51 protein-coding genes, 2 tRNA genes and 3 pseudogenes (1 of these 56 running past the window's edge) are annotated in these 56,475 nt (G+C 72.3%); 29 read left to right on the forward strand and 27 right to left on the reverse strand.

The annotated features are described in order from the left end of the window. Positions 1-31 precede the first annotated feature (31 nt). The gene (locus E6W39_RS21565) at positions 32-691 is read right to left on the reverse strand and encodes a response regulator (protein WP_141634918.1); all 660 of its coding nucleotides are present in this window, start codon (positions 689-691) and stop codon (positions 32-34) included. A 359-nt stretch (positions 692-1,050) separates the two neighbouring features. On the opposite strand from E6W39_RS21565, the gene pdhA reads away from it, so the two are divergent. Genes pdhA through E6W39_RS21580 form a run of 3 tightly spaced genes read left to right on the forward strand, consistent with a single transcriptional unit; the run spans position 1,051 to position 4,616 of the window. After that, positions 1,051-2,196 (forward strand): pyruvate dehydrogenase (acetyl-transferring) E1 component subunit alpha, encoded by a 1,146-nt coding sequence (gene pdhA / locus E6W39_RS21570; RefSeq protein WP_181799381.1) that lies wholly within the window; start codon positions 1,051-1,053, stop codon positions 2,194-2,196. An 8-nt stretch (positions 2,197-2,204) separates the two neighbouring features. After that, entirely contained in the window at positions 2,205-3,176 is a 972-nt protein-coding gene (locus E6W39_RS21575; RefSeq protein ID WP_141634920.1) for an alpha-ketoacid dehydrogenase subunit beta, read from the forward strand. A gap of 15 nt (positions 3,177-3,191) precedes the next feature. Further along, entirely contained in the window at positions 3,192-4,616 is a 1,425-nt protein-coding gene (locus tag E6W39_RS21580) for a dihydrolipoamide acetyltransferase family protein (RefSeq protein ID WP_141634921.1), read from the forward strand. A 135-nt stretch (positions 4,617-4,751) separates the two neighbouring features. Here the strand turns inward: E6W39_RS21580 and E6W39_RS21585 are convergent, their stop codons facing one another. After that, positions 4,752-5,693, reverse strand: coding sequence for a hypothetical protein (locus E6W39_RS21585; RefSeq protein ID WP_141634922.1), 942 nt, complete (start codon positions 5,691-5,693; stop codon positions 4,752-4,754). Between the two features lie 284 nt (positions 5,694-5,977). Here E6W39_RS21585 and E6W39_RS21590 point away from each other — a divergent pair, with 284 nt between their 5' ends. Together E6W39_RS21590 and E6W39_RS21595 are read left to right on the forward strand one after the other, a co-directional pair. Continuing rightward, positions 5,978-7,210, forward strand: a complete 1,233-nt coding sequence (locus E6W39_RS21590) for a M64 family metallopeptidase (protein ID WP_141634923.1) — start codon at positions 5,978-5,980, stop codon at positions 7,208-7,210. 65 nt (positions 7,211-7,275) lie between these two features. Further along, on the forward strand, positions 7,276-8,601 hold the full coding sequence (locus E6W39_RS21595) for an MFS transporter (RefSeq protein WP_141634924.1): 1,326 nt from the start codon (positions 7,276-7,278) through the stop codon (positions 8,599-8,601). Between the two features lie 16 nt (positions 8,602-8,617). Here E6W39_RS21595 and E6W39_RS21600 read toward each other — a convergent pair whose 3' ends face one another. Then, positions 8,618-9,454 carry a maleylpyruvate isomerase family mycothiol-dependent enzyme gene (locus E6W39_RS21600; RefSeq protein WP_141634925.1) on the reverse strand — a complete coding sequence of 279 codons (837 nt, stop codon included), beginning with the start codon at positions 9,452-9,454 and terminating at the stop codon, positions 8,618-8,620. A gap of 182 nt (positions 9,455-9,636) precedes the next feature. On the opposite strand from E6W39_RS21600, the gene E6W39_RS21605 reads away from it, so the two are divergent. The 3 genes from E6W39_RS21605 (at position 9,637) to E6W39_RS21615 (ending at position 12,020) form a co-directional block, all read left to right on the forward strand. After that, entirely contained in the window at positions 9,637-10,440 is an 804-nt protein-coding gene (locus E6W39_RS21605; RefSeq protein ID WP_101380740.1) for a carbon-nitrogen family hydrolase, read from the forward strand. A gap of 82 nt (positions 10,441-10,522) precedes the next feature. After that, positions 10,523-11,302 (forward strand): GntR family transcriptional regulator, encoded by a 780-nt coding sequence (locus tag E6W39_RS21610; RefSeq protein WP_228718273.1) that lies wholly within the window; start codon positions 10,523-10,525, stop codon positions 11,300-11,302. Between the two features lie 70 nt (positions 11,303-11,372). Then, entirely contained in the window at positions 11,373-12,020 is a 648-nt protein-coding gene (locus E6W39_RS21615) for a hypothetical protein (protein ID WP_141634926.1), read from the forward strand. A gap of 116 nt (positions 12,021-12,136) precedes the next feature. Here the strand turns inward: E6W39_RS21615 and E6W39_RS21620 are convergent, their stop codons facing one another. Then, the gene (locus tag E6W39_RS21620; protein ID WP_407658428.1) at positions 12,137-12,931 is read right to left on the reverse strand and encodes an SLATT domain-containing protein; all 795 of its coding nucleotides are present in this window, start codon (positions 12,929-12,931) and stop codon (positions 12,137-12,139) included. Between the two features lie 317 nt (positions 12,932-13,248). Between E6W39_RS21620 and purD the strand changes: the two genes are divergently transcribed. The 4 genes and pseudogenes from purD to E6W39_RS21640 all read left to right on the forward strand — a co-directional run bounded on the left by purD (position 13,249) and on the right by E6W39_RS21640 (position 19,053). After that, positions 13,249-14,499: a phosphoribosylamine--glycine ligase gene (purD, locus tag E6W39_RS21625; RefSeq protein WP_141634927.1), complete on the forward strand. Its 1,251-nt coding sequence runs from the start codon at positions 13,249-13,251 to the stop codon at positions 14,497-14,499. A gap of 429 nt (positions 14,500-14,928) precedes the next feature. Next, positions 14,929-16,407 carry a M48 family metalloprotease gene (locus E6W39_RS21630; protein WP_141634928.1) on the forward strand — a complete coding sequence of 493 codons (1,479 nt, stop codon included), beginning with the start codon at positions 14,929-14,931 and terminating at the stop codon, positions 16,405-16,407. Between the two features lie 148 nt (positions 16,408-16,555). Next, a complete protein-coding gene (locus tag E6W39_RS21635) occupies positions 16,556-18,094 on the forward strand; it encodes a N,N-dimethylformamidase beta subunit family domain-containing protein (protein WP_141637877.1) in 1,539 nt (512 codons plus the stop codon). A 60-nt stretch (positions 18,095-18,154) separates the two neighbouring features. Further along, positions 18,155-19,053: pseudogene (locus E6W39_RS21640) on the forward strand (phosphoribosylaminoimidazolesuccinocarboxamide synthase). 7 nt (positions 19,054-19,060) lie between these two features. On the opposite strand, the gene E6W39_RS21645 reads toward E6W39_RS21640, so the two are convergent. From E6W39_RS21645 to E6W39_RS21675, 7 genes are all read right to left on the reverse strand, one after another. Continuing rightward, complete coding sequence (locus tag E6W39_RS21645) at positions 19,061-19,675, reverse strand: response regulator transcription factor (protein WP_141634929.1); 615 nt, start codon at positions 19,673-19,675, stop codon at positions 19,061-19,063. Further along, complete coding sequence (locus E6W39_RS21650; protein ID WP_141637878.1) at positions 19,675-20,904, reverse strand: sensor histidine kinase; 1,230 nt, start codon at positions 20,902-20,904, stop codon at positions 19,675-19,677. Before E6W39_RS21650 ends, E6W39_RS21645 begins: the two co-directional genes overlap by 1 nt. A gap of 53 nt (positions 20,905-20,957) precedes the next feature. After that, complete coding sequence (locus E6W39_RS21655) at positions 20,958-21,773, reverse strand: ABC transporter permease (protein WP_141634930.1); 816 nt, start codon at positions 21,771-21,773, stop codon at positions 20,958-20,960. Then, positions 21,770-22,741: an ABC transporter ATP-binding protein gene (locus E6W39_RS21660; protein WP_141634931.1), complete on the reverse strand. Its 972-nt coding sequence runs from the start codon at positions 22,739-22,741 to the stop codon at positions 21,770-21,772. The genes E6W39_RS21655 and E6W39_RS21660 overlap by 4 nt, the downstream gene beginning before the upstream one ends. A 188-nt stretch (positions 22,742-22,929) precedes the next feature. Continuing rightward, positions 22,930-23,005 (reverse strand) — tRNA-Gly (locus E6W39_RS21665). Positions 23,006-23,051: 46 nt separating this feature from the next. Continuing rightward, positions 23,052-23,124: transfer RNA gene (locus E6W39_RS21670), tRNA-Gly, on the reverse strand. A gap of 134 nt (positions 23,125-23,258) precedes the next feature. Continuing rightward, complete coding sequence (locus tag E6W39_RS21675) at positions 23,259-23,576, reverse strand: histone-like nucleoid-structuring protein Lsr2 (RefSeq protein WP_101380749.1); 318 nt, start codon at positions 23,574-23,576, stop codon at positions 23,259-23,261. A gap of 476 nt (positions 23,577-24,052) precedes the next feature. Here E6W39_RS21675 and purS point away from each other — a divergent pair, with 476 nt between their 5' ends. From purS to E6W39_RS21695, 4 genes are all read left to right on the forward strand, one after another. Beyond that, a complete protein-coding gene (gene purS, locus E6W39_RS21680) occupies positions 24,053-24,304 on the forward strand; it encodes a phosphoribosylformylglycinamidine synthase subunit PurS (protein WP_101380750.1) in 252 nt (83 codons plus the stop codon). Beyond that, positions 24,301-24,999, forward strand: a complete 699-nt coding sequence (gene purQ / locus E6W39_RS21685) for a phosphoribosylformylglycinamidine synthase subunit PurQ (RefSeq protein ID WP_141634932.1) — start codon at positions 24,301-24,303, stop codon at positions 24,997-24,999. Before purS ends, purQ begins: the two co-directional genes overlap by 4 nt. Next, on the forward strand, positions 24,999-27,254 hold the full coding sequence (gene purL / locus E6W39_RS21690; RefSeq protein WP_141634933.1) for a phosphoribosylformylglycinamidine synthase subunit PurL: 2,256 nt from the start codon (positions 24,999-25,001) through the stop codon (positions 27,252-27,254). Before purQ ends, purL begins: the two co-directional genes overlap by 1 nt. A 160-nt stretch (positions 27,255-27,414) precedes the next feature. Then, on the forward strand, positions 27,415-28,254 hold the full coding sequence (locus E6W39_RS21695; protein WP_141634934.1) for a sterol carrier family protein: 840 nt from the start codon (positions 27,415-27,417) through the stop codon (positions 28,252-28,254). A gap of 21 nt (positions 28,255-28,275) precedes the next feature. Here the strand turns inward: E6W39_RS21695 and E6W39_RS21700 are convergent, their stop codons facing one another. The 4 genes from E6W39_RS21700 to fbaA all read right to left on the reverse strand — a co-directional run bounded on the left by E6W39_RS21700 (position 28,276) and on the right by fbaA (position 32,940). Beyond that, a complete protein-coding gene (locus tag E6W39_RS21700) occupies positions 28,276-28,707 on the reverse strand; it encodes a DUF4267 domain-containing protein (RefSeq protein WP_141634935.1) in 432 nt (143 codons plus the stop codon). Between the two features lie 207 nt (positions 28,708-28,914). Next, positions 28,915-29,334: a DUF3151 domain-containing protein gene (locus E6W39_RS21705; RefSeq protein WP_141634936.1), complete on the reverse strand. Its 420-nt coding sequence runs from the start codon at positions 29,332-29,334 to the stop codon at positions 28,915-28,917. A 50-nt stretch (positions 29,335-29,384) separates the two neighbouring features. Further along, a complete protein-coding gene (locus E6W39_RS21710) occupies positions 29,385-31,667 on the reverse strand; it encodes an ArnT family glycosyltransferase (RefSeq protein ID WP_141634937.1) in 2,283 nt (760 codons plus the stop codon). Between the two features lie 250 nt (positions 31,668-31,917). Further along, positions 31,918-32,940: a class II fructose-bisphosphate aldolase gene (gene fbaA / locus E6W39_RS21715; RefSeq protein WP_141634938.1), complete on the reverse strand. Its 1,023-nt coding sequence runs from the start codon at positions 32,938-32,940 to the stop codon at positions 31,918-31,920. Positions 32,941-33,174: 234 nt separating this feature from the next. On the opposite strand from fbaA, the gene E6W39_RS21720 reads away from it, so the two are divergent. Then, complete coding sequence (locus E6W39_RS21720; RefSeq protein ID WP_141634939.1) at positions 33,175-33,909, forward strand: DedA family protein; 735 nt, start codon at positions 33,175-33,177, stop codon at positions 33,907-33,909. A gap of 107 nt (positions 33,910-34,016) precedes the next feature. Here the strand turns inward: E6W39_RS21720 and pyrE are convergent, their stop codons facing one another. The 11 genes and pseudogenes from pyrE to E6W39_RS21775 all read right to left on the reverse strand — a co-directional run bounded on the left by pyrE (position 34,017) and on the right by E6W39_RS21775 (position 44,127). Then, positions 34,017-34,565 (reverse strand): orotate phosphoribosyltransferase, encoded by a 549-nt coding sequence (pyrE, locus tag E6W39_RS21725; protein WP_141634940.1) that lies wholly within the window; start codon positions 34,563-34,565, stop codon positions 34,017-34,019. Positions 34,566-34,620: 55 nt separating this feature from the next. Continuing rightward, on the reverse strand, positions 34,621-35,604 hold the full coding sequence (locus E6W39_RS21730) for an SRPBCC family protein (protein WP_141634941.1): 984 nt from the start codon (positions 35,602-35,604) through the stop codon (positions 34,621-34,623). A gap of 182 nt (positions 35,605-35,786) precedes the next feature. Then, positions 35,787-37,324, reverse strand: a pseudogene (locus E6W39_RS21735) (spermine/spermidine synthase domain-containing protein); the annotation flags it as partial. Between the two features lie 384 nt (positions 37,325-37,708). Beyond that, a complete protein-coding gene (locus tag E6W39_RS21740; protein ID WP_228718274.1) occupies positions 37,709-38,386 on the reverse strand; it encodes a DUF2617 family protein in 678 nt (225 codons plus the stop codon). 682 nt (positions 38,387-39,068) lie between these two features. After that, positions 39,069-40,010: a helix-turn-helix transcriptional regulator gene (locus E6W39_RS41840; protein ID WP_228718275.1), complete on the reverse strand. Its 942-nt coding sequence runs from the start codon at positions 40,008-40,010 to the stop codon at positions 39,069-39,071. Further along, positions 39,935-41,542, reverse strand: a complete 1,608-nt coding sequence (locus tag E6W39_RS41845) for an ATP-binding protein (protein ID WP_228718276.1) — start codon at positions 41,540-41,542, stop codon at positions 39,935-39,937. The genes E6W39_RS41840 and E6W39_RS41845 overlap by 76 nt, the downstream gene beginning before the upstream one ends. After that, positions 41,539-41,934, reverse strand: a complete 396-nt coding sequence (locus E6W39_RS41850; RefSeq protein WP_228718277.1) for an AAA family ATPase — start codon at positions 41,932-41,934, stop codon at positions 41,539-41,541. Before E6W39_RS41850 ends, E6W39_RS41845 begins: the two co-directional genes overlap by 4 nt. A 178-nt stretch (positions 41,935-42,112) precedes the next feature. Beyond that, the gene (locus E6W39_RS21760; protein WP_141634942.1) at positions 42,113-42,730 is read right to left on the reverse strand and encodes a TIGR03086 family metal-binding protein; all 618 of its coding nucleotides are present in this window, start codon (positions 42,728-42,730) and stop codon (positions 42,113-42,115) included. Positions 42,731-42,863: 133 nt separating this feature from the next. After that, complete coding sequence (locus tag E6W39_RS21765; RefSeq protein ID WP_141634943.1) at positions 42,864-43,067, reverse strand: DUF397 domain-containing protein; 204 nt, start codon at positions 43,065-43,067, stop codon at positions 42,864-42,866. 27 nt (positions 43,068-43,094) lie between these two features. After that, entirely contained in the window at positions 43,095-43,298 is a 204-nt protein-coding gene (locus E6W39_RS21770) for a DUF397 domain-containing protein (protein ID WP_141634944.1), read from the reverse strand. Further along, positions 43,291-44,127: a helix-turn-helix domain-containing protein gene (locus E6W39_RS21775; RefSeq protein ID WP_141634945.1), complete on the reverse strand. Its 837-nt coding sequence runs from the start codon at positions 44,125-44,127 to the stop codon at positions 43,291-43,293. Before E6W39_RS21775 ends, E6W39_RS21770 begins: the two co-directional genes overlap by 8 nt. Positions 44,128-44,453: 326 nt before the next feature. Between E6W39_RS21775 and E6W39_RS21780 the strand changes: the two genes are divergently transcribed. From E6W39_RS21780 to E6W39_RS21805, 6 genes are all read left to right on the forward strand, one after another. After that, the gene (locus E6W39_RS21780) at positions 44,454-44,660 is read left to right on the forward strand and encodes a hypothetical protein (RefSeq protein ID WP_141634946.1); all 207 of its coding nucleotides are present in this window, start codon (positions 44,454-44,456) and stop codon (positions 44,658-44,660) included. 285 nt (positions 44,661-44,945) lie between these two features. Beyond that, on the forward strand, positions 44,946-45,371 hold the full coding sequence (locus tag E6W39_RS39560) for an ATP-binding protein (protein WP_181799382.1): 426 nt from the start codon (positions 44,946-44,948) through the stop codon (positions 45,369-45,371). Positions 45,372-45,425: 54 nt separating this feature from the next. Then, a complete protein-coding gene (gene tgmA / locus E6W39_RS21790) occupies positions 45,426-45,701 on the forward strand; it encodes a putative ATP-grasp-modified RiPP (RefSeq protein WP_141634947.1) in 276 nt (91 codons plus the stop codon). Between the two features lie 4 nt (positions 45,702-45,705). Continuing rightward, positions 45,706-46,674 carry an ATP-grasp ribosomal peptide maturase gene (gene tgmB, locus E6W39_RS21795; protein ID WP_141634948.1) on the forward strand — a complete coding sequence of 323 codons (969 nt, stop codon included), beginning with the start codon at positions 45,706-45,708 and terminating at the stop codon, positions 46,672-46,674. Then, positions 46,671-47,813, forward strand: a complete 1,143-nt coding sequence (gene tgmC, locus E6W39_RS21800; RefSeq protein ID WP_141634949.1) for an ATP-grasp peptide maturase system methyltransferase — start codon at positions 46,671-46,673, stop codon at positions 47,811-47,813. Before tgmB ends, tgmC begins: the two co-directional genes overlap by 4 nt. A gap of 190 nt (positions 47,814-48,003) precedes the next feature. Beyond that, entirely contained in the window at positions 48,004-48,324 is a 321-nt protein-coding gene (locus E6W39_RS21805) for a hypothetical protein (RefSeq protein ID WP_141634950.1), read from the forward strand. A 137-nt stretch (positions 48,325-48,461) separates the two neighbouring features. Here the strand turns inward: E6W39_RS21805 and E6W39_RS21815 are convergent. Then, positions 48,462-48,893, reverse strand: a pseudogene (locus E6W39_RS21815) (aminotransferase class I/II-fold pyridoxal phosphate-dependent enzyme); the annotation flags it as partial. 23 nt (positions 48,894-48,916) lie between these two features. Between E6W39_RS21815 and E6W39_RS21820 the strand changes: the two are divergent. The 6 genes from E6W39_RS21820 to E6W39_RS21845 all read left to right on the forward strand — a co-directional run. Further along, the gene (locus E6W39_RS21820; protein WP_141634951.1) at positions 48,917-50,356 is read left to right on the forward strand and encodes a recombinase family protein; all 1,440 of its coding nucleotides are present in this window, start codon (positions 48,917-48,919) and stop codon (positions 50,354-50,356) included. Positions 50,357-50,915: 559 nt separating this feature from the next. Then, positions 50,916-51,269 carry a hypothetical protein gene (locus E6W39_RS21825; RefSeq protein ID WP_141634952.1) on the forward strand — a complete coding sequence of 118 codons (354 nt, stop codon included), beginning with the start codon at positions 50,916-50,918 and terminating at the stop codon, positions 51,267-51,269. Between the two features lie 454 nt (positions 51,270-51,723). Beyond that, positions 51,724-52,722 carry a helix-turn-helix domain-containing protein gene (locus tag E6W39_RS21830; RefSeq protein ID WP_141634953.1) on the forward strand — a complete coding sequence of 333 codons (999 nt, stop codon included), beginning with the start codon at positions 51,724-51,726 and terminating at the stop codon, positions 52,720-52,722. A gap of 92 nt (positions 52,723-52,814) precedes the next feature. Then, positions 52,815-53,771 (forward strand): DUF2637 domain-containing protein, encoded by a 957-nt coding sequence (locus E6W39_RS21835; protein WP_181799383.1) that lies wholly within the window; start codon positions 52,815-52,817, stop codon positions 53,769-53,771. Between the two features lie 386 nt (positions 53,772-54,157). Further along, entirely contained in the window at positions 54,158-54,754 is a 597-nt protein-coding gene (locus E6W39_RS21840; protein WP_141634954.1) for a plasmid mobilization protein, read from the forward strand. Continuing rightward, on the forward strand, positions 54,751-56,475 hold the 5' portion of the coding sequence (locus E6W39_RS21845; protein WP_141634955.1) for a relaxase/mobilization nuclease domain-containing protein. It continues 27 nt past the right edge of the window; the window shows 1,725 of its 1,752 coding nt (coding positions 1-1,725); its start codon is at positions 54,751-54,753; its stop codon lies beyond the right edge, outside the window. The genes E6W39_RS21840 and E6W39_RS21845 overlap by 4 nt, the downstream gene beginning before the upstream one ends.

Consider the following 56,475-nt stretch of genomic DNA (forward strand, 5'->3'; position numbering starts at 1 on the left):
GGATGTGCCCAAGCGGTGATCGAAAGCTGCCTCAGTGCTGCTGGTCCGTGCCCAGTCGTGCGACATAGGCGGCCGCCTGGGTGCGCCGCTCCATGCCGAGCTTGGACAGCAGGCTGGAGACGTAGTTCTTCACCGTCTTCTCGGCGAGGTGCAGTTCGTTGCCGATCTGGCGGTTCGTCATGCCTTCGCCGATCAGATCCAGGATCCGCCGCTCCTGCTTGGTGAGTTGGGCCAGCTTCTCGTCCTCCGGCTCGCCGCCGGTGCGCAGCCGCTCCAGCACCCGCGAGGTGGCCGCCGGGTCGAGCAGCGACTTGCCGGCCGCCACGTCGCGCACCGCGGAGAGCAGGTCGGTGCCGCGGATCGCCTTGAGCACGTAACCGGAGGCGCCGGCCATGATCGAGTCGAAGAGCGCCTCGTCGTCGGAGAACGAGGTGAGCATCAGGCAGCGGACGTCGGGGTGGCGCGAGCGGATCTCGCGGCAGACCTCAACTCCGTTACCGTCCGGTAGCCTCACATCCAGTACCGCGACGTCCGGCAGCACCGCGGGAATCCGGCTGAGCGCCTCGGCGGCGGTGCCGGCCTCCCCGACCACCTCGATGTCCGCTTCTCCGGACAGGAGCTCACGCACTCCGCGCCGGACGACCTCATGATCATCCAGTAGGAAAACCCTGATTTGCCCGTTTTCGCCCATTGGCAAATGCTCCCATACCCCCACAGGGATGATCTATCGCCCGCACCGCCCGTCCGCACAATCTGTCCGATCAACCCCCTTACGCGAAACGCCGCGCCCGGATAGCGTGCGCAGGTGTCCTGACGTGCACCCCCGGGAGGCTGCCCGCTACCCGGTTCCAGCCCCACCTGGTCGGAAAAAGTAGGACGTCCTAGCGCAGGAGCGCCCAACGCGCTCGCTGGGTAACGTTCTCGTGGGAAAGCCGTCGGCAAAGGATCACCGCCTGCCACGTCATCGGCCGCTCACCCAGTGCGCCGAGCGCGGAGGTGACCGGACCGGCACCGGCGACCCCGGGCGGCCGGACAGACCGAGGAGTGAACGTGACCGTCAAAAGCACGTCGAGGGCGCGCAAGAAGGCCGCCCCCGGCGTCCCCGACAGTGCCCGTACCGGGCAGGACGCCCCCGCTGAGCTCATCCAGCTGCTGACGCCCGAGGGCGACCGGGTGGAGAACCCCGAGTTCCCGCTCACCGTCAGCCCGGAGGAGTTGCGCGCCCTCTACCGGGACCTGGTCCTGGTGCGCCGGTTCGACGGCGAGGCCACCGCGCTGCAGCGCCAGGGCGAACTGGGCCTGTGGGCCTCGCTGCTCGGCCAGGAGGCGGCCCAGGTCGGCAGCGGCCGCGCGATGCGCGAGGGCGACTACGCCTTCCCCACCTACCGTGAGCACGGCGTCGCCTGGTGCCGCGGGGTGGACCCGCTCAACCTGCTCGGGATGTTCCGCGGCGTGAACCACGGCGGTTGGGACCCGAACGAGAAGAACTTCCACCTCTACACCATCGTGATCGGCTCCCAGACGCTGCACGCGACGGGCTACGCGATGGGCATCACCAAGGACGGCGCTGAGGACGCGGTGATCGCCTACTTCGGCGACGGCGCCTCCAGCCAGGGCGACGTCAACGAGGCCTTCACCTTCGCCTCGGTGTACAACGCGCCGGTGGTGTTCTTCTGCCAGAACAACCAGTGGGCGATCTCCGAGCCGACCATCAACCAGACCAAGATCCCGCTGTACCGCCGGGCCTCCGGCTTCGGCTTCCCGGGCGTGCGGGTGGACGGCAACGACGTGCTGGCCTGCCTCGCGGTCACCCGCTGGGCGCTGGACCGGGCCCGCAACGGCGGCGGCCCGGTGCTGATCGAGGCGTTCACCTACCGGATGGGCGCGCACACCACCTCGGACGACCCGACCCGCTACCGCTCCAGCGAGGAGACCGAGGCCTGGAAGGCCAAGGACCCGATCGCGCGCCTGCGCGCCCACCTGGAGAAGGAGGGCCTGGCGGACGAGGAGTTCTTCGCGGCGGTCGACGCCGAGAGCGAGGCGCTGGGCCTGCGGGTCCGCGAGGGCGTCCGCTCGATGCCGGACCCGGACCCGACCCTGATCTTCGACCACGTGTACGCCGAGCCGCACGCCCTGGTCGCCGAGGAACGGGCCGAATACGTGGCCTACGCGCAGTCGTTCGAGGGTGGGGAGTAAGTCCGAACATGTCCAAGCTCACCATGTCGAAGGCCATCAACGAGGGCCTGCGCAAATGCCTGGAGACCGACCCCAAGACCGTGATCATGGGTGAGGACGTCGGCAAGCTGGGCGGTGTCTTCCGAGTCACCGACGGCCTGCAGAAGGACTTCGGCGAGGACCGGGTGATCGACACCCCGCTCGCCGAGTCCGGGATCATGGGCACCGCGATCGGTCTGGCCCTGCGCGGCTACCGGCCGATCGTGGAGATCCAGTTCGACGGCTTCGTCTACCCGGCCTTCGACCAGATCGTCACCCAGCTGGCCAAGATGCACGCCCGCGCGCTCGGGCACGTCAAGATGCCGGTCACCGTCCGGATCCCGTACGCGGGCGGCATCGGTGCCGTCGAGCACCACAGCGAGTCGCACGAGGCCTACTTCGCGCACACCGCCGGTCTGCGGGTGGTCACCCCGTCCAACCCGGACGACGCGTACTGGATGCTGCGGCAGTCGGTGGAGTCCGACGACCCGGTCATCTTCCTGGAGCCCAAGGCCCGCTACTGGGACAAGGCGGAGATCAGCGCGGCCCCCGCGCTCGACCTGCACACCGCCAAGGTGGTCCGCCCCGGCACCGACCTGACCCTGCTGGCCTACGGGCCGATGGTGAAGACCTGCCTGGAGGTCGCCGCGGTCGCCGAGCAGGACGGGCACCGCATCGAGGTGGTCGACCTGCGCTCGCTCTCCCCGGTGGACTTCGCCACCCTGGCGGAGTCGGTCAAGCGCACCGGCCGGGCCGTGGTGGTCCACGAGGCACCGGTCTTCATGGGCATGGGCGCCGAGCTGGCCGCCCGGCTCACCGAGCAGTGCTTCTACCACCTGGAGGCGCCGATCCTGCGGGTCGGCGGCTACTTCGCGCCGTACCCGCCGTCCCGCGTCGAGGAGCAGTTCCTGCCCGACCTGGACCGGGTGCTGGACGCCGTCGACCGCGCGCTGGCGTTCTGAGAAGGGAGTGGGTTCATGACCACCGAAGTTCGCTCACTCCGTGAGTTCAAGATGCCCGACGTCGGCGAGGGGCTGACCGAGGCCGAGATCCTCAAGTGGTACGTCCAGCCGGGTGACACCGTGACGGACGGGCAGATCGTCTGCGAGGTGGAGACCGCCAAGGCCGCCGTCGAGCTGCCCATCCCGTTCAACGGGACGGTCGAGGCCCTGCACTTCCCCGAGGGCACCACGGTCGACGTGGGCACCGCGATCATCGCGGTCGCGGTGGCCGGCGGCGCGCCCGACCAGGCTCCGGTCGCTGCGGCTCCGGCCGCTGCGCCGGCCGAGGCCGAGGAGGCCGAGCCGGAGCGCCGCGAGGTGCTGGTCGGCTACGGCCCGCGCACCGGTGCGGTGCAGCGCCGGGCCCGGCGCACCGCGGCGGCGCCCGCCGCTGCCGCTCCGGTCGCCGCCGCCCCGGCTCCCGTTGCCGCGCCGGCCCCGGCCGCCGCACCCGCTCCGGTCGCCGCGGCCCAGGTCACCGAGCGCCCGCTGGCCAAGCCACCGGTGCGCAAGCTGGCCAAGGACCTCGGCGTCGACCTGCACACCGTGGTGCCGACCGGCAAGGACGGCATCATCACCCGCGAGGACGTGCACGCGGCCGCCGCCCCGGCACCGCAGCCGGCCGCGCCGGTGGTCGAGGCGCCCGTCGCCGAGGCCGCACCGGTGGTCGAGGCGCCGGCCGCTCCGCTGGCCACCGGCCTGGACGTGCGCGTCCCGATCAAGGGCGTGCGCAAGGCCACCGCGCAGGCGATGGTCTCCTCCGCCTTCACCGCACCGCACGTGACCGAGTTCGTGCAGGTCGACGTGACCCGCACGATGAAGCTGGTGCGCGAGCTCAAGGAGAGCGGCGAGCTGGGCGCCGGCGTGCGGGTCTCCCCGCTGCTGCTGGTCGCCCGGGCGCTGATCACCGCGGTCAAGCGCTATCCGGAGATCAACGCCGCCTGGGACGAGGCCAACCAGGAGATCGTGGTCAAGGGCCAGGTGAACCTGGGCATCGCGGCGGCCACCCCGCGCGGCCTGATCGTGCCGAACATCAAGAACGCCGGTGCGCTCACGCTGCCCGCCTTGGGCGCCGAGCTGGGCGCGCTCATCGAGACCGCCCGGCAGGGCAAGACCTCGCCGGCCGCGATGACCGGCGGCACCATCACCATCACCAACGTCGGCGTCTTCGGCGTCGACACCGGCACCCCGATCCTCAACCCGGGCGAGGCGGCCATCCTCGCCTTCGGCGCGGTGCGGGAGCTGCCCTGGGTGCACAAGGGCCGGGTGGTGCCCCGCCAGGTGACCACGCTGGCGCTCTCCTTCGACCACCGCCTGGTCGACGGCGAGTTGGGCTCCAAGGTGCTGGCCGACGTGGCCGCCATCCTGGAGAAGCCCAAGCGGCTGATCACCTGGAGCTGACGGACCGTCAGAACCACTCGAGGGCCCCGCATCCGGTGAGACGAACCGGATGCGGGGCCCTCGGGCGTTCGGCGGCCGACCGAGGCCGACCGGGCGCTGGCGTTCTCTGCGCCGGCCGACCGAGCGGCGGCCGGGTCAGCGGCGGGCGGCGCGGCGGCGGGCGAAGGCCAGCGCGGCGGCGCCGGAGGCCAGCAGGGCGCTGCCGGCGGCGACCAGGGTCCAGGAGGTGTCCCCGCCGCCGGTGTAGGCCAGCCGCTCGGTGCCGGGGGTGGTGGCGGTGCCGCTCGGCTCGGCGGTGGGCGCGGAGCTCGGGGCCGCCGAGGTGGCGGCCACGGGTGCCGCCGTCGGGGTGGCGGACTCGGTGGGCTTGGCGGTCGGCTTGCCGCTGGGCTTGGTGGTCGGCTTGCCGGTTCCGGTGCCGCTGCCGGGCGCCGGGCTCGGGTCGGTCGCGTCCGGGTGCTCGACCTGGAGGGTGGCCAGGTCGCTGCTGCCCCCGGTGGTCGTGTGGTCGGCCAACCCGTCGGTCACCACCACCAGCTGGGACAGCGACGCGGAGCTGTTCGGCGAGAGCTTGACCAGGAACCGGTACAGCGCGGCCCCGTTGTTGTCGATGTGCTGCCCCAGGGACGAGGTGTCGATCTCCACCTCCCCCAGCGAGGCGCAGCCGGGGAGCAGCGGCAGGCTTCGCCGGCTGTCGTCCCCCTGCCACGCCTGCACCTGGATGTCCTTGCCGCGCAGCAAGTCGTGCTTCGGGTCGGCGAAGCCGAGGGTCGGGCGGGCGTTGTCATAGCCGTGGCCGGTCTGGTTGCGCAGCTCGATGGCGATCTCGTGCCACTTGCCGTCGGCGCTGATGCTGCTCGGCATGTTGCGCAGGAACTTGCTGGCGGGGTTGACGCCGGGGGTGCTCCACGGCACGTCCTTGGCGCCGTCCAGACGTGGGTCCCCGCACGCCCACGCCGGCGTGCCGCCGCTGAGCACGGGCAGCGCAACGCCCAGGACGACCGTTGCGGCGGCGGTGGCCAGCGTGCGGCGGGCGGGGATGTTCTTCGCAAAACCGGAGATTACGGGCATGCGCATGGCGCGCTCCTTCAAGGGCCTGGTGCCGGTGGTGAGTTGGGTGAAGACGCCCGGCGCTGGTCCCCCCGGTCTCGCCGGTCCCGCTCTCCGTGCCTTCACTCTCATGGACGCGCATCACCGGCGGAGGTTGCAGGTGGCTCGAAAAAGCTTTTCGAGCACTTCGGCCGTGGGCCAGGTGGGTGAGATATGTACCGAAAAATCTGATTATCAGTACTGGCCGGGTACTCCTGAGCAATCCCCCACCCGAGCGCCCGCCGGGTGACCGGAGCACCGAGGACGATCCGATGACGTCTGGGAGTCCTGGCCGCCTCGTCCGGAGCCTGGCCGCGCTGGTCCTGCTCGCCACCGCCGTGGCGCCCGCCCTGGCCGGGCTCGCCGATCCGGCGTCACTCGACTCCCTCGGCCTGCTCCCCGGCCGCGCCGTCCCGCCGCCCGGTAGCGCCGCGCAGTCGGCCCGGCTGCACGGACTGGGCGCGGCCCCGACGGTGGACATCCGGCGCACCGGCGACCCGGCCAACCGGATCACCCTGGTGCTGCTCGGCGACGGCTACACCGAGGCCCAGCAGGGGCTGTTCCAGCAGCAGGCGGACCAGACCTGGCGCGCCGTGATGGCGATCGAGCCGTTCCACAGCTACCAGGGCTTCTTCAACATACGGCGGGTCGACCTGGTCTCCGACACCTCCGGGATCGCCGAGTCGGACACCCGCGGACAACGCCCGGGCACCCCGCTGGGGATGCACTTCTGGTGTGACGGCACCGCCCGGCTGCTGTGCGCCGACGAGTCCGCCACCGCCCGCTACGCCGGCACCGGCGGCGGCCCGCAGTACCTGATCGCGCTGGCCAACTCCACCGAGTACGGCGGGGCCGGCGGCACCGGGGTGACCACGCTGGCCGGCGGCAGCCTCGACGCGGGCCGGATCATCCAGCACGAGATCGGCCACACCGTCGGCGAACTCGGCGACGAGTACGACAGCGCGCCGGGCGACACCGACTACCCCAACCTCTCCGACCGCGGCGCCGACGCGATGCGCCACGACCACACCAAGTGGTGGCGCTGGCTGGGCGCCGAATCCCCGGACGGCGGTGGCGTGGTGGACGCCTACCGCAGCGTCAACGGCACCTACCGGCCGACTTCCGACTCGGTGATGCGCACCCTGGGCGGCAGCTACAACCTGCCCTCCCGGGAGGCGATCATCGAGCAGATCTACCGCCGGGTCTCCCCGCTGGACGGCGCCGATCCGGTGCCGGGGCAGCTCAGCGGGCACCCGCGGTTGACGGTCCATCCGCTCGAACTGACCGGCGGCCGCCACCTGGAGGTGGAGTGGCGGGTGGACGGGCACACCGTCTCCTCCCCGGCGCCGGACCACACCTGGTTCGAGCCCGCCGTGCTGGGCCTGCAGCCCGGCCAGCGGTCCACCGTGACCGCGACCGTGCGGGACACCACGGACTGGGTGCGCGACGAGGCGTTCCGCGCCCGGCACATGACCCGGACGGCGACCTGGGTGCTGACCGGCTGAGCCGGTGGGAATGGCGTGTACCCGACCTAAGCATCGAATGATGGGATGACTAGTCTGGGCGCACTATGCCCGTGGACCCCGTCGCCCGCCCCGCCGCTCGCACCGTCCCCGTCCCCTCCGCCGAACTGCCCGCGCCCGACGGTCCACCGGGCGGCCGAGCCGCCTGGCTCGCCTGGTCCGTCGCCGTCAGCGTCTACGTCCTGGCGGTGATCCACCGCACCAGCCTGGGCGTCGCCGGGCTGGACGCGGCCCACCGGTTCGGCATCGGCGCCTCGGCGCTCTCCGCCTTCTCCATCCTCCAGGTGCTGGTCTACGCGGCGATGCAGATCCCGGTCGGGCTGCTGGTCGACCGGTTCGGGCCGCGCCGGGTGCTGCTCGCCGGGGTGGTGCTGCTCAGCGCCGGGCAGCTGGCCTTCGCGCTCAGCAGCGCCTTCGGGCCCGCGCTGGCCTCCCGCGCGGTGATCGGCTGCGGCGACGCGATGACCTTCATCAGCGTGCTGCGGGTCGCCGCGCGCTGGTTCCCGGCGGCGCAGAACCCGCTGGTCGCCCAGCTGACCGGGCTGGCCGGGATGGGCGGCAACCTGGTCTCCACGGCGGTGCTGGCGCAGGCCCTGCACAGCCAGGGCTGGACCGCCACCTTCAGCGCCGTCGCGGTGCTCGGCGCCGGTGTGTTCGCCCTGGTCGTGCTGCTGCTCCGGGAGGCGCCAGTGGGCTCGGCAGCCCCCGGCGCCGTGCCCGCGCCCGCCGTCGACCGGCCCCCGCTGCTGACCCAGATCCGGCACTGCTGGCGGGAGCCGGGCACCCGGCTGGGCCTGTGGGTGCACTTCACCACCCAGTTCCCGGGCAACGCCTTCTCGCTGCTCTGGGGCCTGCCCTACCTGGTGGAGGGGCAGGGCATGAGCCGCGGCTCGGCGGCCGGGCTGCTCACCGTGCTGGTGGCCAGCACCATGGCCTTCGGCCTGCTCTTCGGCCGGCTGCTCTCCAGGTCGGCGGCGGCCCGGATGCCGATCACGCTCACCGTGATCGCCGCCACCGGGGTGTGCTGGGGCGCGGCGCTGGCCTGGCCGGGCGGGCACCCGCCGCTCTGGCTGATCGTGCTGCTCATCCTGGTGATGGGCAGCAACGGCCCGGCCTCGCTGGTCGGCCTCGACTACGCCCGCGCCTACAACCCGGGGCACCGGCTGGGCACCGCCTCCGGGATCGCCAACATGGGCGGGTTCCTGGCCACCATGGTGACCCTGCTCGGCGTCGGGGTGCTGCTCGACGCGGCGTCCGGGGGCGCCGGGACCTACTCGGCGGGCGCGTTCCGGCTGGCCTTCTGCTGGCTCTACGCGCCGCTGCTGCTGGGCACGGTGATGATCCTGCGGCTGCGCCGGGCGGTCGCCTCCTGACCACCCGGCGCACCGGTCACGGGGTCAGCGAGAAGCTCGCCAGGATCCGGTCGGCCAGCTCCCGGTCGCCGTCCACCGTGAGCGCGCCGGCCGGCAGGCCGTCGGCCCGCACCCGGCCGGTGGCCAGCCGCAGGTAGTCCTCCCAGCCGACCGTGAGCTGCACGTCGGGGCCCAGGCTGACCTGGGAGTCGATCGAGCCGCGCCCGGTGGCGTCGACCCGGACGGTGCGCAGGAACTCCAGCGGGCCGGTGACGTCGACCACCACGGTGCTGCCGGCCGGCGCGCCCGCCGCCTTGGCGACCACCTTGGGCAGCCCCGCCAGCAGCAGGTCCCGGGCGACCTGGGCGGCCGGGGAGTCCAGGTTGCCGGGCAGCTGCAGGGCGCGGCGCAGGTCCTGCTCGTGCACCCAGACGTCCAGCACCCGGCGGCGCAGCAGCTCCTGGTAGGGCAGGTCGTAGCTGAACGGCCCGGCCGGGAAGCCGACGGTGTCGTCCGGCCCGGTGGTGGCGTTGCGCAGCGCCCGGGACCGGCGGATGATCACGTACTCCAGCTCAGCCGTCATCTCCGGTGCGGTGTGGCAGCGGCGCTTGTCGACCGGGAGCTCCAGGTAGCGCTGCACGTCGTTCTTGACGTGGAACAGGTCGCGGGGGAGGGAGTGGATCGGCCGGGGATCGCCGAGCAGCTCGGACTCGACGGCGATCACGTGCGAGACGACGTCGCGCACCGACCAGCCGGGGCACTCGGTGGGCCGGTTCCAGGAGTCGGCGGGCAGCAGGGCCAGTAGTTCCGATATGGATTCGATGGAATGCGTCCAGGCATCCGTGTAGGTCTGGACGACCTGATTGTCGGTCACAGTGTCCTTGTCTCTCCGGCTCCGGCCATCCCTCGACTGCACCGCCCGCGCGTCCGGCCCCCGCGCCGGGCGGGTTTCGAAGCTTCCGGGCGCACGCGCTAACCGCACGTTACGCTGCCTGAGAGAGCAGGGCAGCGCTTTCGGGTGACGATCGTAGGTCTCATGACGTGGACGGTGGTAGTGTGCGCGCCTCATTGATCCAACTCGCGGTAGCCGACGACGAGCCGGCGGCCGAGCGGCGGGCCCGCGCGGCCGCCCTGGTGCGCGCCCAGCAGGGCGCCGATCTGGTGGTGCTGCCCGAGCTCTGGGCGCTCGGCGGGTTCGCCACTGACACCTGGTCAGCCGGTGCCGAGCCGCTCGACGGGCCGACCTCTGACGCGATGTCGGCGGCGGCCGCGGCGGCGGGCGTCTGGCTGCACGCCGGATCGATCGTGGAGCGCGATCCGGACGGCCCGATCTACAACACCTCGCTGGTCTTCTCGCCCAGCGGCGAGCTGGTGCACACCTACCGCAAGATCCACCGCTTCGGCTTCGACAGCGGCGAGGCGGTGGCGATGGGCGCCGGGCAGGAGATCGTCACCGCCGCCACCGACTTCGGCACCCTGGGGCTCGCCACCTGCTACGACCTGCGGTTCCCCGAGCTGTTCCGGGCGCTGCTGGACGCCGGGGCCGAGCTGCTGGTGGTCCCCGCCGCCTGGCCGGCCCGGCGCCGCGACCACTGGAGCCTGCTGGCCAGGGCACGCGCGGTGGAGGAGCAGGCGTACGTGCTGGCCTGCAACACCGCGGGCACCCACGCCGGCGTCGAGCAGGCCGGCTACAGCGTGGTGGTGGACCCGTGGGGCCGGGTGCTGGCCGAGGCGGGGGCCGGCGAGGAGGTGCTGACCGTCGAGTTCGATCCGGCGGAGGTGGCCAGGACGCGCCAGGAGTTCCCGGTCCACCGCGACCGGCTGCTCGGCATCCCCGCGCCGGTGCAGCGGACCCCCTGACGGTCGGGGCGGACCCCCTGACGGTCGGGTTTGAGAGGATGGCTCCTCGATCCTGGCCCTGGAACGTCGGAGGAGGTGTGCTGTGGTCGTCATCCGGGCGGGCCGTCTGCCGATCCAGCGCAACAGCCTGCGCGAGCAGATCGCCGGGGCGCTCCGCGAGGAGCTGATGGCCGGTCGGCTGGCGGCGGGCAGCAACTTCACCGTCAAGGAGATCGCCGAGCTCTACGGGGTCTCCGCCACCCCGGCCCGGGAGGCCCTGGTCGACCTGGCCGCCCAGGGCCTGCTGCGGGCCGAGCACCACCGCGGCTTCACCGTGCCGGAGTTCGGCTGGGCCGATTTCCTGGAGATCTTCGAGGCCCGCGCCATGCTCACCGACAGCGCCTTCCGGCAGCTGGCGCTGCGGCCGCCCGGCTACGACTGGTCGCGGCTCGGCTCGCTGCGCCGCCGCGCCGAGGCGGCCACCCGGGCCGCCCGGGCCGGGCAGCTGGACGTGATGGTCGGCTGCGACCGCCGGTTCTGGCAGGAGATGACGGTCTTCCTGGAGAACCGCCGGATCGCCGACTACCTGGACTGGCTGCGGGTGCAGTCCTGGATGTTCGCCGCCCCCTACCTGCGGGCCCAGGGCGAGCTGGCCGGGGTCTGCTGGACCAGGCACACCGAGCTGGTCGAGCGGATCGCGGACCAGGACCTCTCCGGCGTCCACCGGATGATGAACGACTACAACCTGTTCACCGTGCGGCTGCTGGCCGAGTTGGCCGGGGAGTCACTGGACTCGGTCGCCGTGCTGGGGCTGCTCACCGCCGAGCCGACCGGTGCTCTGCCCGGTCCGCTGCCCACTCCGGATCCGACGTCGGGCCGGTAGGGTGGTCCGAGCGTCGAGCAGCCGGCCGGCGTTGCCCGCTGCTAGTTGACCGGAGAGGATGAAGCGGCCCGTGGCCTGCGACCTCTGGCTCGTACCGCTGGTGGACGTACTGAGCCACAGCCCCGAGAACCCGTTCCGCGAGGAGCTGGCGGTCTACAACGCGGCGCTCGCCGCGCGCGGCCTGCCGCCGGTGCCGGTGTACGAGTTCGCGCCGGGGGTCACCGGCGAGGTGGAGCCGATCGCCGCCTTCGACTACGACTCGCTGCACTTCCTGCGCCGTGCCTACCTGCTGCAGCTGACCGGCTTCCAGCTGACCCCGGTGGACGCGCTGGGCGGCGACTACGAGCAGCTGCTGGAGATGTTCGAGTCCAGCGCCGAGCAGTCGCACCTGGTCTGGCACTTCGACCACGCCGGGGCCTATGTGCCGATCGACTTCGCGGTGCCGCTGGTGGACCAGACGCTGCTGGCCTCCGGTGGGCCGCTGGGCTCCTCCTACGGGCTGCTGCGCGAGCTGCAGGCGATCGCCCCGGCGCTGGGCATCGACCCGCTGAACCCGCCGGGGCCGACCCGACCGCTCGGCCCGACCGTTCTCGAGCAGCCGTTCGCCCCGCCGCTGGACGACCTGCACCCCTACGCGCGGGAGCGGCACGCCTGGGCGGGGCTGTACGCGGCGGCGACCCGCAGCCTGACCCAGGGGTCGATGGTGGTGTTCGCCTGAGCCGGCCGCTCAGGCGATCGAGCAGGCATCCGCTCGGGCATCCGCTCGGGCATCCGCTCGGGCATCCGCTCGGGCATCCGCTCAGGCAACCGCTCGGGCAACCGAGCAGCGCCCGCTCAGCGCAGTCCGCCCTCCGGCGGCCGCTGCCGCGGCATGGTCGGCCTGGTCCCGGGCGGCGGCAGCACCCGCACCTGGGCCGGCACCCCGCCCTCGGGGCGGCTCCCCCAGCTGCCGGGCGCCTGGGTGGGCAGCTGGGTCATCCGGGCCCGGAACTCCAGCATCCACTCCGAGGTCTCGCCGCGGACCAGCTCCGAGACGTCCTCGCAGAACCGCCGCAGCACCCCGAGGCAGCGCTCGGCCGCCTCGCCCGCGGTGCCCTCGGTCGGCCCGAGCACCTCCCGCACGCACTCCGAGGCCCAGTCGAACTGGAAGGCCTCCAGGCGCCGTTGCAGCGCCTGCGCGGTGCTGACGTCCCGCATCCAGCCGGAGCTGCACCCGAACACCCGGTCGGCGGCCAGGCAGCCGACCGCCAGCGCCAGCGCCACGTAGCCCCAGGCGGCCGCGTGCCCGAACCGCCCGGTGAGCTGGACCAGCGGCAGCGTCACCCCGGCCACCCCGAACACGGCCGTGCCGAACCGCAGCACCCGAGCCCAGCGGCGCTTCCAGACCCGGTCGCGGCGGTACCACTCGATCGCCTCGACGGCCCGCTCCTCGGACCAGCGGTACAGCTCCTCCAGGCGCTCGGCGGGCTCCCCCCAGTCCCCCAGCGGGAACTGGCGGGCGCTCAGATCCGCACGACGACGGGTGGCCGCCCGGTCCCGGCCGCTGCCGGTGGTCGTGGTGGGCTGGTCCTCCTCGCCGATGTCCTTGCCCCAGGGACTTTCCTCGGGCTGCATTTCGGGCTGGCTCACCTGTGGGGCTCCCTTGACGGGCCTGGTTGTCGGGCTCTGCTGGGTATCCAACAGCACTTCTTACCGCCAAATGGCTGACCGCGTCGGACTTCCAGACTGATCGTTACCCGAAAAGGCGTCAGAACACGGTGGTGGACCGGTTCCGGAAGTCGAGCCGGTTTCACTCATCCGAGCGAGGGCCCGAGCCGCCGCGAACCTGACCCGATTTACCGACTGGTCGAACACACAGCCGCACACTGGACCGCACGCATGATCGCTGGAGCTTCGCACAGCCCGGTCGACCAGCGGGATCGGGCCACCGGCTACCCTTGCCAAGCGTGAAGGTCCTCGTCATCGGCGGCGGCGCCCGCGAACACGCCCTGTGCCGCTCCCTGTCCCAAGATCCCGCTGTCACCGAGCTGCACTGCGCCCCGGGCAACGCCGGGATCGCCCGGCTGGCCACGGTCCACCCGGTCGACCAGCTGGACGGCACCGCCGTGACCGCGCTGGCCGAGCGGCTGGCCGCCGACCTGGTGGTGGTCGGCCCCGAGGCGCCGCTGGTCGCCGGCGTCGCCGATCCGCTGCGGGCGGCCGGCATCCCGGTCTTCGGCCCGTCCTCCGAGGCCGCCCAGCTGGAGGGCTCCAAGGCGTTCGCCAAGGACGTGATGGCCGGCGCCGGCGTGCCCACCGCCCGCTCCTACGTCTGCACCACCCCGGAGGAGGCCGCCGAGGCGCTGGACGCCTTCGGCGCGCCCTACGTGGTCAAGGACGACGGCCTGGCGGCCGGCAAGGGCGTGGTGGTCACCGCCGACCGCACCGCCGCGCTGGCCCACGCCGCCGCCTGCGACCGGGTGGTGATCGAGGAGTACCTGGACGGCCCCGAGGTCTCGCTGTTCGCCATCACCGACGGCACCACCGTGCTCCCGCTCCAGCCGGCCCAGGACTTCAAGCGGGCGCTGGACGGCGACGCCGGCCCGAACACCGGCGGCATGGGCGCCTACTCGCCGCTGCCGTGGGCCCCGGCCGGCCTGGTCCAGGAGGTGCTGGACACCGTCCTGCAGCCCACCGTGGACGAGCTGCGCCGCCGCGGCACCCCGTTCTCCGGCCTGCTCTACGCGGGCCTGGCACTCACCTCGCGCGGCACCCGGGTGATCGAGTTCAACGCCCGGTTCGGCGACCCGGAGACCCAGGTGGTGCTGGCCCGGCTGCGCACCCCGCTGGCGGGCGTGCTGCTGGCCGCCGCCAACGCCACGCTGGCCGACCTGGAGCCGCTGCGCTGGTCAGAGGAGGCCGCCGTCACCGTGGTGGTGGCGTCCGAGGGCTACCCGGCCGCGCCGCGCACCGGTGACGTGATCGAGGGCCTGGCCGAGGCGGAGGCCGCCGACGGCACCGCCTGGGTGCTGCACGCGGGCACCAAGGCGGACGAGCAGGGCCGGGTGGTCAGCGCCGGCGGCCGGGTGCTCTCGGTCACCGCGATCGGCAAGGACCTGGCCCAGGCCCGGGAGCGGGCCTACCAGGGGGTCGCCGAGATCCGCCTGGCGGGCTCCCAGCACCGCACCGACATCGCGCTGAAGGCCGCCGCCCAGTAGCGGCCGCGCCGAGGGGCGCTGCGTTCCGGGGACACCCCCATGGACGCAGCGCCCCTCGGCATTTCCCGGGCCGGTCCGGCCGCCGGAGATCCGCTTGCGAACGGACGGCCGATTCCAGCCCTTCGAGTGAATGCCGGAACAACCGGCTGACGCGACTGGCCAGGCGGCCGTAGGGTGCGCTGAACCGCGGGGCCGCTTCGGCTGGTTGTCGTGGTCGCCGCCGGGTGCGTCCGCCCTCGGAGGGGGAAGCTTCAGTGGGGCGGGCCGGACCGGACCGTGTCACCAGGACGGGTGGATTCCCGGCCGAGTCGGAACACCGGCTGGTCCGTGTGCGTCACACCTGTGCAGTGCGTCCGCGGTCGGATGGAGAGGCCATTCGATCGTCGGTCGGCACGGTCATGTCCGACTCCGAAGGGGGTGCAGCACCGGATGGCCGCTCTCGACGCTGCCCGTGCCCAAGCCCGGGCGCTGCTGCGGATCCGCGCCCTGGCCCGGGCGGCCGCGGTGCTGCCCGCCGCCGTCGCGGTGGTGCTGCTGGCCGGCCGGTTCACCGGCCGGATCGGCGCGCCCGGTTCGCCGGACGCGTCCGGCTGGGACGTGGTCCGGTGGGTGGTCGGCGCCTTCGCGGTGCTGGTCGGCCTGGTCGCGCTGGCCGCGATCCGCCGGCACGCCCGCGCGGTGCCGCCCAGCACCCCGGCGATAGCGGTCGAGCCGGGGCAGGCCCCCGAGCTGCACCGGATGATCGAGGAGCTGGCGCACCGGCTCGGGGTGCCCGCGCCCGGCGCCATCGCGCTCACCCCGGACTGCGACAGCTGGCTGGAGGAGCCGCCCGGGGCCCATGGCCGGGCGCCGGTGCTGGTGATCGGTTCGCCGTTCCTGTGGTGGATGCGGGCCGGCGAGCTGCGGGCGCTGCTGGCCCCCGTGGTGGCCGGCACCGCGGCGGCGGCCGATCCGGAGATCGCCGCCGCCCGCCGGTTCGTCCGCGGGCTGGACGCGGCGCTTGGCAGCGGCCGGCGCACCCCGCCGGCCCGGCTGCTGGACCGGATCACCCGGGCGCTGCTGCGGGCCTGCCGGGACTACGCGGCCGAGCTGGAGCGGGCCGCCGCCGCGGCCGCCGCCGAGCAGGCCCGGGCGGTGGACTACGGGCTGCGGATCGCCGCCCAGGGCCAGGTGGGCCTGGCCTACGCGGGCTGGGACCGGCTGCTCACCCGGGTCGCGCTGCCCGCCTGGCGGCTGGGCCGCCGGCCGGCCCAGCTGAACGCGGGGGTGGCGGCCGCGCTCACCGAGCTGTCCCGCCGGGACCGGCTGGCCGAGGGCTACGAGAGCCGGCTCGGCGACCGTCCGGCCTGCGATCTGCTGGAGGAGCCGGGCGCGATGGACGCGGCGGTCTCGCAGCTGGCCGCCGAGCTGTTCCACGGCCCGGCCCGGCCCGAGGGCGCCGAGCTGCTCTGGGACGACTACCCGGAGCAGGTGGTGGACCGCGGCTGGCGGCTCCAGGCGATGGCGCTGCAGGAGGCGCTGGACACCGTGGCCCCGGCCCCGGCGGGCCGCCCGGCGCCGACCCTGGCCCGGTTGCTGGCCCGGCTGGAGGCCGGCGGCGCGCCCGCGCTGGCCCGGGTGCTGGCGGCCGGCGAGCCGCCCGCGGTCCCCGGCGCGCAGGAGCGCGGGGGGCGCGAACTGCTGGCGGACTGCGTGACGGCGATGGTCTGCTGCGCCGCGGTGGACGGCGCGGGCGGCAAGCCGGGGCTGGACTGGCTGGACGGCCCGGTGCTGCTGCTCGGCGGGGTGCGCCGGGGCGATCTGGCCGATCCGGTGGTGGAGGCCGTGGAGCAGGGCGCGGTGGCGGAGCTGCGCAGCTGGCTGGGGGCGGCCGGGATCCGGCTGGAGAAGCCGGTCCGGCTGGGCTGACGGCCGGCGGGCAACGCATCGGGACGTCCGACACCGTCAACCCGTGCTCACATCGGGTCACATGCTGTCGGCACTGTGTGGTCTGCTGGACCACACGCATTTTTCCGTGGCACATGCCACGGACGGGTGGGACCGCGGGAGGGACGGCGTGGACCGGGAGTCGTCAGGTCGTAGATGGGAGTCCGGCACGCTCGCGCACGGCGTCTCGGATCCGTTCGGGCAGGGCCCGCTGCCCTGGTTGCGCAGCCCCGATCACTACTTCGAGGGCACCGAGGACGCCATCCCCTGGTACGTCAGCACCGACGCCCCCGGGCAGCGCCCGCTGCCCGCCCCGCCGCCCCCGCTGGTCGGCACCCCGCGCAACTCCGACGACGTGGTGCAGCAGATCAAGGGCTTCGCCGCGGCCGGGGTGGTGCACCCGGGCGGCGCGGTCGACCTGCGGGTCACCGTGCACCCGCCGCGCGACTTCGTGGTCGACGTCTACCGGATCGGCCACTACGCGGGCGCCGGCGCCCAGCACATGACGGCCTCGCCGCTGATCCCCGGCCTGCAGCAGCCGGCCCCGCTGGTGGTCGGCCGGACCGTCAGCTGCCACCACTGGTGGCACAGCTGGCGGCTGCAGATCCCCTCGCACTGGCGGCCCGGCGCCTATGTCGCCGTGCTCACCACCGCCGACCAGCGGCACCGCAGCCACATCCCGTTCACCGTGCGGGACCCGCTGACCACGGGCCCGGCCGCCGAGCTGCTACTGGTGCTGCCGGACGTCACCTGGCAGGCGTACAACCTGTTCCCGGAGGACGGCCACCACGGCGCCAGCCTCTACCACGCCTGGGACGAGCAGGGGGCGCTGGTCGGCGAGCACCAGGCCGCCGTCACGGTCTCCTTCGACCGCCCGCACGCCGGGGCCGGGCTGCCGCTGCACGTCGGGCACGCCTACGACTTCATCCGCTGGGCCGAGCGGTACGGCTACGACCTGTCCTACGCCACCGCCTCCGACCTGCACGCCGGCCTGGTCGAGCCGTCCCGGCACCGGGCGCTGGTCTTCCCCGGGCACGACGAGTACTGGTCCGAGCCGATGCGCCGAGCCGTCGAGCGGGCCCGGGACGGCGGCACCTCGCTGATCTTCCTCTCCGCCAACACCATGTACTGGCGGGTCGACCTGACCCCGAGCCCGGCCGGCGAACCCAACCGGCTGCTCAACTGCCGCAAGCGGCAGCGGGTCGAGCCGGGCTCACCGGCGGCCGGCAAGCCCGGCGCGGCCAGCGCGCTGTGGCGGGACGCGGGCGAGCCCGAGCAGCAGCTGATCGGCGTGCAGTACGCGGGCCGGGTGGCCCAGCCGGTGCCGCTGCGGGCCGGCAACACCTGGCACTGGCTCTGGGCCGGCACCGGCCTGCGGGACGGCGACGAGGTGCCGGGCCTGGTGGCCGGCGAGGCGGACCGCTACTACCCCAAGGTGCCGCTGCCCGTGCACAGCGAGCGGATCCTGCTCGCCCATTCGCCCTACCAGGACGTGGACGGCCGCCCCCGGCACCAGGAGACCTCGCTCTACCGGGCGCCCAGCGGGGCCTACGTCTTCGCCTCCGGCACCTTCGCGTGGTCGCCCGCGCTGGACCGCCCCGGCCACACCGACGAGCGGATCCAGCGGGCCACCGCCAACCTGCTGGACCGGGTCTGCAAGGAGGGTTGAGTGCCCGCATGAAAAGATCAGTGGGTCCAGTGACCCCCATCTTTGAGGACTGAGACCACTGTGAGCGGATTCGTCACCAAGCCCGAGCCGGTTCAGGTGCCCGGCCTGGAGCACCTCCACACCGGGAAGGTTCGCGAGCTCTACCGCGACCAGGCCGGCCGGCTGGTCATGGTGGCCAGCGACCGCACCTCGGCCTTCGACTGGGTGCTGCCGACCGACATCCCGGACAAGGGCGGATCCTCACCCAGCTCTCGCTCTGGTGGTTCGAGCGGATCACCGACCTGGTGCCCAACCACGTGATCTCCACCGAGCTGCCGCCCGGCGCCCCCGCCGACTGGGAGGGCCGCACCATGGTCTGCGACCCGCTGGACATGTTCCCGGTGGAGTGCGTGGCCCGCGGCTACCTGACCGGCTCCGGCCTGGCCGAGTACCAGGTCAGCCGGACCGCCTGCGGCATCGCGCTGCCGGAGGGCCTGGTGGACGGCTCCGAGCTGCCCGCGCCGATCTTCACCCCGGCCACCAAGGCCGAGGTCGGCGAGCACGACGAGAACGTCTCCTACGAGGAGGTGGCCCGCAAGATCGGCGCCGACTGGGCCGCCGCGCTGCGCCAGACCACCCTGGCCGTCTACACCCGGGCCCGCGACATCGCCCGCGAGCAGGGCGTCATCGTGGCCGACACCAAGTTCGAATTCGGGCTCAGCGGTGGCGAGTTGGTGATCGGCGACGAGGTGCTGACGCCGGACTCCTCGCGGTTCTGGCCGGCCGAGGAGTGGCAGCCGGGCCGCGCCCAGCCGTCGTACGACAAGCAGATCCTGCGGAACTGGCTGACCTCCGCGGAGTCCGGCTGGGACCGCCACGGCGAGCTGCCGCCGCCCGTGCTGCCGGCCGAGGTCGCCGAGCGCACCCGGGCCCGGTACGTCGAGGTGTACGAGCGGCTCACCGGGACCGAGTGGGTCTGATCCCCGGTCAGATCCAGCCGTGCTCGCGGGCCAGACGGACCGCGGCATGGCGGTTCTCGGCGCCCAGCTTGCCGGCCGCCGAGGACAGGTAGTTGCGCACCGTGCCGGGGGAGAGGCCGGCCCGGACGGCGATCTCGGCCACCGAGGAGCCGTCCGCGGCCAGCTCCAGCACATCGGTCTCGCGCGGGGTGAGCGGGCTGTCCCCGGCGCTGATCGCCTCGGCGGCCAGCTCCGGGTCCACGTAGCGGCCGCCGCTCCGCACGGTGCGGATGATCCCGGCCAGGTCGGCCGCCGACACGGTCTTCGGCAGGAACCCGCGCACCCCGACTTCCAGGGCCCGCTTGAGGTAGCCGGGGCGGCCGTGGCCGGTGACGATCATCGTCCGGCAGTTCGGGGCCAGCCGGCGCAGCTGCGCGGCCACCTCGATGCCGTCGAGCCCCGGCATCTGCAGGTCGAGCACCGCGATGTCCGGCTGGTGCGCCTGGGCCATGGCCAGCGCCTCCGGGCCGGACGCTGCCTGGGCCACCACCGTCAGGTCGTCCTCCAGGGCCAGCAGGGCGGCCAGCGCACCGCGGATCAGGTGCTCGTCGTCGGCCAGCAGCAGTCGAACCGGCTCGGTCATCACACAAGCTCCTCGGCACGGGCGGTCGTACGGGACAGCGGCAGGGCGGCGCGCAGCGTGAAGCGGTCGTCGTGGCCGCGTTCGCAGTTCAGTTCGCCGCCGTGCGCGGCCAGCCGCTCGCGCAGCCCGGCCAGGCCGCTGCCCGGGGTGTGGTCGGCCGGCTCGGCGCGCAGCCCGTCGTTCACCAGTTCCAGCACGGTGTGCTCGCCGTCGCCGCACAGCCGCACCGAGACCAGGGTGGCCTCGCTGTGCCGCAGCACATTGGTGGCCGCCTCGCGGACCACCCAGCCGAGCACCGACTGCACCAGCGGCGGCAGCGTCGCCGGATCGGGGCCGAGGTCGACGGCGCAGTCGATCCCGGCGGCCCGCAGCACCGAGCGGGCACCGGCCACCTCGGCGGCCAGGTCGGCGGTGCGGTAGCCGCGCACCACCTCGCGCACCTCGCGGTGCGACTCCTGGGCGATCCGCTGCACCTCCACCATCTGGTCGGCGGCCTCCGCCCGGCCGCGCCGGGCCAGCTGCACGGCCAGCTCGGCCTTGAGCGCCATGGTGGTCAGGTTGCGGCCCAGCACGTCGTGCAGGTCGCGGGAGAACCGCAGCCGCTCCTCGGCAACCGCCAGCCGGGCCCGGTCCTCCTGGGCCCGGTCCAGCTCCCAGGCCGTCTTGACCACCCAGGACGAGCAGCGGCAGCTCGCGGCGCAGAAGACCAGCCCGATCAGCGACCCGACCACCACACCGACGGCCATGGCGACCGACTCGCAGGCGATCGCCAGCGGCGGCAGCGTCAGCAGCAGCATCGGGACCGTCCAGAGCGCCATCAGCAGCGGGCGCAGCGCGACGGTCGGGCCGACCACCCAGACCAGCAGCTGGAAGACGACGATGGTGGCGCCGACCGGCGGCTTGTTCGCGTGGTGCGGTCCGAGCAGCAGGGTCAGCCAGATGCCCAGCTGGGTGGCGGCCGCGTGGACCAGCAGCAGCTTGGTGGGCCGCGTTCGGCGCCCGCTGTGCGCCGCCAGCGCGGCCCGGATCAGCGGCACCGAGAGCGCGGAGTTCAGCAGCACGGTGGCGACCAGTGCCACCGCGGCGGCGGTGTGGGCGGACTCCTTGATCAGCTGCTGCACGCCCATCGCGAGCATCGAGACCGGTAGGAAGACGGTCAGGCTGTACATCGACCAGCGGTTGTAGATCTCCACCCGCTTCGCCTTCGACTGGCTGCGCCAGCGCTCCATGAGCCGCACGCCGTCACCCTCCCCCTCGTTGCCGTGGGTCCTATCAGACCAGCTCAGCGCCGTGGTTCCCAACGGAACCAGCGCCGGGCCGCCCAGCCGGCCAGCGCGGCCCAGGCCAGTGCGCCGGCCAGGTAGAGCCACCAGCCGACCGGGTGCTGCCCGCCGTCGCCGCCCAGCCATCCGGTGCGCAGCAGCGCCAGCGCCGGGGTGACCGGCAGCAGCCGGGCGACCAGCGCCACCTGGCCGGGCATGACGGCGAGCGGGACCAGCAGCCCGGAGCCGAAGATGGTCAGCATCATCACCGGCAGGGTGGTGATCCCGGAGGTCTCCACGGTCTTGGTGAAGGCGCTGGAGAGTGCCGCCAGCGGCACCAGCACGGCCACCGCGAGCAGCAGTCCGAGCAGCACCAGCACCGGGTTGTGCGGGGCGGGCAGCCCGAACAGCGCCGCGGCGCAGACCGTGATGGCGACCATCTGCAGCAGCGCCAGCAGCACCGCGGGCAGCGCCGTGCCGCCGAGGATCTCCGGGTCGGTGAGCTCGCCGGTGCGCAGCCGCTTGAGCACCAGGTCGTTGCGCCGGGCGACGTAGGCCGCCGTCAGGTTGTAGTAGACGACGAAGACCAGCACGGTCAGGAAGAGGCTGAGCACCAGGGCGCCGTGCAGGTCGCCGCCGGGCAGCCGGTTGCGCTGGGCCTTGAGCATCTGGTGCAGGCCGCTGATCAGGCAGACCGGCATCGCCACCGCCATGTAGAGCGCGATCCGGTTGCGGGTCAGCAGCAGGGCCTCGGTGCGGGCCAGGGCGAGCACGCGGCGGGCGGCGCTGGGGGCGGCGGGGGTGCCCACCCCGGCGGTGCGGGTGGCGGTGGTCATCGGACGGCTCCGGTCAGGGCGGGGGACTCGGCGGGGGCGGCGTGCTCGGGCTCGGCGGCGATGGCCAGGAAGGCCTCCTCCAGCGAGGCGCTGCGGGCGTCCAGGCCGGCCAGTTCGACCTGCTGCTGCTCGGCCCAGCACAGCAGCTCGGTGAGGGTGCGCTGGAGCTGCCGGGTGCGGATGGTGACCCGGCGGCCGGCGAAGCCGACCTCGGCCTCCGGCAGCGGCAGCAGGGTCGGCGAGTCGGGCTGGGCGGGCAGGTCGAAGGTGATCCGGGCCGGCTGGTCGGCGATCACCTCGGCGACCGTGCCGCTGGCCACCACCAGGCCGCGCTGCATGATCGCCAGACGGTCGGCCAGCTCCTCGGCCTCCTCCAGGTAGTGGGTGGTGAGCAGCACCGTGGTGCCGGCGGCGCGCAGCTCGCGGACCAGCTGCCAGACGGCGGCCCGGGCCTGCGGATCGAGGCCGGTGGTCGGCTCGTCCAGGAAGAGCACCTCGGGGCGGCCGATCAGCGCGACCGCCAGGTCCAGCCGGCGCTTCTCGCCGCCGGAGAGCTGCTTGACCCGCACGGCGGCCCGGTCGGCCAGGCCGACGAGGTCGAGCGCCTCGGCGACCGGGCGCGGGGTGGTGCTGGTGCCGGCCCAGCCGCGCAGGGTCTCGGCCACCGTCAGGTCGCCGGGGAAGCCGCCCTCCTGGAGCATGATCCCGATCCGCGGGCGGATGGCGGCGCGCTCCCGGTAGGGGTCGCGGCCGAGCACCGTCACGGTGCCGCCGGTCGGCTGGGCCAGGCCCTCGATCAGCTCCATGGTCGAGGTCTTGCCGGCGCCGTTGGTGCCGAGCAGGGCGAAGAGCTCGCCGCGCCGGACGGTGAGGTCGAGGCCGCGTACGGCCTCGAAGCCGTGCGCCGCGGTGCTGCCGTAGCGCCGGCGCAGGCCGCTGGCCCGGATGGCGTGGAGGGGGCTGGTCATGGCTTCCAGCGTTCCGTGCGGCGCGCGCCGGCGGCAGTGCGCGGCCGCACCGATCGCCCGGGCACTTCCATGGGTCGGCGGTGACAAATGTCATCGGCGCCGACCGGGTCGTGGCGCCTGCGGCCGTGACATTCCGAGAAGGGCGGCCGGGAAAACGAAAGCGGCCTCCCGAAGGAGGCCGCTTCTCGTGGAGCGGACGACGAGATTCGAACTCGCGACCCTCACCTTGGCAAGGTGATGCTCTACCAACTGAGCCACGTCCGCACGATCTTCACTCGTGTTGCACATCACCTTAGCAGGTGATGCTGCGAGCGGACGACGAGATTCGAACTCGCGACCCTCACCTTGGCAAGGTGATGCTCTACCAACTGAGCCACGTCCGCATGTCGTGCTTCCCGGTTCCTTTCGGCCCCGGTTGCGGCGACGAGAAATACTCTACCCCATCGTCGGGAGTGGTCGTGCATCCCTTCCGCTCGCCGGCTCGCGACCCGGCGAGCGGAAGGGATGCCGGACCGGGTCAGTTGGCCTCGGAGAAGGCTTCGTAGACGTGCTTGGGGATCCGGCCGCGGGCCGGCAGCTCCATGCCGCGCGACTGCGCCCAGGCACGCACCGCGGCCGGGTCCGGGGCGAGCGCGGTGCGGCGGAAGGACTTCCCGGTGCGGCTCTGGCGGCGGCCGGCGGCGACGAACGGGGCGAGCGCCTCACGCAGCTTTTCCGCGTTGTCCACGGACAGGTCGATCTCGTACGACTTCCCGTCGACACCGAAGTGCACGGTTTCGGCGGCGGCCCCGCCGTCCAGGTCGTCGGAGAGCGTGACAACTACACGCTGAGCCATGGGCGTCAATCCTCTCGGCAATTCGGCCGCCCGGGCGCGTGTGCCGCGGCGGCCCTGTGCGCCGGCCGCGCGGGGGCATAGCGGTGGACCTCGGCCCACACGTCACACGGCTCCCCTCGATGCCGGTGGCCCTATTCTGCACCCCAAGACCGGGGAAATCGATGGTCGCTGCTTTCTTTTTCCGGAAATTCACCTCCCTTCGCCTCCGTACCGATACTTCCGCTCGGATTGCGGCAGGTATCAGGGGTGGATCTGTCCCCACATGCCGGTATTCGGGGGGTCCCGAAGGAGTGCTGCCGCTGATCCTGTGAACTCCTTTACAGGGGGAGGAAACGGGCGCCCTACAACCCCGGAACCCTTGCCGAGTAAGGGGTGCGGGTCTACGCGCGTCGCAATGCCCGGGCCGTCGAACGACCCCGAAGCCCCGGTACTCTGAAGGTCCCCCGCCTTCACGCACCACACCATTGGGAGTGCCAGTGGCACGCGTCGTAGTCGACGTCATGCTCAAGCCGGAGATCCTCGACCCCCAGGGCCAGGCGGTGCAGCGCGCACTGCCCCGTCTCGGATTCACCGGGATCGCCGATGTCCGCCAGGGCAAGCGTTTCGAGCTGGAACTGGAGGGCCCGGTGGACGACGCCGCGCTCGCCAAGATCCGCGAAGCCGCCGAGACCTTTCTCGCCAACACGGTGATCGAGGACTTCACCGTTCGGGTGGAGGACGGCCAGTGACCACCCGGGTCGGCGTCGTCACGTTCCCCGGCTCGCTGGACGACCGCGACGCCCAGCGGGCGATCCGCCTGGCCGGGGCCGAGCCGGTGGCGCTCTGGCACCGTGACAAGGATCTCCATCAGGTCGACGCGGTCGTCCTGCCGGGCGGTTTCAGCTACGGCGACTATCTGCGCGCCGGCGCCATCTCGCGCTTCTCGCCGGTGATGGAGTCGCTCATCGAGCAGGCGAAGCTGGGAATGCCGGTCCTCGGTATCTGCAACGGCTTCCAGGTGCTCACCGAGTCGCACCTGCTGCCCGGCGCGATGCTGCGGAACAACCACCTGCACTTCATCTGCCGCGACCAGAAGCTGCGGGTCGAGAATGCCGCGACCGCCTGGACGTCCGATTACCAGGCGGGGCAGGAGATTTCGATCCCGCTGAAGAACATGGACGGCCGCTACACCGCGGACCGGCGCACGATCGACGAGCTGGAGTCCGAGGGCCGGGTGGTTTTCCGTTACCTCGCCAGTGAAGAAGGCGGACTCTGCAACCCCAACGGGTCGATCAACGATATTGCCGGGATCACCAACGCGGCCGGCAACGTGGTCGGTCTGATGCCGCACCCCGAGCACGCCGTCGAGCCGCTGGTCGGTACCGGCAAGACCGACGGTCTGCCGTTCTTCACGTCCGTCCTTAAGCAGTTGGTGAACGTCTGATGACTCTCGACACCGTCAAGAACGCCGAGCAGACGCCCGACGCCGCCCAGCCCTGGGCCGAACTCGGCCTGAAGCAGGACGAGTACGCGCGGATCCGCGACATCCTCGGCCGTCGCCCCACCGGCGCCGAGCTGGCGATGTACTCGGTGATGTGGTCGGAGCACTGCTCGTACAAGAGCTCCAAGGTGCACCTCAAGCAGTTCGGCGAGAAGGCCCCGGAGTCCGACGCGATGCTGGTCGGCATCGGCGAGAACGCCGGTGTGGTCGACGTCGGTCAGGGCTACGCGGTCACCTTCAAGGTCGAGTCGCACAACCACCCGTCGTACATCGAGCCCTACCAGGGCGCGGCCACCGGCATCGGCGGCATCGTGCGCGACATCCTGGCGATGGGCGCCCGGCCGGTCGCGGTGATGGACCCGCTGCGCTTCGGTGCCGCGGACCACCCGGACACCCGCCGGGTGCTGCCCGGGATCGTGGCCGGCATCGGCGGCTACGGCAACTGCCTGGGCCTGCCGAACATCGGCGGCGAGGTCGTCTTCGACCCCTGCTACCAGGGCAACCCGCTGGTCAACGCGCTCTGCGTGGGCGTGATGAAGCACGAGGACATCCACCTCGCCAAGGCCAGCGGCGCCGGCAACAAGGTCATCCTGTACGGCGCCCGGACCGGTGGCGACGGCATCGGCGGCGTCTCGGTGCTGGCCTCGGAGACGTTCGACGACTCCAAGCCCACCAAGCGCCCGGCCGTCCAGGTCGGCGACCCGTTCCAGGAGAAGCTGCTCATCGAGTGCACCCTCGAGGTGTTCCGGGAGCAGCTGGTGCTCGGCATCCAGGACCTCGGCGGCGCCGGACTCTCCTGCGCCACCTCGGAGTTGGCCTCGGCCGGCTCCGGCGGCATGCGGATCGAGCTGGACACCGTGCCGCTGCGCGACGCCACGCTCTCGCCGGAGGAGATCCTCATGAGCGAGTCGCAGGAGCGGATGTGCGCGATCGTCGAGCCCGACAAGGTCGAGCGCTTCCTGGCGATCTGCGAGAAGTGGGACGTCATCGCCACCGTCATCGGTGAGGTGACCGACGGCGAGCGGCTGGAGATCTTCTGGCACGGCGAGCAGGTCGTCGACGTGCCGCCGCGCACCGTCGCCCACGACGGCCCGGTCTACCAGCGCCCGTACGCCCGCCCGTCCTGGCAGGACGCGCTGCAGGCCGACGCGCCGACCGCCGAGCGGCTGGCCCGCCCGGCCACCGGCGAGGAGCTGAAGCAGACCCTGCTCAAGGTCGCCGGTTCGCCCAACCAGGCCTCCAAGAGCTGGATCACCGACCAGTACGACCGGTTCGTGATCGGCAACACCGTGCTGGCCACCCCCGAGGACTCCGGCATGATCCGGATCGACGAGGAGACCAACCTCGGCGTCTCGGTGGCGACCGACGGCAACGGCCGCTACACCAAGCTGGACCCGTACACCGGTGCCCAGTTGGCGCTGGCCGAGGCCTACCGCAACGTGGCGGCCGGCGGCGCCAAGCCGCTCGCGGTCTCCGACTGCCTCAACTTCGGCTCCCCCGAGGACCCGGACGTGATGTGGCAGTTCGCCGAGGCCACCCGGGGTCTGGCCGACGCCTGCCAGGCGCTGGGCACCCCGGTGACCGGCGGCAACGTCTCGCTCTACAACCAGACCGGTGAGGTGGCGATCCACCCGACCCCGGTGGTCGCGGTGCTCGGCGTGATCGACGACGTCAACCGGCGGACCCCGATCGGCTTCGCCGACGAGGGCCACCACCTCTACCTGCTCGGCGACACCACCGACGAACTGGGCGGCTCCGCCTGGTCGCAGGTGGTGCACGACCACCTCGGCGGCCTGCCGCCCAAGGTGGACCTGGAGCGCGAGAAGCTGCTCGCCGAGATCCTGATCGCCGCCTCGCGCGACGGCATGATCGACGCGGCGCACGACCTCTCGGACGGCGGCCTGGCCCAGGCGCTGGTGGAGAGCTGCCTGCGCGGCGGCCGCGGCGCCCGGGTGATCGTGCCGGCCGACCTCGACCCGTTCGTCTTCCTGTTCTCGGAGTCGGCCGGTCGCGCGGTGGTCGCGGTGCCGCGCAGCGAGGAGCTGCGGTTCACCGACATGTGCGGCGCCCGCGGCCTGCCGGCCACCCGGATCGGCGTGGTCGACGGCGACACCCTGGAGGTGCAGGGCCAGTTCGCGGTCTCGCTGACCGAGCTGGCCGAGGCGCACAACGGTGTGATCGAGGCGCTGCTCGGCTGATCCGACGGATCATCGGACCGGCCCGTCTCCTCCGGGGGCGGGCCGGTCCGCGTTTTCGTGGTGCGGGGGAAGGGAGTTGGCGTGTCGTACCGGATCCGCCGGGTGCGTTCGGAGGGCTCGGAGCGGCTGGAGGTGGGGCGGCCGCTGTAGGTTGGCCGTCATGGCGAAGACGGTGACGCGCAAGGCCCGCGGCTACGACCCGGCGAAGGTGCGGGCCGCGCTGGCCGCCGAGACCGAGGCGGTGCGGGGCGCCGTGCGGCGACTGGCCGCGGATCCGGCGGCGGTGGCGCTGCTGGACCGGCCGACCCGGCTCGGCGACTGGCGGGTGCGCGAGCTGGTGGCCCATCTGGCGTGGCAACTGGCCTGGCTGCCCGAGCAGTTGGGGCAGCCGCTGGAGGGGCGGGCGCCGTTGGGGCTGACCGCCTGGGTGAGCGGGGTCGGCTCGCTGGCCGACTGGCTGGACGCCGGGACCCGGGAGCGGGCCGCCGTGGTCTTCGCCGGCCCGCCGGCCGAGGTGGCGGCGTACTTCGACCGGGCGGCGGATGACCTGCTGGAGGTGCTGGCCGGTCCCGAGGTGCTGGATCCGGAGCGGCGCGTCGAGCTCCGGCTGGGCTCGATGACGGTCGCCGACCTGCTGGTCACCCGGCTGGTGGAGACGGTGGTGCACGGCGACGACCTGGCCGACGCGCTGGAGCTCGCCGACTTCCCGCACGATCGCTTCGCGCTGGCCTCGGTCAGCCGGCTGCTCGCCGACTCCCTCGCCGAGCAGGTGCCGGGTGGCTCGGTGGAGCTGCGGGTGCCGCCGTTCGCGGTGGTGCAGGCGGTGCCCGGGCCCAAGCACACCCGGGGCACCCCGCCCAATGTGGTGGAGACGGAGCCGCTCTGCTGGATCCGGCTGGCCACCGGTCGGCTGGACTGGGCCACGGCGGTGGACCGGGCCGAGGTGGCGGCCAGCGGGGAGCGCAGCGACCTGAGCGCGTTCCTGCCGGTGCTGCGCTGAGGCAACGCCCGCCGGGGCGGGTCAGTTGGCGGTCGCGGTCGCGAGGCTCGGGGCGATGGTCGCGGTGGCGGGGCGCCGGGTCTCGCGCAGCAGCAGGCCGGCGGTGGCCAGCACGAAGACGGCGGTCAGGGCGTGGACGCCGAGCGCGATGGCCAGCGGGCCGCCGTGGCTCAACACGATCACGGCGTCACCGAGCGGGGTGAAGGCCTCGGCGAGCACGGCCCAGCCCAGTGCCCGGCGCTGACCGGCGATCAGCAGGGCCAGCGGGACCAGTCCGGAGGTGATGTCCCGGACGCCCTTGATGTCGTAGAAGCCCTCGCCGGTGCCGCTCGGTCCCGCGATGCCGAGACCGGCCACCGCGGCGTGCGGCTGCAGGATGAACCACACCCCGACGAAGATGATGAACGCGCTGATGAGCAGGGTGCAGACGGTGGCGATGCGGCGGCCGGTCATGGTTTCCCCCAAGGGTGTCGAAGGCCCGTGTCCTGACGGGCATTCTTTCTAGCGCTGCTAGGAACATTTCTGACGCTAGCACAGGCGTCGCTCCGATTTATAGCACTGATAGAATCTCTGCCATGGCTACCCAACGCGGCCCGGTACCGGGTCCGAACGCACGACAGCCCCTGACGGGTTCGTCAGGGGGCTGTCGGCTCGGCGGTGCTACTGCTTCAACTCGGCGTAGGCCTCGGGGCTGCTGTCCTTGAGGAACTGCCAGCAGCGCTCGGCCTCCTCGGTCTCCTTGATCGAATCGGCGGCCCGGGCCAGCGCGGCCAGGCAGCGCAGGAATCCGCGGTTGGCGCGGTGGACCCACGGGACCGGCCCGTGGCCGCGCCAGCCGGCCCGGCGCAGCGCGTCCAGGCCGCGGTGGTAGCCGGTGCGGGCGTAGGCGTATGACTCGACCACCCGGCCCTCGGCGAAGGCGTCGTCGGCCAGCATCGCCCAGGCGAGCGAGAACCACGGGTAGTCCGCCGCGAGCTGGGTGGGCGACGCGGACTCCTCGGCGAGCCGGCGGTACGGCTCCGCCTCCTCGGTCAGCAGCGTCGGGTCCGGGCCCGAGAGCAAGTTCTTCCGTTCAGTCATGCTCCCCAGTCTGCCAGCAGGGCGGTGGCGAGCCGGCGGCGCTGCTGTGCTCATGCCGTGCAGTGGTAGAGCAGCTGCAGGCCGGGGCTGTCCACCGACTGCCCGTAGTCGCCGGGCGCCACCGGGGCGCAGGTGCTGCGGACCCAGCTGGTGACCGCCGTGGTCGGTCCTGAGCCGCCGCCCCGCCCGCCGAAGCCGCCGCCCTGGGTCGAGCCGATCAGGACGTAGTGCAGCTGGTTGCTGCGGATCAGCTCCTGGAACTGCGGCAGGCTCGGCGACGGCACCTTGCCGGTGAAGCCGCCCATCGGCAGCACCTCCTTGCCGGTGGCCAGGATGTAGGGCGAGGAGGCCGACCACGAGGTGGTGGCGAAGAGGTAGCGGGCGCCGTCGGCGTGGGCCTGGGTGTAGGCGAGGATCTGCTGCTGGGACGTGCTCAGACCGGTGCTGTCCTGGCCGAAGCCGCCGAACTGGGCCATCAGCGCCGCGAGCTCCGGGTTGTCCGCCGCTGCGGCGCGCGCCCCGCCCCGGCCGGCGCCGCCGCCGGGTCGGCCGAAGCCGTGTGCCGCCTGCGGGCCGACCGCGCCCATGCCGCCGTTGCCGCTGTACTTGCTGTCCAGCACCGACGCGGCCCAGGCACCCGGCGCCAGCAGCACCGTGGCGAGCGCGGCCGCCAGGCCCGCCGTGGCGAGCCGCAGCCGGCCCAGTCGGCGGGCACCGAACCGCGCGGTGCGGCCGACGACGAGCAGCGCCAGCGCCAGGGCGCCGAGTGCCAGGGTGACCGGGGCCAGCCAGGGCAGGAAGGACGGGAAGAGGTGGGCCAGGTAGGCGCCCCAGGCCGCGCTGCCGGCCACGGCGACCGGCAGCGCCCAGGCCCGCGGGCCACCGCCCTGGTAGGCCCGCCGGAGCAGCACCAGACCGGCGCCGCTGAGCGCGGCCAGCGGAGCGGCGATCACGCCCATGTAGTAGGTGTGGCCGCCGACGCTGCCGGCGCTGAAGGTCAGGAAGTACACCGCCAGCCAGCTGCCCCAGAGCAGGTAGCCGGCGCGCAGCCGGTCGGTGCGCGGCTCCTTGCGCCGCCAGACCAGCGCGCAGAGCAGGGCGACGGCGGCCAGCGGGTAGAGCCAGCCGGTCTGCGGGGCGAACTGGGAGCTGAACATCTTGGTCCAGCCGCCGTCGCTGCCGCCCGGGCCGCCCTGGTGGCCGCCCGCCTGGTGAGCGCCGCCCTGGCCGCCGCCGAAGCCCGGCGCGCCGCCCTGACCGGCACCCGCACCGGCGCCGTAGCCCGCGCCCGCACCGGCGCCCGCGCCGTAGCCCGCACCAGCGCCCGAACCCGCGCCGTGCCCGGCGCCGCGGTGCTGCTGGCCGCCGGCCTGGCCGCCCTGAGCACCGCCTTGCGCGCCGCCCTGGCCACCGCCGCCCCACATGCCGCCCTGGCCCGAGGTGACGCTGCCGGTCTCGTCCGCGTTCAGCCCGACCTGGGTGAAGCGGTTCAGGAAGTTGTAGCCCACCACCATGCTGTAGGCCGAGTTGTCGGTGGTCCCGTCGATGTACGGCCGGTCGTTGGCCGGCGTCGCGGTGGCCAGCAGCACCCAGGAGGCCGACACCGCCGCGGCGACCAGCCCGGCCAGGCCCACCCGGGCCAGCCGCTTGCGCAGCGGGACGGGTGCGGACACCAGGTAGACGACCGCCAGCGCCGGCAGCACCGCCCAGGCCTCCAGCATCTTGGCCTGGAACGCCGCCCCGACCCAGACACCGGCCAGCAGCAGCGGCCGCAGCTTGCCGCTCTGGGCGGCCCGCTGCGCGGCGTCGGCGGCCAGCAGGAGCAGCAGGGTGAACAGCGGGTCCTCGACCGCGGTGCGGAACAGCCCGGCCACCACCGGAGTGAGGGTGAACGCCAGGGCCGCGAGCAGCGCGGCGTTGGCGCCCGCCCAGCGGCGGACCGTGCGGAACAGCACCAGAACGGCCAGTATCCCTTCGACCGCCTGCGGCAGCGTGAGCGCCCAGGGGTGGAAGCCGAAGATCCTGGCGGACAGCGCCTGCGGCCACAGGAAGCCGGGCAGCTTGTCCAGGGTGATGGTGTTGGCGGGGTCGTAGGAACCGAAGACGAAGGCCTTCCAGCTCTCCGTCATGCTCCGCACGGCGTCGGCGTAGAAGGAGTGGTAGGTGCTCTGGTTGATGCCCCAGAAGAACAGCACCCCTGCCAGCGCGGCGATGGCGAGCAGGGCGGGACGGGCGTAGCCGGGCTGTCCCTCGGGCGAGCGCCAGGGCGCTCGGCGCGGCGGTCGGCTGGCGGATGGCGGATCGGCAGCGATAGGTAGCGCGGTGGTGGCCATGAGCGACAGCCTTGGCCGTGTCCATGAGAAAACCGTGACAGGCCGGGCGATAGGGCGAAAACGATACCGATCCGGGGGGAAGATTTTGCCGTTCGGGATCTTGCTGGAAACGTTCGGGGCCCTGCCGGAAACGTTCGAGGCCCTGACGGAAACGTTCGTTTGAGCGGGCCGGAAATGATCGGGCCCCGGTCGGCGGGTGCCGGCCGGGGCCCGGTTCACGCGATCGGATCACGCGGTCGGATCAACGCGCTCACTTCAGGCGGTTGCCCGCGGAACGCAGCATCTGGGTGGCCTCGACCACGCGGGCGGCCATGCCCGCCTCGGCCAGCTTGCCCCAGGTGCGCGGGTCGTAGGTGGACTTCTTGCCGACCTCGCCGTCGACCTTCAGCACGCCGTCGTAGTTCTTGAACATGTGGTCGACGACCGGACGGGTGAAGGCGTACTGGGTGTCGGTGTCCAGGTTCATCTTGACGACGCCGTTCTCCAGCGCGGTCTCGATCTCCTCCTGCGACGAGCCGGAGCCGCCGTGGAAGACGAAGTCGAACGGGTCCTTCTTGCCGTACTGGGCGCCGATCGCGTCCTGCAGGTCGCGCAGCAGCTCGGGGCGGAGCACCACGTTGCCCGGCTTGTAGACGCCGTGCACGTTGCCGAACGAAGCGGCCAGCAGGTAGCGGCCCTTCTCGCCCAGGCCGAGCGCCTCGGCGGTGCGGACGGCGTCGTTCACCGTGGTGTAGAGGGAGTCGTTGATCTCGTGGGAGACGCCGTCCTCCTCGCCACCGGTCGGGGTGATCTCGACCTCAAGGATGATCTTGGCGGCGTGCGCCTGGGCCAGCAGCTCCTGGCCGATGGCCAGGTTGTCGGCCAGGGTCTCGGCGGAGCCGTCCCACATGTGCGACTGGAAGAGCGGGTTCTCGCCGCGGGCCACCCGCTCGGCGGAGATCGCCAGCAGCGGGCGGACGTAGCCGTCCAGCTTGTCCTTGGGGCAGTGGTCGGTGTGCAGCGCGACGGTGATGTCGTACTTGGCGGCGACGATGTGGGCGAACTCGGCGAGCGCGACGGCGCCGGTCACCATGTCCTTCTTGTGCTGGCCGCCGAGGAACTCGGCGCCACCGGTGGAGATCTGGATGATGCCGTCGCTCTCGGCCTCGGCGAAGCCGCGCAGTGCCGCGTGCAGGGTCTGCGACGAGGTGACGTTGATGGCGGGGTAGGCGAACTTGCCGGCCTTGGCCCGGTCGAGCATCTCGTTGTAGACATCGGGAGTTGCGATGGGCATGCGAATCCGCTCCTGTCGGTGTGGGGCGATCGGACGACGCTGTCCGATGCTCGATACGCCTCTTTGTTCACGGCGTCGCCGCGGCACGAAGTCGTTGAGGGTGGTCTTCGACCGCAGGCCGGACACCGCTGTCATCTTCCCAGACTCGTGCTTCCGGTTCACCTATGGGTTCAGCATGCGGGCTGGCGTGTAACGCTGCCGGGAGTGGCCACCTCGCCGCGCTATCCTGCGCCGGTGACTACCACTACCGACCTAGCGGTCAATCTCCTGGATGCCAAGTCGTTGATCAGCTCGGTCGGGACCTTCGGCCTGCTGGCGATCATCTTCGCCGAGACCGGCCTGCTGATCGGCTTCTTCCTGCCGGGTGACTCGCTGCTGATCCTGGCTGGTGTCGCGGCCTCCTCGGCGGCGGCCAAGGCCTTCGGGCCGGGCGTTCAGATGCCGATCGGAGTGCTGCTCGTCGGCGCGCCGATCTGCGCGATCGTGGGCGCCCAGCTCGGCCACCTGCTCGGCGCCAAGGCGGGATCCAAGCTCTTCGACAAGCCGGACTCGCGGATCTTCAAGCGCGATTACGTGGAGAAGGCCGAGCAGTACTTCGCCAAGTTCGGCCCGGAGAAGGCCGTCGTGATGGCCCGGTTCATCCCGATCGTGCGGACCTTCCTCAACCCGGTCGCGGGCATGCTGGAGATGCCGGCCCGGAAGTTCTTCGTCTGGAACGCCCTCGGCGGCGTGATCTGGACCGAGGTGATGCTCTGCATCGGCTACTTCTTCGGGGACTCGATGGCCCCGGTGATCGACAAGTACCTGATCCCGGCGATGGCCCTGATCATCCTGCTGTCGATCTCGCCGATCCTGATCGAGGTGGTCCGGGAGCGGAAGAAGCGCAAGGCCGGCGGCGCGGCCGTGGCCGGCTCGGGCGCCGGCAGTGAGCCGGTGCAGTCCGGCGGCGGCCGGCACCGCCGCGGCTGACCACCGCAGAAGTCGCAGAAGGGCGCCTCCCCGGCCACGGGGAGGCGCCCTTCTCATGTTTCACGTGAAACCTCGCCGCTCCGGCGAGCGGCCGGAGCGACCGGGCGTCAGGCCAGGTCGAGGTCGGCGGCGGTGAAGACGGTGTAGTACGGCAGGCCGGCCTCCTCGATCGCCGGGGCCGCGCCGCGCTCCACGATCACCGCGACGCCGACCACCTCGGCGCCCGCCTCACGCAGCGCCTCGACGGCCGTCAGCACCGAACCACCGGTGGTGGAGGTGTCCTCGACGGCCAGCACCCGGCGGCCCTTGACGTCCGGGCCCTCGATCCGGCGCTGCAGGCCGTGGGCCTTGCCGGCCTTGCGGACCACGAAGGCGTCCAGCTCGCGGCCGCGGGCGGCGGCGGCGTGCAGCATCGCGGCGGCGACCGGGTCGGCGCCCAGGGTCAGGCCGCCGACCGCGTCGTACTCCAGGTCCGCGGTGGCGTCCAGCAGCACCCGGCCGACCAGCGGGGCGGCCTGGGCGTCCAGGGTGATCCGGCGCAGGTCGACGTAGTAGTCGGCCTCCTTGCCGGAGGAGAGGATCACCTTGCCGTGCACCACGGCCTTGGTCTTGATCTGGTCCAGCAGGGCGGCGCGGTCGTTGCTCGGGTTGCTCATGGACAGTCAGTCTATTCGGGTCTGCCGGCGCTTTTCGGCGCTGCGCGCGCCGGGGTCAGCGGCGGCGCAGCGCGCGGGCCACGATCACGGCACCGCCGAGCAGCGCCACCCCGCCGCCGATCACCCAGGGCGAGGCGAGCCGCTCGGCCAGGCTGGGGCCGCTCGCCACCGCGTGCTCCTCGCCGTACCAGCGGCTGGCGGCCCTGGCCCTGGCGCTGCGCGCCGGCAGCGCGGGGGCGTAGCGGCCGCGCGGCGGGGCGTGGTCCACCTCCTCGGCGGAGCGGCCGACGATGCTGCGCCGGACCGGGCCGGAGAGCACCTCCTCGGAGACCGGGTCGGGCACGGCGTGCGGGTAGGGCAGCTCGACCGGCTCGGAGTGCTCGGCGCCCTGGTCGCCGTCGCCGTTCTCGTCGTCAGAGGGCGAGAAGGCGATCAGGTCGGAGAGGTCCTCGGCGAAGAGGTCGTCCGGCAGCGGCTCCGGTTCGGGCACCACGGAGAGCGTCGGGGGCTCCGAGTCCTCGCCGTTCTCGCCGTCCTCGCCGTCCTCGACGTCCTCGGCCGACTCGCGGGCGTCGGGAGCGAGCTCCTCGCCGAGCGCGGCGGTGAAACGATCCAGCAGGCGGCGCCCGGCCGCGATGAGGGTCTCGTCGTCGAAGTCGGTCAGCCGGCCGCCCGGGGTGAGGTCGCCGGTGAACCGCAGCCGGGTCTGCTCCTCCCCCTCGGCGCTGACCGCGATCCGCACGGTGGCCGTCACCTCGCCGTCACCGCGGGCCTCCTGGCCCTCGACGAAGGCGGTCACCACGCCCGCCGCGCCGCTGCGGATCAGCGAGATGACGCCCCGGTACGTGATGGTGGAGCTGCCGATCCGCAGTTTCAGCCGGCCGCTGATCTCCGGCGGGCCGTCGGACGACCGGCGACCGGAGGGTGCGTCGGAGGCGTCGGTGCTGAGACCGGGAAGGCAGCGGGCGAGCAGCGCGGGATCGTCCAGAGCGGGCTGGACGAGCTCGGCCGGCAGCGGAATGACAACCTCATGCTCCATGACTGTGAGCCTACCGACCCGTTGGCCGGGTGGAAGGGCACGGCACCGCCCGGCTTCCGCGGTGTGCTGCACGGGGTCGGGTCAGTGCGGTTCGAGGAGGCTGCTGGGCTCCGGTCGGGGTGGCTCGCAGGCCGGCCGGGGTGACCGTGCGGGGTCGGGTCAGTGCGGTTCGAGGAGGGTGCTGGGCGGGGGAGGGGCTGGGGTCGGTGGCCGGCGAGTCGGTTGGCGGCGGCTCGCAGGCCTGCCGGGGTGACCGCGCGGGGTGCCGGGGCGTCGGCGGCCAGGCCCAGCTCCGGCGCGCCGCCGCGGGCCGCCAGCAGCACCGCTCCCAGGGTGCCGCTGCCCGCCGGATCGCAGGCCGGCCCGGACCCCGGCACCGGGAACGGCACGGTGGCCAGCCCGGCCGCGCGCAGCCCCGCCTCTGCCGTCCACAGCCCGGCCCCGGCCGGCGCCGGCACCGCCAGCCGCCCGGTGGCGGTCAGCCGGTCGGCGGCCAGGCCGTAGAACTCGGTCGTGTGGTACTCCCCGCGGGCGGCCCGCTGCGGCGCCGGGAGGTCGGCCAGCACCGCGTCGAACCGCTCGGCGCCGGTGCTCTGGCGCAGCCAGGCCAGCGGGTCGGCGTAGACCACCCGGACCCGGGGGTCGGCGAACGAGTGCCCGCCCAGCGCCGCCAGCGCCGGGTCGGTGCGGGCCAGCCGGGGCAGCGCCGGATCGGCGGTGACCACCAGCACCGAGGCGACGTCGCGGTGCCGCAGCACCTCCCGCAGCGCCAGGCCGTCCCCGCCGCCGAGCAGCAGCACCCGGGTGTCGGCGGGACCGGCCAGCGCCGGGTGCACCAGCGCCTCGTGGTAGCGGTACTCGTCGCTGCCGCAGGCGGCCAGCCGGCCGTCCAGGTAGAGGCGCAGCGGGTCGCCGTCCGGCGCCGGTATCCGGATCGGCCCGGTCAGCACGATCTCGCCCTGCCGGCTCTGCACCGCCTGCCGGAGCGCGGTGCCGTAGAGGGCGGACCGGGCGGCGCGTTCGATCGCCCCGGTGCAGGCGGCGGCCAGTGCCAGCGCGGCGAGCACCGCGCCGCAGCCGGCCCAGAGCAGCGGACGCACCCGCGGTCCCGGCTCGTCCCGGAACAGCCAGAGCACCACCGCGCCGCCGGCCACCGCGTTGACCGCGCCCGTGAGCAGCGCGCCGTCGGCCTGGCCGAGGTACGGCAGCAGCAGGAACGGGAAGGCCAGGCCGCCGATCAGCGCGCCCACGTAGTCGGCGGCGAACAGGTCGGCGGCGGCCCGGCCGGCCTCCTGGCGGCGGATCCGCTGCACCAGGGTCATCAGCAGCGGGATCTCGGCGCCGATCAGCAGCCCGATCACGCAGGTGAGCGTGGTCAGGGCGACCTGGTAGTAGCCCAGCCAGGCCCAACTCCCGTAGACCACAAGCACCGAGAGCCCGCCGACCAGCGCCAGCGAGCATTCGACCAGGGCGAAGGAGGTGGCCGGCGGTGGGCGAGCCGCTTGGCGGCCAGCGAGCCGACGCCCATGGCGAAGACCATCACGGAGAGCACCACGGAGGTCTGGGTGACCGAGTCGCCGAGCAGGTAGCCGCCGAGGGCGACCAGCTCCAGCTCGTACACCAGTCCGCAGGCCGCGCAGACGAACGCGGCGAACAGCACCAGTGGTTTGGCGGCACGGGGGCGCACGGGCCCGGTGGGCAGTGCCGCCGCATCCTCCATTCGGGTGCGTCCGTCCGGGGGGCGGATCCGGGGCGGTCGCGGCTGTCGGACCCGCAGCCGGGCCCGGGACGGGTGGCGCCGCTGGTCCGGGCCGGTCGGGGGTGTCGCGGGGCGGCCCGTCGTTCGGGTGGTTGGCATTCGCGGTTCCGGCCGCGGGTGCGCATCCGCGGCCGGACCGTTGGCAGCCACTCGGCGGGGTCGGTTCCGTCGCGGTCGAGTTCGGGCGGCCCGGAGCGGCCCGGCGGCTGGTTGATCACGAAGAAACGCTAGGCGACACGGGCCGCCGATAGCTGCACCCTTCGAGTGACGGAGTGCGGGTTTGAGTTGACAGTCCGTCAGTCTGTTCGAGTGTGACTGGTCACCAGATCGATTGCTGGGCAGGGATCATGGCAGGCTCGGCCGGGCCATCGCGCAGCGCGCCGCCGGGCGGGTCGGCGCGCTGCCCGGCCCGCGCACCACCAGCGAGGACCGGGTGCAGACCAATCGCCCCTCCTGCGGGTACGCGTGCCAGGTGCGCCAGAGCACCCGCTCCGCGCTGCCCTGGGCGACCAGCGCGGTGAAGGCGCTCGGATCACCCGGGAAGATGCCGGCCAGCCCCCTCGGGTGCTCGTCCACCAGGGCCAGGATCTCCTGCGCCCGGGCGGCGAACACATGCGGCGGCAGCGCCTCGATCCGGGCCGCGAACTCGTACTCCCACCCGGCCACTTGCTCGGCCACCCGGGCGGGCAGCGGGGTCCGGCGGCCGGGCAGGCAGGCCACCGTCTCCAGGCACTCGCCGGGGCCGGCCGTGATCACCACCTGGTGCGAGGCGCCCAGCAGGCGCAGCTGCAGGGTGCCGGTGCTTGTGTCGGTGCTGGTGCTGGTGCTGGTGCTGGTGCTGGTGCTGGCGCTGGCGCTTGTGCCGGTGCCGCCGGCGGTCGTGGCCGCCCGGCCGCCCTCGGGGTGCGCCCCGGTCCGGCCGAGCCGGCGGCTCTGGGGCCGGGCGCGGGCGGGGACTGGTCCGGGCCTGGCAGCGGCAGGTCGCGTACCGCCAGCGCGGGAAGCGGCCGGCCGCCGAGGCACCAGGCCAGGTCACCGGCACGGGTGTCGGTATAGGACGTCTGCAGTGTGGTGAGCATGCTGGGCTCCGCATTTCAGCTCCGTACGCGTCCGCCGTGCCGTCCGGCTCGGCCGAAGGCGAGGAGGTTCGCGGCTGTGCGATCCAGGACGCGGCCGACCGTGGAAGGAGGGATTCCGGCTGGAGATTCAGCAGCAGAGAAGCACGAATTCTCCGGGTCCGTCAGGGATTTACCTATTCTTGTTGCAAATTCACCGTTCTGAGCGTAGTGCCTGGTCAAGTATGACCAGGAGACTGAACGAGATTGGTCGATGTGCGCTCTTCGAGTGACGTCGCACGCCCTGCGCGATGCCTGGGCGCCGTCCCCGCGCAGGCGTGCTCATGGCAGGGCGTGCCGCGGGCGGGGGCGCCTGATTGTTCGGAGACTGGCCGGGGCTCGGCGGCCCCGCCGACAACGGTGCCCACGGCAGCACCGATCTCAGCGGCCTGTGCGAGATCACCAACGGCACCTTCACCGCGGCCGTCGCGGTTGTTCATGGCGACCGTGATCGCTGCAGGAAGCAGGCTCGGGAACTGCTTTCGCGGCCAACAGGACGTGCTTGCAGAGGAGTTCGAAGCCCGCGCGGCCGAACATCTGGTGATCGAGCTGGAGTTGCCCCTGCACGGAGTACCACCTGGTTCTCACCGTCAGTCGGCTGCCTCGTCTTCGGAGAGCTTCGCTGCGATGTTCTTCCGTGTGGTTCCGAGTTTGCGCAGGGCGTTGGCGACGTGCTGCTCGACCGTTCGCGGGGAGAGGAAGAGGACTTCGGCGATCTGCTGGTTGGTGGCGTTCCCGGCGAGCAGTTCGGCGACCTGCCGCTCGCGGGGGGAGAGCCGTTCTCCGTAGCCGCGTCGTCCGGTGGTTTCGGGTTTGGTCAGTCCGAGGTGCTGGGAGAGGTGGTCGGTGCGCGCGAGGTCGGCGGTGGCGCCGAGTGTGGTGAAGGTGGTCGTGGCTTGTGCGAGTGGTGGGGCGGCTTCGGCCGGGTCGGTCTCGGCGAGGGCCCGTGCGCGGTGTTCGGCGGCTTGGGCGGTCTCGTAGGGGCGGCCGATGTCCTGCCATAGCTGCTGGGCGGCGGCGAAGTGGTCGGCGGCGCTGGAGGGTTGCGCGTGCATGGCCAGCAGGCCGCGGGCGTGGTGGAGTTCGGCGGTGGCAGCGGGGGTGTCCCGGCCGACCAGGGCCTGTGTGGCGTCCTGGACGTACTGCTCGGCGGCCTCCCGGGCGTCGCAGGCCAGCTCCGCCTCGACCGCGACCGGCACCAGACCGGTCGACTTCGGCCAGGTGCCCGACAGCTTGAGAAGGTCCATGGCTTTCCCGGCCACCGCCTGGGCCAGGCTCGGGGCGCCTTGGGCCAGGTGCACGGTGGTCAGTCCGGCCGCCGCCCGCAGCGCCGTGCCGACATTGTGCCGCTCGCCTCCCTCGGCAGCCGTCGTGAAGTGCTCCAGGGCCTGGGCGCGCCGGCCCTCAGCTGCCGAGAGCCAGCCGAGGCAGAGGGCCTGCTCGATCCGGGGAAGTGTCATGGCCGGGTAGGCGGCAACGGTGTCGGCGAAGCGTTCCTCCAGTCCGTCCCAGCGGCCCGCCAGCAGCTCCACGCGCAGGAGGGTGACAGCGCTGTAGCACTCGCACAAGGGATATCCCACCTGGCGGGCGAGGTCGCGGGCCTCCTCCATGAGGCGGACGGCCAGTCGGTCGTGTCCGAGGTCGAAGGCGACATCGCCGACGTTGAACAGTGCCCGGACGGTCTGGCGCACGATGTCGGGATCGTCCGACCGGCGGGCAGTGCGTCCATCAGCGACCAGTCGAACGGGTCCCCCGACTGCGCCAGCAACATCAGCCTGTTGCCGCGGACCAGCGCCTTCACGACCTCGTCCCTGCCATCCTCGAGCATGCGTTCGGCCCGCTCCTGCCACGCCCAGGCCGTTTCCTCTCCCTGCCTCTCGTTGAGCGCGAGGGTACTCATCGCCCGCGCGGCGCGGACCGGGTTCTCGGAGAGCTCCTCGACCGCCTTCTCCAACTCCTGGGCCCCCGCGGCGTCAGTGAGCTCGTTGAACATGACCACACCGAGTCCGAGCCTGATCTCACCGCGGGCGGCCCTCGACAGCTGGGGGTCGGCGAGGATGCCGCGCAGCCGTCTCGCGTAGTCGGCCGGGTCCACGCCGCGGCCCGTGAGGAGGGCCAGGGCCAGGGCTGCGCGTGAGCGGTCCGCCGGGTCCAGGTCGGGCTCGTCGAGGATCTGACCGAGGAGGGCCTCGGCGGTACCGGTGTCCCCCACCGCGGTGGCGTGGTCGGCGGCCGCCTCGGCTGCCTGCAGCCAGGCCGCGCGGTCGCCGAGGGCCCGGGTGTGGTGGGCGATCTGCACCAGCGGTGGTTCCGGCTGCTGTCGCAGTTCCTCCAGGGCCCGCTGGTGCAGGCGGATCCGCCGGGGTCCGCGCACGTAGCCGTAGGCGACCTGCTGGGCGAGCACGTGCCGGAAGGCGTACCGGCCGCCGTCGTCCTCCCGCAGGACGGAGGCGTCCAGTGCCTCGACGAGCCCGCGCTCCGCCTGCTTCTCCTCCAGCCCCGCGACCGAGGTCAGGAGTTCCTGGGTGGCCGGGACGGCGAGGACGGCCGCCGCCGCGGTGACGGCGACACCCTCCGGGGAGAGCCCGGCGAGCCGCTCGGTCAAGGCCTCGCGCAGCCCCCGGGGCACGTCCGCGTCCCGCAGCCGGCCGGCGATGCCCTCGAAGCCGTGCGTGCGGGAGTGCTCGGCCAGTGTGAGCAGGTCCTCCTCGGCCACCAGCGGGAGCCCTTCGCTGCGGGCGAAGAGCGCGGCGGCGAGCGCCGGGGTGGCGTGGAAGCCGAGGGAGTCGGTGGCCAGGTCCTGTAGAGCGGCCTCGCCCAGGCGCGACAGCTGGATCACCGCGCCGCTGATGCCCGGCGGGCGCCGGAACGCGGAGCCCAGGACCGGGGTCTGGGCCCTGGCGGCGTCGGTTCGGTAGGACAGGACGAGGCTCAGTTGCGGCGGCAGGTCACGGGCGAGGAGCAGGAGCAGTTCGCGGGTGGCCTCGTCGACCCAGTGCAGGTCTTCGACGACCAGTACGGCCGCGCCGATCGCGGCCAGCAGCGAGCGCACGCCCTGGATCACCCGCAGGCGCTCCGCCCGGGATCGTCGGTGGGAGGCGGTGGGGGCGGGAGGCGGTCGGCGAGGTCGGGCAGCAGCGGGGCCAGCGCGCCGGTGGCGGGCGGCAGGCCACCGGTGGGCAGCCACGGTCCGGCCTTGCCCAGGGCGTCCACCACCGGGCCGTACGGGAACGGTTCACGCAACGGGTGGCAGAAGCCGGCCAGCACCGGCCGCCCCTCCCGGGCCAGCGCGGCGGTCGCCTCGGCGATCAGCCGCGACTTGCCGATCCCGGCCTCGCCCTCCACCAGCACCACCGCGGGCGGATGCCGCACCGCGCTCAGCAGCAGATCAAGCTCCCGCTCCCGGCCGACGAACCGCAACGGCCCGCCCGGTGACGTCGGAGAAAGGCCGGCCACGCCCTGCACACGATCACCTGCCCTGTCACAACCACACTAGCCCGCATCCACGCACCCGGCGGAGCAGCCCAGAAAGCCGATCGCTCAAGGCGGGGTGGGCGACACGTCCCCGAGTGAGGGACCCGTGCCGTGCGAGCCCGAGCCGCAGCTCGCCGGGTTCGTTCGCCCGCAGTCGGCTTCAGTGAGAGCTGGTGGGCGTCCTTCCCATTCGGTGCAGTAGGCGCGACTGCTGTGACGCGTCGTGCGGGAGCGTGCCCTCGGGAGCGGCGAAGAACCGGTGGGTCGTTTCGGCAGCGGTGGGCGTTTCCGCCAAGCCTGCGTAGATCTCTGCGAGATGCTCGTCGATCCATGCGACGAGGCCGGCGTCGAGGGACTCCTCCGCGCTGATGGCCCGTGCGAGATCCCAGGTGTGGATGGTGCTGTCCGTGGTCCTCACGGCGAGTGCCTGCCGCCCGGTCACCGGGCCCAGCGGATAGTCCAGGACCCGCTGCATGGCGCCGTCCTGCCCGAATGCCCGGGCGCACTCCCGGACGGACGAGACGTAGGCGCCGACCGGATCCGCACCCAGCGCGTCGACATCCCGTAGCCGCAGGAACTCCGCGCTGTCGCCGCCCTGGAGCAGACGGACGTAGCTGAGGTTTCCCCGAGTCATGTGGTTGGCCAACTGCCGTACGTTCCACTCCGTGCAGGGAGTCGGCCAGCTCCACTGTTCGGGTCGCACCGCTTGTAGCTTCCGTTCGAACTCGCTGCTGGCGAGGAGGAACCGATCGATGAGCCCGTCGAAAACGTTGACCATGGACCCAGCATGCGAATCGCGGGCCGCCAGGGCTGGCGGGTATCGGACGTCGAGGCACCGCCATCGGTGATGTGAACGACGAGACCCCCGCTCGGAGTTGAGCGGGGGCCCGTGGCCTGCCAGGGCAGGCGGGTCAGGCGGTGGTGAAGGTGCCGTTCTTGACGCCCCGGAGGAAAGCGGTGAAGCCGTCGGCGGGGAAGTAGAGGGCGGGGCCTTCGGGGTCCTTGCTGTCGCGGACCGGGGTGACGCCGGGGAGGTTTGGGGCCACCTCGACGCAGGTGCCGCCGTTCTTGCTGTAGGACGACTTGATCCAGGCCACTGTTGTGGAGTTGATCATCGGTCAGGTCCCTTCGCAGGTCTGGTCTCAGGCGTTGCCGAGGGCACCGTTCTTGATGCCCCGGAGGAAGGTGGCGAAGCCGTCGGCGGGGAAGTAGAGGGCGGGGCCTTCGGGGTCCTTGCTGTCGCGGACCGGGGTAACACCGGGGAGGCCTGGGGCCACCTCGACGCAGTTGCCCCCGTTCTGGCTGTAGGACGACTTGACCCAAGCCGTCGCAGTGAGGTCAGTCATGCTGGAGTTCCCTTCGCACCGTTCTGATCCGGTCCAGGGTTTGGCCTGGACCGAGCGCATTCACCTGCAGCTGATCGTAGGCCACTTCCCAGGCCTTCAGCAGATCCAAATCCCGCTCCAGGTAACCCCGTGCGGCCGATTCGCAGTAGCCCAGCAGGCTCCGGTCGCGCATGGTCAGCAGCACCATCGGGCCGTTGAAGGGCTGGAAGTCGCCCATGCTGAACGGCACGGCCTGGATGGTGACCTTGGGGCGCATCGCTAGCCGCTCCAAGTGGTCGAACTGAATATCCATCACTTCGGGATCGCCAACCATCCGGCGCAGGCAGCTCTCGTCCAGGATGGCGTAGAACCGAGGTGCGGTCGCGGCAGTGATCAGCTGGCGCTGGCGGTTCTCCAGGAACGCCAGGCGCTCGCGCGCCTGGGCCTCGGTGAGCGTCCCGTGCCTCACGTTGGTGCTGGCCAGGGCTGCCGCATACTGCGGCGTCTGGAACAGCCCCGGGATGACGTTGAGTTCAAACGTGCGGATCTCCGCAGCCCGCACCTCCTCGTGCGACAACTCGGTGAACCCGTCAAGGAAGACCTGGTCCTTGATCGCCCTACAGAGGATCTGGAAGGTCAGGCCGGTGCCGAACAGGTCATCCGCTTTCTTCGCGAACTGGGAACTCGGTGACTTCGCCCCCGTTTCCAGCCCGGAGATGTGCGCACCGGTGCATCCGAGCAGCCTGCCGAGCTGCACCTGAGTCCAGCCCTTCTCCATGCGTGACTTGCGCAGTTGGTTGCCGAAGGCGGCCACGGAAGACGCCGAGGGGTCCAGCTTCTTGATGTTCATGGGGGCTCCCGCTATCTAACCCTGGGGTTTCCGAAAGTTGCGCAAGTACCCGGCAGCCCGGGATGGTTGTCCCGCTCGGTGGTCGCACGACTACCAAGAGGAACGGTGCTGCCTAGCGGCAGGATCGCTGATCACGCGTCAGATCGCCACCCATTCCGCACGCGTAGCGCAACTTTGCTCGTGTCGGGATGAATTGAGGCAACCGCATGTCAAGTAGCCGGACGACTTTGTTCGTTTACCCGCGCTTTCCGGACCAGACCGGTCGGGCCCTTGCCACCCCGGCGGACTGTCCGCCCCAACCCGCCGTGAACCGAAGGGATACCGCCGTGAGCATCGCTCCCTCCTCCCCGTCGGCCTACCAGGCCGCCGCCCTCGCCGAGCTGCGCTCCCTCGGGCGCAGCCTGGACCGCCAGGTGGCCGAGGGCACCGCCGTCACCGAGCACGAGGTGGATGCCATGCTGCGCCTGATGAGGCAGGTGCACACCGGGATCGTGGTGTCCCACGGGGACAGCACGGTCGCCCGCGCCGCCTAACCGGCGCTCTACAGACCCCCGCAGAGCAAGGGCGTCTCTGCGGGTTCGGTCCCTCTCCGGTGGCACGAGAGGGACAACTCCGCCACCGGTCATGGGCGTTGACCGGCGCGGACGCCGGTGGTCCCGCCTGCGGGCGGGACCACCCACCGCCACAGACTCCCGCGCAGTCGAGCTTGGGGAAGAGGCCGCGCGGGCCGCCCGTCCCGGTCGCCGCACCGTGCACGCGTCCGACCGGGGCGGGCCACCACACCACAGGGGGGTCGGTCCACCAGTACAGGAGGCCTCATGCGTCTCATTCCCGTACCAACTACGACTGGTGACGGTCCGTCCGTCACCACCAGCGACGATCCCCTCATCGCGCTCGTCGTCGACGCCACCCTGCGAGCGGCCCGCCACCGCCTCCGCGATCACCTCACCAGCCTGGGCCTGGACCCCGACGACGCCTGCCTGGTGCTCTCGGAGCTGGTCGGGAACGCCCTGCTGCACGCCGGGGACACCGCCGCCGTCGCCTGGCGCCTGGTCGGCGACCGCCTCCACATCGGCGTCGCGGACGCCGCGGCCCTCAGCCTCCCGGTCGTCCAGGGCAGTTGCACCCGCGAGGGCGGCCGCGGCCTGCTCCTCGTCGATCAACTCGCCGAATCCTGGGGCGTGCGGCCGCTCGGCACCCTCGGCAAGGAAACCTGGTGCGACCTGCAGGTCAAGGCCGCCTGACGCACCGGACCCACTCATCTCGCCATCGTCACCCACCAGATGAAGGAAACCAGGATGCCGAACACCGTCCCCGCTCCGTGGGGTACCACCCGCATGCGCCCCTACGCCGACACGCCCCCGGTGGCAGCGCTGACCGCCGCGATCGACCCGCGCACCCAGGTCGCCGTCTTCCACGACCAGCAGGGCCGCACCGTGGAGATGGGCAAGCACGGCACCAGCACCGACACCAGCGCCCCGACCAGCACCGGTGGCGGTGACGGCGACGGGCAGAGCGGAGGCCAGTCCCAGCCGACCGACCTGGACAGCATCACCGCCAACGACCAGGACTGACGCCATGACCGGAGAGCGGCAGCGGGCCGTGCTGGTCCTGACCTCCCCCTATGACGCGACGGCCGACCTGGTCCTACGGATCCTGGCCGACCGCCGGGTCCCGCTCGTCCGTGCCGACCCCGGCGCCGATCTCCACCAGGGTGCCGCGCTGACCGCCTGCTACACCGGCAGCGGACGGCGGGGCACCCTCACCACCGCCAGCCGAACCCTCGACCTCGACCGGGTCCGTTCGGTCTGGTACCGGCGTCCATCGAACTGGCAGGCCCCGGACGGCATGGCGGGACAGGACGCGGCGTTCGCCCGCTCCCAGGCGCAGTGGGGCGTCGGCGGCATCCTCGGTGCTCTGCCCGGCGCCCACTACGTGAACCACCCCTGGCGGATCCGGGACGCCGAGCACAAGCCCGCCCAGCTCGACGCCGCGCTCGCCACCGGGTTCGCCGTCCCGGACACGATCGTCACCAGCGACCCCGTGCATGCTCGTCGCTTCTGCGCCGATCAGCGCGGCGGAGCCGTCTACAAGCCGCTGTGGAACTCCCCGTACGCCAAGGACAGCGGCGCTGTGCAGGCGTGGGTCGCGCCGGTCGCGACGGACGAGATCACCGACGCGGTCTCGGCCTGCCCGCACCTGTTCCAAGCCCGGGTGGACAAGGACTTCGACGTGCGGCTCACCGCCGTGGGAGCCGAGCTGTTCGCCGTGCGGATCGACAGCCCCGACCTGGACTGGCGCCGCCGCCAGCACCTGCTCACGTACACCCCGATCGACGTCCCGCCCGCCGTGCGCCGCTCCGTGGCCCGCTATCTGGAGCGGTTCCAACTCGTCTACGGCGCCTTCGACTTCGCCGTCGACCAGAACGGCCGGTGGTGGTTCCTCGAGTGCAACAGCAATGGGCAGTGGGCGTTCTTCCCGCCACCGACGACCGGTGCCATCGCCACTGCGATCGCCGACCAGCTAGAGAAAGGCCCTGTCGCATGACTCCCACGTCCGCCGGGCTGCGTGCCGCCCTTGCCCAGCAGTTGGCCGCTGACGGCTACCTCACCGACCCGGCCTGGCGCGCCGCCGTCGAGGCGGTCCCCCGCGAGGTCTTCGTCAGCGACTACTTCCGCGAGATCGACGGTTCGTTCCCCACCGCCTACGAGCCCGTCACCGAAAGCGGTGACCGCTGGCTGCAGACGGTCTACAGCAACCAGACCCTCATCACCCAACTCGACGGGCGGCTACGGCCAGGTGACACGGACGGACCGGCTGCCGGCTCCCCGTCGTCATCCTCGACCCTGCCGTCACTCGTCGTGCAGACGTGGCACCAGCTCGACGTCCAGCCCGGCCACCGGATCCTGGAGATCGGTACCGGCACCGGCTACTCGACCGCACTCGGCGCGCACCGCCTGGGCGACGGGAACATCACCAGCATCGAGGTCGACCCGGGGGTGGCCGCCCGGGCTGCCGCCTCCTTGAAGGCGGCCGGGTTCGCGCCGCACCTGGTCGTCGGCGACGGGCTGGCCGGCCACCGGTCCGAGGCGCCGTACGACCGGCTGATCGCCACCTGCGCCGTCCGCACCCTGCCCTACGCCTGGCTCCACCAGGTCCGGCCGGGCGGGAAGATCCTGGTCACGTTCTCCGGGTGGATGTTCGCCTACGGCCTCGCCCTGCTGACCGTCACCAGGCCGGGCGAGGCGACGGGCCGGTTCCTGCCCGGCTACACCAGCTTCATGATCGCCCGCCCGCACGACCGGCCGCCCCGCCAGAACCCGGCGCTGCTGCCCGGCGACGAGACCTCGACCCGCCTCGATCCGGCCATCCTCAGCAGCTGGACCGGCAGTTGGGTCGCCCAGCTCGCCGCGCCGTCCGCCGAACGCATCGGCGCTGGGTGCCAGCAGATCCTCGCGGACCACGCGACCGGTTCCCAGGCCCGCACGGCACCGGACGGCAACGGCGGATGGACCGTCACCCAGCGTGGCCCACTGCGCCTGTGGGACCAGGTCGAGAGCGCGGTCCGTGACTGGCAGCACGCCGGCGCCCCGCACCAGGAGCAGTTCGGCATCACGATCACCGGCTGCGGACAGCGGGTGTGGATCGGCACCGAGGACGGACCCGGCTGGAACCTCCCGGTCTAGCCGTCCCCGGCCGGCTCCCCCTCACCCGGCGGGGCGGTCGGTGACAGGCCGCGTGCTTGCAGTCGTTTGACTGATGTACGTGCCGCATCTGTCGCGCACAGTTGGCTCGTTCGAAGTCACTGGTCGGTCGCTCACCGGCATGGCCACATGGGTTGTGCGGCGGCCGGTCCTACGAGGAGGGCATTGAACGATGAAGCGACTGAAGCGAGCGTCGATCGCCGTGGCCATGATGGGCGCGCTTTCCAGCGTGGCGATCATCGCGGGCGCGGGAACGGCCACGGCAGCGCCGGCCGGCTACGTCAACGATTTCGTGCAGACCTTCTACACCGACCCCAACCCCCCGACGTCCGTTCAAGACGGGTACGACACCGCGTGGTCGGAGTGTTGGAACGCGATGATGGGCCAGAACATGATGCGCTACAACAACACCAGTGGAGCCAACGGAGAATACTTCTACTGCGCCGACGGCCCGAACGGCGGCGAGAACCTGTGGTGGAGGCACGCGGTCTGATCCGGCCGAGCCGCTCCTGACTGATCATCCGGGTACGGAGTCGCTTGAACTGGTGGAGCCGGGCAAGGCGCGCTCGACAACCCGGCGCACCTTGCCCGGTCCGGATCCGTGTGCGATGCCGCGGCGGACGATCAGCGTCAGAGCTGCCGAAGCCTGGCAACCGCCTCGGTCAGGACGTCATCCCGCTTGCAGAACGTGAACCGCACCAGCGAGCGCCCCGCCTCGGTGTTGTCGTAGAAGACCACGTTGGGGATGGCGACCACGCCGCAGCGCTCCGGGAGGGTGCGGCAGAACTCGATGCCGTCCTTCTCGCCGAGCGGGGTGATGTCGGTGGTGATGAAGTAGGTGCCCTCGGGCTGGTGGACCCCGAAGCCGGCGGCCGAGAGCCCGTCGGCGAGCAGGTCGCGCTTGCGGAGCAGGTCGGCGCGGAAGTCGGCGAAGTAGTCGTCGGGCAGGCGCAGGGCGTCGGCGATGGCGTACTGGAACGGGCCGGCGCTGACGTAGGTGAGGTACTGCTTGGCGGTGCGGACGGCGGCGACCAGCTCGGGGGTGGCGGTCACCCAGGCCACTCCGCGTTCGTACACTCATTCGCGTGCGACGAACCAGCCCTGACCTGCGAACCTCCGCCGCCGGGCAACCGGCGGCGATCTACTGCCGGATATCCCAGGCGGACGACGACGACCAGACCGGCGTGGACCGGCAGGAGCGGATCTGCCGCGAGATCGCCGAGCGGCGGGGCTTCGTCATCAACCCCGATCACGTGTACGTGGACAACAGCCGCTCGGCCTGGAGTCGTAGGCGTAAGCGGCCCGGCTGGGATCAACTGCTGGAGGAGGCCCGGAACCGGGGCTTCCAGCACATCATCGCCTATCACCCGGACCGGCTCATGCGGCAGCCGCGAGACCTGGAGGAACTGCTCCAGGTCTCCGATGACCATGCGATCACCCTTCACGGCGAGGCGAATCGACGCGATCTCTCGGACCCGGACGACCGGTTCATCCTGCGCATCGAAGTCGCCCACGCCTGCCGCTCGTCTGACGACACCTCCCGCCGGTTGAAGTCGGCCATGAAGGACCGGGCCCAGGAAGGCAAGCCGCAGGGCGGAGTCCGCCGGTTCGGCTACGAGCCGGGCGGTATGACGATCGTCGAGGCGGAGGCCGAGATCGTCCGTGAGGTGTTCGATCGCTACCTCAAGGGCGAGGGACCGTCCCCGATCGCGCGAGACCTCCACCAGCGCGGCATCGAGACGGCCAACGGCAAGGAGTGGAACGCCGGGACCGTACGCGCGTTGCTGGACTCCCGCCACGTTGCCGGCATCCGCATGCACCAGGGGGAGGAGGTCGGCCGGGGCGCCTGGCCCGCCATCATCGACCCCGGCACCTGGGAGGAGGCCCGGACCCGGCGCGAGTACCGCGCGGCGGCACACCAGGAGAGCCGGAGCAAAGCGCCGCAGCGGTTCTACCTGCTGCGCGGCCTGGTGATGTGCTCGCGGTGCGGCACCTTGATGTCCGGCACGGCCAAGCAGAACGGCCCGGCGTACCAGTGCAACCGGCGGAACCGGAACGGCGATCAGAAGTGCGTCCGCTCGATCAGGGCGGAGTCGCTGGAGGACTTCGTGCGGGACGCCGCGATCGAGCTGCTCGGGAAGCTCCGGGTGGACGGCCGGCTCGCCGCCAGCAATCTGGCCGACGAAACCGCCGAGGCGGTGGAGGCGGACCAGCAGCAGCTCGCCGAGCTGAACGAGATGTGGACGGCCAAGGAGATCAGCACCGCGGAGTTCCGCAAGATGCGCAAGGAGATCCAGGCCCGCATCGCGAAGGCCCAACGCAAGGTCGTCGTACGGCCGATGGTTCTGCTGGACGGCCTGACGGGTGCCGGGGCTCGGCAGGCATGGTTCGCCGAGGAGATGACGGACGAGCGCCGGAACGCGGTGCTGCGGTTCCTCTTCTCCGGCGTGGTGATCGACGAGCCCACGAAGTACGGCAGGTACATGGACTGGGAGCGCATCCGGATCGAGCAGAACCCTCTCTGAGTCCTTGGTCGCACGGCGCTACCACAAGATCGGCCAAACGCGTTTGGCCACGCGTAGGCGATGGTGGTTCTTGCAGGCCCGGAGCGGGTCCGTCGTCCGAAGAGGCTGCTGTCGCTGTACCACAAGACCGGCTCGCTACGGCGAGCCGCGCGTGGGCGATGGTGGTTTTCGCGGACCCGGCGCGGGCCGAGTGGCTCCAGGAGGAGGAAAGGGGTGGGTCGCATTTCGAGGAGGAGATCCAACGCCGCGATCGCGGGCATCGTAGAAGGGCTTCGCCCCAGGTCAGGTGGGCTGCGGGAAATCCGGTAACGATCTCTCCTGCCCCTACGTCCTCCTGCCCGGCGCGGTCGCGCGCCATCTATCACCGACTTCCGGCCGCACCAAACCGGCCACCCCGTGGTCTCCTGCGTGCGGCGCCAGCCCCTGGCCGTCGCCGGATGCCCCAGCCTGCCCTGAAGCGAGGATCCGTGACATGACGTAGCCGCCGAGGAGCGTGCCGAGCGCCTGCCAGCGTTCGGCACGCCGCCCGGCCCGTGCCTGGTGTTGGAGCACCAGACGTGTGGCCTCCGGCTTCCTGATGACCGCCCACAACCCGCGCGACCCGGTGCACCCCAAGGGGCCTGCCAGCCCCGCATCCAGCCGCGAGGAGGCTCAATTGACCCTGCCCGCACACCCCCACCCCGCTCACTCTCCTGGAGCCGGCGGGAACGTGATCGCCCTGCGCCGCCCCGGCACCGACGCGACCGGCCCTGCCAGTGGCCGTTCAGTCTCGGGACAGCCCGGCGACGAGCGCGCACGAGCGCTGGAGCGGCTCTGCTCCGGTTTCCGCACGACGATCAGCCCCCGCAGCGCGGCTCGTCTGGCCGACCTGCTGGGGACTGCCACGGCCGGTGCCGTGGCCCGCGCGGCCTGACCGCGCCCACCCGGGGTCCGCGTGATGCGCGGGCCCCGGGAAGGGGGCCGGCCCCTGGTGTTGGAGCACCAAGGGCCGAGACGACTCCCTGACGACCGCCCACAAAAACGATCAACACGGGTGCCGTCGGCCTGCCAGCCGCACGACACCGCGCAAGGAGTTCCATGTCCCAGCGTACGTTTCCCACCCCGCGAACCACACCCCCCGAACACGGGCACGTGGCTGGGCGGGACCCAGCCGATACCGATCACGGGCACTCGCGGAAGCCATTGGACGCGGAAGGCCGGTTGGCCAACTGCCTTCGCGGCGAGGGGCTGACGTGTGATCAGGGTCTCTGGGAACGGGACTCTTTGGTCACGAAGTACGTGGTAGCGTCCCTGGTCCACAACACCAAAAGGCGACCCCGGCAGCGCGGCAACGCTCCGGGGTCCGGCACAAGGAGCTGTAACTCCTGATGCGTGTCCATCGTAGCCGCCATGAGCGCGGCTTCACTGCCCTGCCCAACGCCATGCTCCAGGACCGGAGCCTGTCCTACACCGCCCGCGGTCTGCTCGCCGACCTGCTCTCGCGCCATGACGGTTGGCGCGAGGACGCCAAGCGGCTGGCCGACACCAGCCCCCAGGGCCGCACCGCCGTCTCCAAGGCGCTGCGGGAGCTGACGCGAGCCGGGTACTACCGGGTGGAGAAGGTCCGCCAGTCCGACGGCACCTTCCACAGCGTTGCCCACGTGTACGACACCCCGCAGCCGGCCGCTCCGGGGCACCACGGTCCGGGCTCCGGTGGTGCAGCGGCCGATGCGGCTGGTGCCAACCCCGTAAAGGACCGGGAGAAAGAACCCTCCCTCCCTGGCCTCGCATCGCCAGCGCCGACGCGCAGCGGCGACGCACCCGGCGGGGAGGGCGGGAGGGAAGCCTCCAGCGACTCCACCGCCAACGACGCCGTCGGCCAGGACACGGCCAGCCAGGACACCTCGGCTGCCAGCCTGCCGACGGAGGCCGACCCGTTCGTGCGGGAAGCCGTCGCCACGCTGTTCCGCGTGCTGCGGCCCGAACCACGACTGCGCGTCGGTGCGGTGGAGGCGCTGGAGCTCGCACCGCTGGTCGCCAACTGGCTGGAGCAGGGACACGGCGAGCAGGACCTCGCGCAAGCGGTACTGCCTGGCCTGCCTGCCCGAGTCCACTCCCCGGTCGCCTTGCTGCGCGACCGGCTGGTCCGCAAGCTACCGCCACCCGCGCAGCCTGCTGCCGTCCTACCCGCGCCTGTGCCGCGCTGGAGCGAGTGCCCGACCTGTGCCGACCCCGTGCCGCACCAGGGGATCTGCCGAGCCTGCGCGGGCCTGGCACCCCGCACGGTCGCCGTCGGCGGCGGCGAAGCCGCGACCGCACGCGGCATCGCTCTGGCCCGAGCCGCCATGCGCACGAGCGTCACGCGCCTGGCCATCAGCTCGGCCTGAGCGCACATCACCCCACAACGTCCCTCGGCACGCCCGCCGTGCCGCTGCCGAGCCCTGCCCGCCGGCAGTCCGCACCACCTGGAGCACCACCCTTGACCAGCGCCGCAATACCCCCTGCCCACACGCCGTCCATCCGGGCAACCGCCTGGGACCGCCTCGCCGTCGGCCTGCTCGGCATCCTCGGCTTCGTCCTGTCCTACGACGCCCTGCGACAGATGGCCGCCGCGACCCACGTCCGCGGTCCGCTCACCTACCTGTTCCCGCTGATCATCGACGGGTTCATCGCCTACGGCGTCCGCGCCCTGCTCGTCCTGCGTGACGCCCACTGGCCGGCCCGCGCGTACACCTGGACGCTCTTCGCCGGGGCGACCGCCACCAGCGTCTGGGCCAACGCCCTGCACGCCGTCCGACTCAACCAACTGCCCACCACCAGCGCCGGGCTGAGGCTCAGCAACACCGTCGTCGGCGTCCTGTCCACCCTCGCCCCGCTCGCCCTCGGCGGCGCCGTCCACCTGTACATCCTCATCTCCCGCCACGGGCACAACACCGCCTCCGCCCTGCTCGGTGTGCAGAACGACCTTCCGCTCAACGAGACTTCTGCCGGACCAGCTGCCGTGGGGCACGACCCGGTGCAGGTCGAAGACCGCAGTGACGAGAACGCCCTGCTGACCTTGCTGTCCGCTGCCGGACTTCTGCCCGCCGAGTGGAGCGATGCGCTCCCCGATCCCGAGTCGGCAGAAGTCGAGGACACGGTGGCCGACGAGCCGACCGAAGCCGCCGACACATCCGACGAGTCCGACATGGACGAGCCTGAGCCCGCCGCACACGGCAAGCCGATCGGCCGTCCGCCGGGTGCGCCGATGGAGCAGCTGATGGAGATCGGCCGAGCCGCGGTTGCCAGGCATGGCCGCCTCACCCGGGCGATCGTCGAGCAGGCGGTCCGCGAGGCCGGCCTCCCGCTCGGCAGTACCCGCCTCACCGAGGTGATGAACAGGCTCCGCGAAGAGCAGAACGGCGGACAGGACCACCAGCACCCCGAGTCTGACTGACCGCCGCAGTGTCCGGCTGACCGACCCGGTCGGTCAGCCGGACACCGACTTCTGCCGACTGCCCACCGCAGTCGGCAGAAGTCCACCGCTGGTCGAAACCACACCCGGCAGAACTCGACACCGCCTGCGGATCAATCGGCCCGCGAGCAGTCCACGTCTGCGGAGACCCCGCTCAAGTTGCCGCCCGTACTTGCAAAACCCGGCGTAACCAAACCGGCCGCCACCCGGAATCCGCCCACCTGCACCGCCAACATCACCACTGCCTGGAGCATCACCCCGTGAACACCGCTTGCCAGACCCTGAACGACCGGCCCGAAGAGCCCGTAAGCTCCCAGCACTGCAGCGGTGTTGACCACCCCCACGACAACGGCGGAGCAAGCGAGTGCGTGCGGGGCCCCTACGGGGACCCGCACGCGGATGTCCACGCCCAGGGGGGCGTGGCCGTGCCGGTGCTGCCGAGGGCGGCAGCACCGGAGCTTCACCGCGAGGGCGCGGCGAAGCAGGAGGAGATGCCCGCCGTCGAGCCGTTCACGCCCGCCCGAGCTGAGCGTGCTGTCCGTGCCAGCACGCGTCGTCCCAAGCGCCGCCGACGCGACAACGAGAACCCCAAGACGAAGAAGCTCGGCTTCCGCTGCACCGCGGAGCGTGAAACGCAGATCAAGCAGCTCGCGCAGGAGGCCGGCCTGAACCTGGCCGACTACCTGGAGCGACAGGCCCTGACTGCCGGCGGCGCCGACACGGTGACCCGTGACGAGCAGCTGGACGAGGCTGTGCAGGCGCTCGGCGCCACCCGGTTCCAGCTCGCCCGGGTCGGCGGCAACGTCAACCAGATCAGCTTCCACCTCAACGCTCTCCTCGGCATCGAGCACGGTCCCGCGCAGGCCACCCTGGACAAGGCCAAGCAGCTGGTGGTCGAGACCCGCCGGGCCGTTGCCCAGGTCGATGCCTCGGCGATGCGCGTGGCGAAGGCCGCCCGCCGGTGATCACTACCGCCCGCTCCGGCAAGAACACGCTCAAGGCGCTGGAGTACCTGTATGGTCCGGGCAGGCGAAACGAGCACACCGACCCGCACCTCGTAGCATCCTGGGACGGCTTCGCCCCCGACCCGGGCCGCGACCCCGAGGCCACCCTGGCCCAGCTGCGGGACATCCTCGACCTGCACGTCGTCCGCTACAACAGGCCAGTCAACAAGCACGTCTACCACCGCATGGTCCGAGCCGATCCCTCCGACCGGAACCTGAGCGACCAGGAGTGGGGCGACATCGCGCGCCGGATTGTGGCTGCCGCCGGCATCGCCCCCGACGGCGACCCGGACGGCTGCCGGTGGATCGCCGTGCACCACGGAGACAACCACATCCACATCCTCGCCACCGTCGTGCGTGCCGATCTGACCCAGGCCCGCCTGCGGGGCGACCAGTACCGGACGGAGACCGAGCTCACCGAGATCGAGAGGCAGTACGGGCTCAAGGACCTGTCCGACACCCGCACCCCGGAGTACCGGGCCGCGATTCCCAAGCGTGCCAAGAGCCCGGAGCTGCGCAAGGCCGAGCGCCTGGGCCAGGAGGAGACCGAGCGGGCCCAGCTGCGGGCCGGTGTGCGCCGGGCCCTGGCCGGCGCCGCCACCGAGGAGGAGTTCCTCGCCGGCCTCACCGTGCAGGGCATCCAGTTCGAGATCCGGCGCCTACCCTCCGGTGACGCGTCCGGCTACAAGTTCGCCCTGCCCACCGGTGATCCGGGTGGTCCGGTGTGGTTCTCCGGTAGCAAGCTCGCTGCCGACCTCACCCTGCCCAAGATCCACGAGCGCTTCGCTATCGGCGTCGACCTGCCCTCACCCAGCCGTCCGGATGACCAGGGGCGGCCAGCCACGGTCCGGTACCGGGCCAGCACCATCACCGACCGCGCCGCCGCCACCATCGACGACGACCCTCGGACCGGTCAGGTTGCCGCAGTGGTCAGCGGCGCCATCGAGGTGCTCGACACCCTCGCCCTCACCAGCCCCGTCCTGTCCAGGAAGGAGATCAACCAGGCTGCCCGAGCCCTCGAATACACGGCCGTCGCCCGTACTCGCGCCGCCCGAGGAGAGGTACGTGCGATGCGCTCCGCTGCCCGGGGACTCCTCTACGGCGGCCGCGCCGGTGGCAGCGGCGAGGAGGGAGCGGCAGCCGCCACGATCTTGTCCAGCCTGGTCCTGCTGGCGATCGTCATCGCCAAGTGGCACGCAGCCCAAGGCCACCAGTGCCAAGCCGAGGCCGCACATACGGCGGCAGCGCACCTGCGTACCGCCTACGGCAGGCACGCCGGACGCCCGCTCGCCCTGCTCGACACCCGAGGCCGCCAGCTCCCGGAGCCGGTCCGAGACCGGCAGGAGACAGCGGTCCGCCAGGCGCTGGGCTCCGACCAGGCCACTCAGGTGCTCGCCGATGACGGCTGGGCGGCACTCGCCGCCACCCTCGCCGAAGCAGAAGCAGGAGGCCACGACCCGCATGCCCTGCTCACCCAGGCCACTGGGCAACGCGAGTTGGCGAGCGCTGACTCGCCGGCAGCCGTGCTGACCTGGCGCATCCGCCGCAACACCCGCCTCCCGGCCCCCGCGCCGAAGGCCACAGCGGAGGACCGCCGCACCAGCGCCGCCCTATCCCGCAGCCGCACCACCGCACCGGCTGGCGCGGCTACCCAGCCACCCCGGCCGCCGGCCCCGGCCGGA

Source organism: Kitasatospora acidiphila, from assembly GCF_006636205.1.
Taxonomy (GTDB): domain Bacteria; phylum Actinomycetota; class Actinomycetes; order Streptomycetales; family Streptomycetaceae; genus Kitasatospora; species Kitasatospora acidiphila.

Bases quoted from the DNA above. Each gene is read 5' to 3' on its own strand.
- E6W39_RS21565 (WP_141634918.1), bottom strand. From the start codon at position 691: ATGGGCGAAAACGGGCAAATCAGGGTTTTCCTACTGGATGATCATGAG.
- E6W39_RS21575 (WP_141634920.1), top strand. From the start codon at position 2,205: ATGTCCAAGCTCACCATGTCGAAGGCCATCAACGAGGGCCTGCGCAAA.
- E6W39_RS21580 (WP_141634921.1), top strand. From the start codon at position 3,192: ATGACCACCGAAGTTCGCTCACTCCGTGAGTTCAAGATGCCCGACGTC.
- E6W39_RS21585 (WP_141634922.1), bottom strand. From the start codon at position 5,693: ATGCGCATGCCCGTAATCTCCGGTTTTGCGAAGAACATCCCCGCCCGC.
- E6W39_RS21590 (WP_141634923.1), top strand. From the start codon at position 5,978: ATGACGTCTGGGAGTCCTGGCCGCCTCGTCCGGAGCCTGGCCGCGCTG.
- E6W39_RS21595 (WP_141634924.1), top strand. From the start codon at position 7,276: ATGCCCGTGGACCCCGTCGCCCGCCCCGCCGCTCGCACCGTCCCCGTC.
- E6W39_RS21630 (WP_141634928.1), top strand. From the start codon at position 14,929: ATGGCCGCTCTCGACGCTGCCCGTGCCCAAGCCCGGGCGCTGCTGCGG.
- E6W39_RS21645 (WP_141634929.1), bottom strand. From the start codon at position 19,675: ATGACCGAGCCGGTTCGACTGCTGCTGGCCGACGACGAGCACCTGATC.
- E6W39_RS21650 (WP_141637878.1), bottom strand. From the start codon at position 20,904: ATGGAGCGCTGGCGCAGCCAGTCGAAGGCGAAGCGGGTGGAGATCTAC.
- E6W39_RS21655 (WP_141634930.1), bottom strand. From the start codon at position 21,773: ATGACCACCGCCACCCGCACCGCCGGGGTGGGCACCCCCGCCGCCCCC.
- E6W39_RS21660 (WP_141634931.1), bottom strand. From the start codon at position 22,741: ATGACCAGCCCCCTCCACGCCATCCGGGCCAGCGGCCTGCGCCGGCGC.
- E6W39_RS21675 (WP_101380749.1), bottom strand. From the start codon at position 23,576: ATGGCTCAGCGTGTAGTTGTCACGCTCTCCGACGACCTGGACGGCGGG.
- purL (WP_141634933.1), top strand. From the start codon at position 24,999: ATGACTCTCGACACCGTCAAGAACGCCGAGCAGACGCCCGACGCCGCC.
- E6W39_RS21695 (WP_141634934.1), top strand. From the start codon at position 27,415: ATGGCGAAGACGGTGACGCGCAAGGCCCGCGGCTACGACCCGGCGAAG.
- E6W39_RS21700 (WP_141634935.1), bottom strand. From the start codon at position 28,707: ATGACCGGCCGCCGCATCGCCACCGTCTGCACCCTGCTCATCAGCGCG.
- E6W39_RS21705 (WP_141634936.1), bottom strand. From the start codon at position 29,334: ATGACTGAACGGAAGAACTTGCTCTCGGGCCCGGACCCGACGCTGCTG.
- E6W39_RS21710 (WP_141634937.1), bottom strand. From the start codon at position 31,667: ATGGCCACCACCGCGCTACCTATCGCTGCCGATCCGCCATCCGCCAGC.
- fbaA (WP_141634938.1), bottom strand. From the start codon at position 32,940: ATGCCCATCGCAACTCCCGATGTCTACAACGAGATGCTCGACCGGGCC.
- pyrE (WP_141634940.1), bottom strand. From the start codon at position 34,565: ATGAGCAACCCGAGCAACGACCGCGCCGCCCTGCTGGACCAGATCAAG.
- E6W39_RS21730 (WP_141634941.1), bottom strand. From the start codon at position 35,604: ATGGAGCATGAGGTTGTCATTCCGCTGCCGGCCGAGCTCGTCCAGCCC.
- E6W39_RS21760 (WP_141634942.1), bottom strand. From the start codon at position 42,730: ATGGTCAACGTTTTCGACGGGCTCATCGATCGGTTCCTCCTCGCCAGC.
- E6W39_RS21765 (WP_141634943.1), bottom strand. From the start codon at position 43,067: ATGATCAACTCCACAACAGTGGCCTGGATCAAGTCGTCCTACAGCAAG.
- E6W39_RS21770 (WP_141634944.1), bottom strand. From the start codon at position 43,298: ATGACTGACCTCACTGCGACGGCTTGGGTCAAGTCGTCCTACAGCCAG.
- E6W39_RS21775 (WP_141634945.1), bottom strand. From the start codon at position 44,127: ATGAACATCAAGAAGCTGGACCCCTCGGCGTCTTCCGTGGCCGCCTTC.
- E6W39_RS39560 (WP_181799382.1), top strand. From the start codon at position 44,946: ATGCGTCTCATTCCCGTACCAACTACGACTGGTGACGGTCCGTCCGTC.
- tgmA (WP_141634947.1), top strand. From the start codon at position 45,426: ATGCCGAACACCGTCCCCGCTCCGTGGGGTACCACCCGCATGCGCCCC.
- tgmB (WP_141634948.1), top strand. From the start codon at position 45,706: ATGACCGGAGAGCGGCAGCGGGCCGTGCTGGTCCTGACCTCCCCCTAT.
- tgmC (WP_141634949.1), top strand. From the start codon at position 46,671: ATGACTCCCACGTCCGCCGGGCTGCGTGCCGCCCTTGCCCAGCAGTTG.
- E6W39_RS21805 (WP_141634950.1), top strand. From the start codon at position 48,004: ATGAAGCGACTGAAGCGAGCGTCGATCGCCGTGGCCATGATGGGCGCG.
- E6W39_RS21830 (WP_141634953.1), top strand. From the start codon at position 51,724: ATGCGTGTCCATCGTAGCCGCCATGAGCGCGGCTTCACTGCCCTGCCC.